The organism is Galactobacter valiniphilus (assembly GCF_003575975.1).
Lineage (GTDB): Bacteria > Actinomycetota > Actinomycetes > Actinomycetales > Micrococcaceae > Galactobacter > Galactobacter valiniphilus.
In genome coordinates this window covers 1-57265 of record NZ_QQXK01000024.1, presented here as the reverse complement: position 1 = coordinate 57265, position 57265 = coordinate 1, and the positions used below count along the sequence as shown (strand labels likewise).

Annotated in this window: 48 protein-coding genes and 2 pseudogenes (1 of these 50 cut by a window edge); 28 read left to right on the top strand and 22 right to left on the bottom strand. The window is 68.8% G+C overall.

Annotation, left to right across the window (positions count from 1 at the left end):
- The 5 genes from DWB68_RS11835 to DWB68_RS11815 all read left to right on the top strand — a co-directional run.
- On the top strand, positions 1-1010 hold the 3' portion of the coding sequence (locus DWB68_RS11835) for an ABC transporter substrate-binding protein (RefSeq protein WP_119425334.1). It extends 520 nt beyond the left edge of the window; the window shows 1010 of its 1530 coding nt (coding positions 521-1530); its start codon lies beyond the left edge, outside the window; the stop codon is at positions 1008-1010.
- A 32-nt stretch (positions 1011-1042) separates the two neighbouring features.
- Positions 1043-1996, top strand: a complete 954-nt coding sequence (locus DWB68_RS11830) for an ABC transporter permease (RefSeq protein ID WP_119425333.1) — start codon at positions 1043-1045, stop codon at positions 1994-1996.
- Positions 1997-2005: 9 nt separating this feature from the next.
- Positions 2006-2905, top strand: a complete 900-nt coding sequence (locus tag DWB68_RS11825; RefSeq protein ID WP_119425332.1) for an ABC transporter permease — start codon at positions 2006-2008, stop codon at positions 2903-2905.
- A complete protein-coding gene (locus tag DWB68_RS11820) occupies positions 2902-4689 on the top strand; it encodes an ABC transporter ATP-binding protein (RefSeq protein WP_119425331.1) in 1788 nt (595 codons plus the stop codon). Before DWB68_RS11825 ends, DWB68_RS11820 begins: the two co-directional genes overlap by 4 nt.
- 80 nt (positions 4690-4769) lie before the next feature.
- Positions 4770-6164: an amidase gene (locus DWB68_RS11815; RefSeq protein WP_119425330.1), complete on the top strand. Its 1395-nt coding sequence runs from the start codon at positions 4770-4772 to the stop codon at positions 6162-6164.
- A 139-nt stretch (positions 6165-6303) separates the two neighbouring features.
- Here DWB68_RS11815 and DWB68_RS11810 read toward each other — a convergent pair whose 3' ends face one another.
- A complete protein-coding gene (locus tag DWB68_RS11810) occupies positions 6304-7092 on the bottom strand; it encodes an SDR family NAD(P)-dependent oxidoreductase (RefSeq protein WP_119425329.1) in 789 nt (262 codons plus the stop codon).
- 61 nt (positions 7093-7153) lie between these two features.
- Positions 7154-8647, bottom strand: a complete 1494-nt coding sequence (locus DWB68_RS11805) for an aldehyde dehydrogenase family protein (RefSeq protein WP_119425328.1) — start codon at positions 8645-8647, stop codon at positions 7154-7156.
- A 116-nt stretch (positions 8648-8763) separates the two neighbouring features.
- Between DWB68_RS11805 and DWB68_RS11800 the strand changes: the two genes are divergently transcribed.
- Both DWB68_RS11800 and DWB68_RS11795 read left to right on the top strand, forming a co-directional pair.
- Positions 8764-9924 (top strand): 3-isopropylmalate dehydrogenase, encoded by a 1161-nt coding sequence (locus DWB68_RS11800; RefSeq protein WP_119425327.1) that lies wholly within the window; start codon positions 8764-8766, stop codon positions 9922-9924.
- A 151-nt stretch (positions 9925-10075) separates the two neighbouring features.
- Entirely contained in the window at positions 10076-11491 is a 1416-nt protein-coding gene (locus DWB68_RS11795; protein WP_119425326.1) for a flavin monoamine oxidase family protein, read from the top strand.
- A 66-nt stretch (positions 11492-11557) separates the two neighbouring features.
- On the opposite strand, the gene DWB68_RS11790 is transcribed toward DWB68_RS11795, so the two are convergent.
- The 3 genes from DWB68_RS11790 to aceA all read right to left on the bottom strand — a co-directional run bounded on the left by DWB68_RS11790 (position 11558) and on the right by aceA (position 15842).
- Positions 11558-12163 (bottom strand): DUF937 domain-containing protein, encoded by a 606-nt coding sequence (locus tag DWB68_RS11790; RefSeq protein WP_119425325.1) that lies wholly within the window; start codon positions 12161-12163, stop codon positions 11558-11560.
- Positions 12164-12658: 495 nt separating this feature from the next.
- Complete coding sequence (gene aceB, locus DWB68_RS11785; protein ID WP_119425324.1) at positions 12659-14296, bottom strand: malate synthase A; 1638 nt, start codon at positions 14294-14296, stop codon at positions 12659-12661.
- A 238-nt stretch (positions 14297-14534) separates the two neighbouring features.
- A complete protein-coding gene (gene aceA, locus DWB68_RS11780; RefSeq protein ID WP_119425323.1) occupies positions 14535-15842 on the bottom strand; it encodes an isocitrate lyase in 1308 nt (435 codons plus the stop codon).
- Between the two features lie 192 nt (positions 15843-16034).
- On the opposite strand from aceA, the gene DWB68_RS11775 reads away from it, so the two are divergent.
- A complete protein-coding gene (locus tag DWB68_RS11775; RefSeq protein ID WP_119425322.1) occupies positions 16035-17519 on the top strand; it encodes a helix-turn-helix domain-containing protein in 1485 nt (494 codons plus the stop codon).
- A 336-nt stretch (positions 17520-17855) separates the two neighbouring features.
- Here DWB68_RS11775 and DWB68_RS11770 read toward each other — a convergent pair whose 3' ends face one another.
- From DWB68_RS11770 to DWB68_RS16280, 3 genes and pseudogenes are all read right to left on the bottom strand, one after another.
- Positions 17856-18422, bottom strand: coding sequence for a VOC family protein (locus tag DWB68_RS11770; RefSeq protein WP_233548780.1), 567 nt, complete (start codon positions 18420-18422; stop codon positions 17856-17858).
- Positions 18341-18592, bottom strand: a pseudogene (locus DWB68_RS17175) (VOC family protein); the annotation flags it as partial. The pseudogene DWB68_RS17175 and the gene DWB68_RS11770, both read right to left, overlap by 82 nt.
- A gap of 157 nt (positions 18593-18749) precedes the next feature.
- Positions 18750-18908 carry a hypothetical protein gene (locus DWB68_RS16280; RefSeq protein WP_158588302.1) on the bottom strand — a complete coding sequence of 53 codons (159 nt, stop codon included), beginning with the start codon at positions 18906-18908 and terminating at the stop codon, positions 18750-18752.
- A gap of 186 nt (positions 18909-19094) precedes the next feature.
- Here DWB68_RS16280 and DWB68_RS11765 point away from each other — a divergent pair, with 186 nt between their 5' ends.
- Positions 19095-20051, top strand: a complete 957-nt coding sequence (locus tag DWB68_RS11765) for a DUF4352 domain-containing protein (RefSeq protein ID WP_119425321.1) — start codon at positions 19095-19097, stop codon at positions 20049-20051.
- A 243-nt stretch (positions 20052-20294) separates the two neighbouring features.
- Complete coding sequence (locus tag DWB68_RS11760) at positions 20295-21650, top strand: MFS transporter (RefSeq protein WP_119425320.1); 1356 nt, start codon at positions 20295-20297, stop codon at positions 21648-21650.
- Between the two features lie 274 nt (positions 21651-21924).
- On the opposite strand, the gene DWB68_RS11755 is transcribed toward DWB68_RS11760, so the two are convergent.
- The 5 genes from DWB68_RS11755 to DWB68_RS11735 form a co-directional block, all read right to left on the bottom strand.
- Positions 21925-22443: a DUF3253 domain-containing protein gene (locus DWB68_RS11755; RefSeq protein ID WP_119425319.1), complete on the bottom strand. Its 519-nt coding sequence runs from the start codon at positions 22441-22443 to the stop codon at positions 21925-21927.
- A complete protein-coding gene (locus tag DWB68_RS11750) occupies positions 22440-23936 on the bottom strand; it encodes a type III PLP-dependent enzyme domain-containing protein (RefSeq protein WP_119425318.1) in 1497 nt (498 codons plus the stop codon). The genes DWB68_RS11755 and DWB68_RS11750 overlap by 4 nt, the downstream gene beginning before the upstream one ends.
- Positions 23933-25492, bottom strand: a complete 1560-nt coding sequence (locus tag DWB68_RS11745) for an FAD/NAD(P)-binding protein (RefSeq protein WP_119425317.1) — start codon at positions 25490-25492, stop codon at positions 23933-23935. The genes DWB68_RS11750 and DWB68_RS11745 overlap by 4 nt, the downstream gene beginning before the upstream one ends.
- Positions 25489-26490 (bottom strand): pyridoxal-phosphate dependent enzyme, encoded by a 1002-nt coding sequence (locus DWB68_RS11740; RefSeq protein ID WP_119425316.1) that lies wholly within the window; start codon positions 26488-26490, stop codon positions 25489-25491. Before DWB68_RS11740 ends, DWB68_RS11745 begins: the two co-directional genes overlap by 4 nt.
- Before the next feature lie 375 nt (positions 26491-26865).
- Positions 26866-27357, bottom strand: coding sequence for an Hsp20/alpha crystallin family protein (locus tag DWB68_RS11735; RefSeq protein WP_119425315.1), 492 nt, complete (start codon positions 27355-27357; stop codon positions 26866-26868).
- Positions 27358-27583: 226 nt separating this feature from the next.
- Between DWB68_RS11735 and DWB68_RS11730 the strand changes: the two genes are divergently transcribed.
- Positions 27584-28993 (top strand): amino acid permease, encoded by a 1410-nt coding sequence (locus DWB68_RS11730; RefSeq protein WP_119425314.1) that lies wholly within the window; start codon positions 27584-27586, stop codon positions 28991-28993.
- A 200-nt stretch (positions 28994-29193) separates the two neighbouring features.
- Here DWB68_RS11730 and DWB68_RS11725 read toward each other — a convergent pair whose 3' ends face one another.
- Positions 29194-30768, bottom strand: coding sequence for a PucR family transcriptional regulator (locus DWB68_RS11725; RefSeq protein WP_147391668.1), 1575 nt, complete (start codon positions 30766-30768; stop codon positions 29194-29196).
- A 92-nt stretch (positions 30769-30860) separates the two neighbouring features.
- Between DWB68_RS11725 and gabT the strand changes: the two genes are divergently transcribed.
- The 5 genes from gabT to DWB68_RS11700 all read left to right on the top strand — a co-directional run bounded on the left by gabT (position 30861) and on the right by DWB68_RS11700 (position 38243).
- Entirely contained in the window at positions 30861-32204 is a 1344-nt protein-coding gene (gene gabT / locus DWB68_RS11720) for a 4-aminobutyrate--2-oxoglutarate transaminase (protein WP_119425312.1), read from the top strand.
- A gap of 184 nt (positions 32205-32388) precedes the next feature.
- On the top strand, positions 32389-33759 hold the full coding sequence (locus tag DWB68_RS11715) for a flavin monoamine oxidase family protein (protein ID WP_119425311.1): 1371 nt from the start codon (positions 32389-32391) through the stop codon (positions 33757-33759).
- The gene (locus DWB68_RS11710) at positions 33756-35129 is read left to right on the top strand and encodes an NAD-dependent succinate-semialdehyde dehydrogenase (protein WP_119425310.1); all 1374 of its coding nucleotides are present in this window, start codon (positions 33756-33758) and stop codon (positions 35127-35129) included. Before DWB68_RS11715 ends, DWB68_RS11710 begins: the two co-directional genes overlap by 4 nt.
- Before the next feature lie 450 nt (positions 35130-35579).
- On the top strand, positions 35580-36236 hold the full coding sequence (locus DWB68_RS11705; protein ID WP_147391667.1) for a hypothetical protein: 657 nt from the start codon (positions 35580-35582) through the stop codon (positions 36234-36236).
- Between the two features lie 252 nt (positions 36237-36488).
- The gene (locus DWB68_RS11700) at positions 36489-38243 is read left to right on the top strand and encodes a PepSY-associated TM helix domain-containing protein (RefSeq protein WP_147391666.1); all 1755 of its coding nucleotides are present in this window, start codon (positions 36489-36491) and stop codon (positions 38241-38243) included.
- On the opposite strand, the gene DWB68_RS11695 is transcribed toward DWB68_RS11700, so the two are convergent.
- Positions 38138-38806 (bottom strand): HAD-IA family hydrolase, encoded by a 669-nt coding sequence (locus DWB68_RS11695; RefSeq protein WP_119425307.1) that lies wholly within the window; start codon positions 38804-38806, stop codon positions 38138-38140. The genes DWB68_RS11700 and DWB68_RS11695 overlap by 106 nt on opposite strands.
- A 170-nt stretch (positions 38807-38976) precedes the next feature.
- Here DWB68_RS11695 and DWB68_RS11690 point away from each other — a divergent pair, with 170 nt between their 5' ends.
- The 5 genes from DWB68_RS11690 (at position 38977) to DWB68_RS11670 (ending at position 43373) form a co-directional block, all read left to right on the top strand.
- Positions 38977-40248 carry a CAP domain-containing protein gene (locus tag DWB68_RS11690; protein WP_147391665.1) on the top strand — a complete coding sequence of 424 codons (1272 nt, stop codon included), beginning with the start codon at positions 38977-38979 and terminating at the stop codon, positions 40246-40248.
- A gap of 381 nt (positions 40249-40629) precedes the next feature.
- Positions 40630-41862, top strand: coding sequence for a hypothetical protein (locus DWB68_RS11685; protein ID WP_119425305.1), 1233 nt, complete (start codon positions 40630-40632; stop codon positions 41860-41862).
- A gap of 270 nt (positions 41863-42132) precedes the next feature.
- The gene (locus DWB68_RS11680; protein ID WP_119425304.1) at positions 42133-42855 is read left to right on the top strand and encodes a hypothetical protein; all 723 of its coding nucleotides are present in this window, start codon (positions 42133-42135) and stop codon (positions 42853-42855) included.
- 18 nt (positions 42856-42873) lie between these two features.
- Positions 42874-43083, top strand: coding sequence for a hypothetical protein (locus DWB68_RS11675; protein WP_119425303.1), 210 nt, complete (start codon positions 42874-42876; stop codon positions 43081-43083).
- 2 nt (positions 43084-43085) lie between these two features.
- The gene (locus DWB68_RS11670; protein WP_119425302.1) at positions 43086-43373 is read left to right on the top strand and encodes a hypothetical protein; all 288 of its coding nucleotides are present in this window, start codon (positions 43086-43088) and stop codon (positions 43371-43373) included.
- Between the two features lie 66 nt (positions 43374-43439).
- Here DWB68_RS11670 and DWB68_RS11665 read toward each other — a convergent pair whose 3' ends face one another.
- Both DWB68_RS11665 and DWB68_RS11660 read right to left on the bottom strand, forming a co-directional pair.
- Positions 43440-44312 (bottom strand): hypothetical protein, encoded by an 873-nt coding sequence (locus tag DWB68_RS11665; protein WP_119425301.1) that lies wholly within the window; start codon positions 44310-44312, stop codon positions 43440-43442.
- A gap of 201 nt (positions 44313-44513) precedes the next feature.
- Positions 44514-44903, bottom strand: a complete 390-nt coding sequence (locus tag DWB68_RS11660) for a protein NO VEIN domain-containing protein (RefSeq protein ID WP_119425300.1) — start codon at positions 44901-44903, stop codon at positions 44514-44516.
- Positions 44904-45026: 123 nt separating this feature from the next.
- Between DWB68_RS11660 and DWB68_RS16805 the strand changes: the two are divergent.
- Together DWB68_RS16805 and DWB68_RS11645 are read left to right on the top strand one after the other, a co-directional pair.
- Positions 45027-45689, top strand: a pseudogene (locus DWB68_RS16805) (DUF6308 family protein).
- On the top strand, positions 45686-47341 hold the full coding sequence (locus DWB68_RS11645) for a nuclease-related domain-containing DEAD/DEAH box helicase (protein ID WP_119425297.1): 1656 nt from the start codon (positions 45686-45688) through the stop codon (positions 47339-47341). The pseudogene DWB68_RS16805 and the gene DWB68_RS11645 overlap by 4 nt, the downstream one beginning before the upstream one ends.
- A 125-nt stretch (positions 47342-47466) precedes the next feature.
- Here the strand turns inward: DWB68_RS11645 and DWB68_RS11640 are convergent, their stop codons facing one another.
- The 3 genes from DWB68_RS11640 to DWB68_RS11630 all read right to left on the bottom strand — a co-directional run bounded on the left by DWB68_RS11640 (position 47467) and on the right by DWB68_RS11630 (position 49386).
- Positions 47467-48054, bottom strand: a complete 588-nt coding sequence (locus tag DWB68_RS11640; RefSeq protein WP_119425296.1) for a PIN domain-containing protein — start codon at positions 48052-48054, stop codon at positions 47467-47469.
- A 5-nt stretch (positions 48055-48059) separates the two neighbouring features.
- Positions 48060-48557, bottom strand: a complete 498-nt coding sequence (locus tag DWB68_RS11635; RefSeq protein ID WP_119425337.1) for a helix-turn-helix domain-containing protein — start codon at positions 48555-48557, stop codon at positions 48060-48062.
- Positions 48558-48783: 226 nt separating this feature from the next.
- Positions 48784-49386 carry a DUF4352 domain-containing protein gene (locus tag DWB68_RS11630; protein ID WP_147391663.1) on the bottom strand — a complete coding sequence of 201 codons (603 nt, stop codon included), beginning with the start codon at positions 49384-49386 and terminating at the stop codon, positions 48784-48786.
- 804 nt (positions 49387-50190) lie between these two features.
- Between DWB68_RS11630 and DWB68_RS11625 the strand changes: the two genes are divergently transcribed.
- From DWB68_RS11625 to DWB68_RS11605, 5 genes are all read left to right on the top strand, one after another.
- On the top strand, positions 50191-50631 hold the full coding sequence (locus tag DWB68_RS11625; RefSeq protein WP_147391662.1) for a hypothetical protein: 441 nt from the start codon (positions 50191-50193) through the stop codon (positions 50629-50631).
- Between the two features lie 142 nt (positions 50632-50773).
- Positions 50774-51868 (top strand): DUF3320 domain-containing protein, encoded by a 1095-nt coding sequence (locus DWB68_RS11620; protein ID WP_119425293.1) that lies wholly within the window; start codon positions 50774-50776, stop codon positions 51866-51868.
- A 778-nt stretch (positions 51869-52646) separates the two neighbouring features.
- Positions 52647-53075, top strand: a complete 429-nt coding sequence (locus tag DWB68_RS11615; RefSeq protein ID WP_119425292.1) for a hypothetical protein — start codon at positions 52647-52649, stop codon at positions 53073-53075.
- 41 nt (positions 53076-53116) lie between these two features.
- Positions 53117-53524, top strand: a complete 408-nt coding sequence (locus DWB68_RS11610; RefSeq protein ID WP_119425291.1) for a (deoxy)nucleoside triphosphate pyrophosphohydrolase — start codon at positions 53117-53119, stop codon at positions 53522-53524.
- On the top strand, positions 53514-56483 hold the full coding sequence (locus DWB68_RS11605; RefSeq protein ID WP_119425290.1) for a DUF3427 domain-containing protein: 2970 nt from the start codon (positions 53514-53516) through the stop codon (positions 56481-56483). Before DWB68_RS11610 ends, DWB68_RS11605 begins: the two co-directional genes overlap by 11 nt.
- Positions 56484-56536: 53 nt before the next feature.
- On the opposite strand, the gene DWB68_RS11600 is transcribed toward DWB68_RS11605, so the two are convergent.
- Together DWB68_RS11600 and DWB68_RS11595 are read right to left on the bottom strand one after the other, a co-directional pair.
- Positions 56537-56857: a hypothetical protein gene (locus DWB68_RS11600; RefSeq protein ID WP_119425289.1), complete on the bottom strand. Its 321-nt coding sequence runs from the start codon at positions 56855-56857 to the stop codon at positions 56537-56539.
- 84 nt (positions 56858-56941) lie between these two features.
- On the bottom strand, positions 56942-57265 hold a 324-nt coding region (locus DWB68_RS11595), incomplete at its 5' end, for a transposase (RefSeq protein ID WP_147391661.1).

The following is a 57265-nucleotide window of genomic DNA, read 5'->3' as shown; positions in this document are numbered from 1 at the left end:
TGACCACCCTCGTTGGCGCCATGTTCGATGAGTCTGGCGTGAGCGACCTGGCCAACCAGCCCGTGGGCACCGGCCCCTACGCGCTGGGCGAGTGGAAGCGCGGAGAGGCCATCACGCTCAAGGCCCGCGAGGACTACTGGGGCACCAAGCCCGGCATCCCCACGGTGAACCTGCGATACTTCGCCGACGCCGTCGCGACCACCAACGCTCTCAAGTCCGGCGACGTCGACCTGGTGTACAACATGCAGGCCCCCGAGCTGCTCAGCGGCTTCGAGGGTGACAGCAAGTACCAGGTGCTCAAGGGCACCTCCAACGGCGAGATCATCCTGTCGATGAACAACAAGAAGGCGCCGTTTAACGACGTCCGTGTGCGTCAGGCCGTCATGTACGCCGTGGACCGCCAGGCTGTTATGGATACCGCATGGGCCGGCCTCGGAACCCAAGTGGGTGGCCCCGTGCCGACCACCGACCCGTACTACGAGGACCTCAACAGCGTGTACCCCCACGATGTGGACAAGGCCAAGTCCCTTCTGAAGGAGGCAGGGGCGGAGAACCTCTCGATCACCTTCAGCGTGCCGACGCGCCCGTATGCCCAGGCCGTCTCCGAGATCGTGGTCTCTCAGCTCAAGGAAGTCGGGATTAACGCCAAGATCGAGTCCGCAGAATTCCCGGCCGTCTGGCTCGACAAGGTCTTCACGAAGCACGAATACCAGATGTCCGTGGTGCTCGCCGTAGAGTCTCGCGACGTCCTGACCATGTTCAACAACCCCGACTACTACATCGGCTACGACAACTCGAAGATCAAGGCAGACGCCGCGGCCGCTGACCAGGCGGACGAGGCTGGCTACGTGCAGGGCATGAAGAAGGTGGTGCGCCAGATCGTGGACGACGCGGCCGCTGACACGCTCTTTATCTTCCCCAACGTGGTGGTCGGCAAGGCCGGCCTGGCCGGTGTTCCTGCGAACTCGGTCACCGAGGCGCTGAGCCTCTCCGGCATCGCCTGGAAGTGATCAACCCTTCGCATCACTGAGGAAAGGCCCGCATGCTGATACGCACCTTCGTCAACCTCGCCCGCTTCGTTGTCTCCTTTGTTGTGGCCTCGGTGTTGGTGTTTATCGTCATGCGGGCCGTCCCCGGCGACCCGGCGCAGATCGCCGCGGGCGAGAACGCCACCCCCGAGCTCGTGGAGCAGATGCGCCGGGAGTTCGGGACCGATCGGCCGCTGATCGTGCAGTACTGGGACTGGTTCTCCGGGCTCGTGACGGGCAACTTTGGCACCTCGTACGTCACGCGCACCGAACTCACCGGACAGATCGTGGACCGCGTTCAGGTGTCGCTGATCCTCGTGGCGCTGGCCATCATCGTGGCTCTGATCGTCGCCATCCCTGCCGGGACGTTCGCCGCGGTGAGGCACCGGGACGCCTCCGGCGCCGTCGTGAGCGCCCTGAGTCAGCTGGGCATCGCCATCCCTGGCTTCCTGCTTGGCGTCCTGCTCGTGGCCGTGTTCTCGCTGAGGCTGGGGTGGTTCCCCTCCAACGGTTGGGTGCCGCCCGCCGAGGGGGTGGGGGCGTTCCTCTCCAGGGTCACGCTTCCCGTCATGGCGCTGGCCGGCGTGCAGGCGGCGATCCTCACGCGCTACGTCCGTTCCGCGGTGCTCGAGGTCATGGGCGAGGACTACCTGCGCACGGCCAGGGCCAAGGGCCTCTCACCGCTGCAGGCGCTGCTCAAGCACGGTCTGCGCAACGCGGCTATCCCCGTCATCACGGTGACGAGCGTCCAGCTCGCGGCCCTCATCATCGGTGCCGTGGTGATCGAGCGCGTGTTTGTCATCCCGGGACTCGGCTCGTTCCTCCTGGACTCGGTGGGTAACCGCGACATGATCGCCGTGCAATCGGTGGTCATGGTGTTGGTGGGCATCACCTTGCTCATCAACCTCCTCGTCGATGTCCTCTACACCGTGCTGGATCCCCGGATCCGCCAGCGCACGAACGCTTAGGAGCCCGGCATGAGCACCACATCACAGCAAGCGGCCACAGAGGGGCGTCCGGCCACCGGAGGTTCCACAAGCACCCGTCGCCCGCGCCGTCGCCGCGGCACCCTCAACCTGCGCATCGGCGCGAGCCTTGTGGCGGTCGTCGTGCTTGCCGCACTGCTCTCCTACGTGTGGACTCCCTTCGACCCGACGCAGGCGATGCCCTCCGACCGGCTGCAGGCACCCAACGCCACGCATTGGTTCGGCACGGACAAGTACGGTCGCGACACCTTCTCCGCCGTGCTCCAAGGAGCACGGATCACCCTGCTCGTGGGCGTCGTTGCCGTGGGCATCGCCCTCCTGGTGGGCACGCCGCTTGGCATCTGGGCCGGCATGCGCCGCGGGGCCGCGGAGGAAGTCACGATGCGCTTCGCGGACATCCTCCTGGCCTTCCCGGCGCTGCTCATGGCCATCATGTTTGCCGCCTCTTTCGGCGCCTCCACCGTGACCGCCATGGTCGCGATCGGCCTCGGGTCCGTGCCCGGATTCGCTCGCGTGGCCCGCTCAGGCACCCTGCAGGTCATGAGCACGGAGTACGTGCAGGCCGCGCGGGCCTCGAGCCAGCCCGCCTTGCGCATGGCCCGCAGGCACGTCCTGCCCAACATTGCGGGCATGGTGGTGGTGCAGTGCTCGGTGACCTTTGCCCTTGCGGTGTTGGCCGAGGCCGCGCTGTCCTTCCTGGGGCTCGGCACGCCCCCGCCCACCCCGTCGTGGGGACGCATGCTGCAGGAATCGCAGCAGTTCCTGGACAGCATGCCTGCGCTCGCGATCTTCCCCGGCGTGGCCATCGCCGTGGCCGTGCTCGGCTTCAACCTGCTGGGTGACGGCCTGCGAGACCGCTTCGATCCGAAGATGACTGGAGGAAAGTCATGAGCTCCGCTCACGATGACCGTGCGGCAGCCGCCCCTTCCCTGCTCAGCGTCCGTTCGCTTGGTGTGGGGCTGGGGGAGGTGGAGCTCGTGCGTGGGGTGAGCTTCGAGATGGCCAAGGGCGAGCGGATCGGCCTCATCGGTGAGTCCGGCTCCGGCAAGTCGGTGACGTCGTTGGCGCTCATGGGCCTGCTCCCCGATGGCCTGCGGGCCTCCGGCGAGGTGCGCCTGAACGGTTTTGGGCACAACATCGTCGATGCCCCGGACCGGGCCGTGCGGGGGCTGCGCGGAGACCGCGTCTCCATGGTCTTCCAGGAGCCGCTCACCGCGCTGAACCCGCTCATGCGGGTGGGCGCGCAAGTGGCCGAGGTGATCAGGATTCACGGCAAGGCGGCCGGCCGGGCGCAGGCCGCGCAGAAGGCCGTGCAGATGCTTGACGCCGTCAAACTCCCCGACCCGGCGGAGGCGGCCAAGGCCTACCCGCATCAGCTCTCCGGCGGTCAGCGCCAGCGCGTCATGCTGGCCATGGCGTTGGCCAACAATCCCGAGTTGCTCATCTGTGACGAGCCCACGACGGCGTTGGACGTGACGGTCCAGCGGCAGGTGCTTGACCTCGTGGGCGAGTCCGTCAAGGAGCGCGGCACGGGCCTGCTCTTCATCACCCACGACTTGGCCGTGGTGGCGAATACGTGTGAGCGCGTCATGGTCATGCACCAGGGTCTGGTGGTGGAGTCCGGCACCACGGAAGAGGTCTTCACTCGGCCCACACATGCCTACACGCGGGCGCTCTTGGCCGCGAGCGACCTCGAGGCGACCGACGAGAACGGACGGCTCTTCACGGTGGTGTCCGCCCGGGATTACACGCCTCCCGCCTCGGATGAGGAGCACGCCAAGGCACAGATGGTGCGGCTCGCCGAGCGCTCCGCTGATCGCTTGGCCCTAGAGGAAACGGAGTCGCTGGCCGCCGCCCACGAGGAGCAGGTCATCGAGGTCAAGGAGCTGCGCCGCACATACACGCGCGGTCGCACGAGCCTGTTCTCCCTGCCGGGCACGGTGGACGCGCTCAAGGGCATCAGCTTCTCGGTGGCACCCGGGGAGCGTCTGGGCATCGTGGGCGAATCGGGTTCCGGCAAGACCACCTTGCTGCGCATCCTCGCTGGCCTGGACCGCCCGAGCTCCGGCTCCGTGACGGTTGCCGGCAACCAGGTCGCCGGGGCCAGGGAGTCGGAACTGCGTGAGCTGCGTCAGCAATTGCAGATCGTGTTCCAAGACCCCATGGGCTCGCTGGACCCGCGCATGCGCGTGCTGGACATCATCACGGAGCCGCTCCTGGTTCCCGGCCAGGCGCTCAACGCGGCGCAGCGCAGGGGCCTGGCGGAGAAGATGGTGGAGGCGGTCGGCCTGCCCGTGTCGGCGCTCGAGCGGTTCCCTCATCAGTTCTCCGGCGGCCAGCGTCAGCGCATCTCGATCGCCCGCGCGCTCATTTGCCGTCCCCAGGTCTTGGTGGCGGATGAGCCGGTATCCGCGCTCGACGTTTCGGTCCGGGCGCAGGTGCTGAACCTGCTGGCGGACCTCGTGGATGACTACGCGCTGACGCTGGTGTTCGTGTCCCATGACCTCGCGGTGGTGCGACACCTGTGCGATCGCGTCATCGTGATGCACGCCGGCTCCATCGTTGAAGAGGGGCCCACGGAGCAGATCTACACGGCGCCCCAGCATCCCTACACGCAGCAGCTCGTGGCGAGCTCCATGAACTTGCGCGAAGAGATTCTGGCCCGGCACGCGTGAGCGCGGCCAGGCAAGCCCGCCGCGCGTGAACCGCACCCACCACTGACCTTCCCCTCACTCCCCTCACGAGAGGACCACCCGTGCTGACGACTTCCCTCGCATCGCGCACCTCCGCCGAACTGTCCCAGGCCTATGCGGAGGGGCTTGACCCCCGCGAGGTGGCGGAGGCGGTCATCGAAAGGGTGCAAGAGCGCGAGCCGGTTCTGAACGCTCTGTACCTCTTCGACCCGGAGCAGGTGCGGGCGGACGCGGCTGCCTCGGCCCGGCGCTGGGCCGCCGGCGCGCCGCTGAGCCGGTGGGACGGCGTTCCGGCCACGGTCAAGGAGAACGTGTGGCGCAAGGGCCGCCCGGCACCCTCCGGGACGGCCCTTCCGGAGCCGCCGCTGGCCCCCTCGAACGCGCCGATCGTGGACCGACTCGAAGAGGCCGGGGTGGTCATCGTGGGCTCCACGACCATGCCGGATTGGGGCATGCTCTCCTCCGGCGTCTCCTCGCTGCATGGCATTTCCCGCAATGCGTGGGATCCCACCCTGACGACGGGCGGGTCATCGGCCGGGGCCGGCGCCGCCGCGGCCGCCGGCTACGGCCCCTGGCACGTGGGGACGGACATCGGCGGTTCCATCCGCTTACCCGGTAGCTGGGCGGGGCTCGCGACGCTCAAGCCGAGCGATGGACTTGTCCCGTTGCACGCCCCGTACAAGGGGCGCGTGGCCGGTCCCATGGCCCGCTCCGTGGCGGAGCTGCAGGCCATGATGAGCGTGATCGCGACGCCGGACCCGCGCGACTACCTCTCCCGCGCTTACAGCCCCATGAACTGGGCGGCCAGACTGGCCGAACCCTCGCACCTGCGCGTGGCGGTCCAGCGTGAGGCCGGCTCGGGTGCGCCCGTGGAACCGGACGTCGCCGCGGCCTTTGAACGCGCCGTCGGGCTCTTTGCCGGCGCTGGCGCCCGGCTCGAGGAGGTCGCGCCGTTCATGCCCGCGGAGGCCTTGGCCGGCCTGGACGGTTTCTGGCGCACGCGTTCCTGGAACGATCTGCAGGCGCTGCCGCCGGAGCAGCAGGAGCTGGTCCTGCCGTACATCGCCCGGTGGGCGAGGGGCGGTGCCCAGTACGACGGCGCGGCGACGATCCGTAACTTTGACCGGCAGGCGCAGATCGCCCAGGTGACGCGCGCAGCCACCGACGGCTTCGACCTCGTGCTCTCGCCTGTGGCGCCCATGGCGGCATTCCCCGCCGAGCGCCCCATGCCCATCGACGATCCCGATCAGCCGATGGCCCACATCTCCTTCACCCTGCCCTACAACATGTCGGGCCAGCCCGCCGCCACCGTCAACTGCGGTTTCACCGCTGACGGCCGGACCATCGGGCTCCAGATCGCCGGACCGATCGGTGCAGACGACGCGGTGTTGGCCGCCGCCGCCTGGTTCGAATCGGTGCGGGAGCAAGCGACGCCGGATTGGTCGCTCGTGCCCTGAGTTGGGGCGTCCCGTCCGCCCCAACCACGGGTGAGACGGGGCCTCACACAGGCGGTGCCGCGCTGGGAAGGGAAGATCCCTTTCCCAGCGCGGCACCGGTGCGCGCCCGCGGCGCGCTGAGCCGAGCGCCGCCCGGTCCTCAGGCCGGCGGGGTGTAGCGGCCGTCGATGGCGGTCCATCCGCCGTCGATCATGAGGGTGGAGCCCGTCACGAAGCTCGCTGCCCGCGAGGCGAGGTACACCACGCCCCCCGCGAGCTCCTCTGGCCGGGACCAGCGGCCAAGAGCTGACTTCTGCGCGTAGGCGCCGTACCACTCCGGATTGGCCTTGATCTGCGCCGTGAGGGGCGTCTCCACCACGCCGGGGGCGATCGCGTTGACGCGGACGCCCTGCGGGCCAAACTCCGCTGCCGCCGTCTTGATGAGCTGCACCAGGCCGGCCTTGCTGGCCGCGTAGACGCCCTGGCCCGGCTCCACGACCTGCGCGCGGATGGAGGCGAAGCCGATGATGGAGCCGCCGCCGTTGGCCGCCATGACCGGGGCAAACGTCTGGATGAGCAGGAACGAGGAGCGCAGGTTGAGGTTCACGACGCGGTCGAACTCGTCGAGGGAATAGTCGGCGATGCGCTTGCGCACATTGGTCGCGGCCGTGAACACGAGCACGGCGAGGTCGGGGTAGGCCGCGGCGGCCGCTGCGACGTCGTCCTGGTTGGTGACGTCCAGGCGCAGCGACGTGGCCTCGGCACCCGTGGCCCGGACGTCGGCGGCGGTCTGCTCCGCCGTGGCTGCGTCCCGGTCGGCGCACACGAGCGCGGCGCCGTGGGCGGCAAGCGCCAGCGCAGACTCGCGGCCGATGCCGGAGCCGGCGCCGATCACCATGGCTCGCTGGCCCTGCAGGCCAAAGAGGTGCGAGTAGTCGATGGAGGTCATTGTTCTCCTCAAGAAGGGGTGGTGCCGGCGGGCCGGGCGTGGAGGGAGCGGTGAAGGCCGGTCAGGCCGGGCGGATCATGGCCATGCGAGTCACGGTGAATTCCTCCATGGCCCAGCGCGGGCCCTCGCGGCCAATCCCGGAGTCCTTGACGCCGCCGTAGGGCATGACGTCGGAGCGGAAACCGGGGATCTCGTTGACCACCACGCCGCCGACCGCCAGCCGGTCGATCGCTGCAAACGCGTTGCTCAGCGAGGCGGTGTAGACGGAGGCCTGGAGGCCGTAGCGGGAGTCGTTGACGAGGTCGATGGCTTCGTCCATGGTCTCCACCGTGTCGAGGCAGACCACGGGGCCGAAGATTTCCTCGGCCCACAGGAGGGAGGAATGCTCGACGCCGGTGAGGACGGTGGGTGCCACGAGGCCCGTTTCCGCGTGGCTGGCGGCCCGGCCGCCGGCCAGGACGGTGGCGCCGGCCTCGGCCGCGGCGTCGATCCAGGAGAGGATGCGTTCGGCCGAGCGGGCGTTGATGACGGGTGCCACGCGCGTGGCCTCGTCGCGAGGGTCGCCCACGATCACCTCGGGCAGGCGCTCCAGCAGTGCTTCGGTGAATCGCTGCGCGATGGGGCGGGCCAGGACCACGCGCTGCACTGAAATGCAGGCCTGGCCGTTGGCGTAGAAGCCGCCGCGAAGGACGGCGTCCACGGCGGCGTCCACGTCGCCGTCCTCGGCGACGATGAGCCCGGTGGCCGAGCCGAGCTCCAGCACGGTCTTGCGCGGGGCGGCGTTGCGGGAGATGACGTGGCCCACGGCCGCCGAACCCGTGAAGGAGATGACCTGCACACGCTCGTCGGCCACGAGTGCCTCGCCAACCTCGGTTGCCCCCGAGACCAACTGGGCGGCGGAGCGCGGGACCCCGTGCTCGGCCAGCACGTCGCGGATGATGCTGACCATCCAGGCCGTTGTCAGCACGGTGTCCGGCGAGGGCTTCAGCATGATGGGGCAGCCGGCGGCCAGTGCCGGGGCGATCTTGTGCGTGGCCAGCAGGAGCGGGTAGTTGAAACCGGCGATGCCGAGGATCAGCCCGGCCGGCTTGCGCGTGAAGTAGCCGAGCATGCCGGTGCCGAGGGGTTGCAGGTCCAAGGGGACGGTCTCGCCCGTGAGGCGGGTGATCTCGTCTCCCGCGGCCTGCCACGTGGTCAGCGTGCGCGCCGTCTCGACGCGGCAGTCCACGAGCGGCTTGCCCGTTTCGAGGACCAGTAGGCGCTGGAGCTGACCTTCATGTGCCGCGAGGCGCTCGCGGATGGTGTCCACGATGGAGCGGCGCTGAGCGGAGGAGAGCGCTGCCATGGGGCGTTGTGCCGCGGCGCCTGCGGCCACAGCCGCCTTGGCCTCGTCGACGGAGGCGGCGGGGGCCTGGGCAAAGACCTCGCCCGTGAAGGGGAAGCGCGCGGGCGTCCAGGCGCCGGCCGGCCGGTCGGCGTCGCCAATCAGGAGGTGAGTGAGCACTGCGGAGGGCAACTGCACTCCGGGGTCGATGGGCAGCGCGGGCTGGGTCATGCGTCCTCCGAGGGATCAGTAGACCGGTTGCACGGTCCCCGGGCGAACCGCCACGGGAGTGGTCTTACCAGTTATATTGGTTATAGTAACGCGCATCACAAATCGGAGGCAATCTCATGTCGAGTAACACCCCCCAGCAGCCCTCGTCCTACTCGCTCGCCGTGGTGCCGGGCGACGGGATCGGCCCCGAGGTCACCTCGGCCGCGCTCGCGGTGCTGGATGCCGCCGAGGCGGCATTTGGCTTCACCACCACGCGCGAGGTCTTCAGTGCCGGCGCCCATCACTATGTGGCCACCGGGGAGCTCTTTGCGGAGATCGAGGAGCGCCTGCGGGGGCATGACGCCATCCTGTTTGGATCGATGGGGGATCCCTCGGTGCAGCCAGGCATCCTCGAACGCGGCTTCATTCTTCAGATGCGCCAGCGCTTTGCGCAGGCGGCCAATGTGCGCCCCGTGCGCCTCTATCCGGGCGTGCGCACACCCATCGCGGACCTCACGCCTGAACGCTGCGACCTCGTCATCGTCCGGGAGAACACCGAGGGTGCCTATGTGGGCCGCGGCTCCACCGTGCACGAGGGCACGCCCCACGCCGTCGCCGTTCAAGAGTCGATCAACACCAAGGCCGGAGTGGCGCGCGTGGTGGAGTACGCGTTCCGCCTGGCCGCCGCCCGGCGTCGCAAGCTCACGCTGTGCCACAAGACCAACATCCTCGTGGAGGCCGGCAAGCTCTGGGCCGGGACCGTAGCGGAGATTGGCGAGCGCTACCCGGAGGTGGAGGTGGACTACGTGCACGTGGACGCCATGTGCTTCCATCTGCCCACCGCGCCGGAGCGCTTCGACGTGGTCGTGACCGACAACCTCTTTGGCGACATCATCACCGATCTGGGGGCCACCGTTCAGGGCGGCATGGGCGTGGCCGCTAGCGCCAACCTCAACCTCGATGGCAGCGCCCCGAGCATGTTCGAGGCCATCCACGGCTCGGCCCCGGACATCGCCGGCACGGGCGCCGCCAACCCGGCCGGCGCCGTGCTGTCACTCTCCCTCCTGCTGGGCCATCTGGGCGAGGCGGAGGCCGCGGCGGCCGTCGAGGCGGCGGCTGTCCACGTGATCGGAGGGATGCAGTCGCTCACGGGCCCGGGCATGGGCGGCACCACCGACGAGGTAGGGCAGGCCATGGCCCAGGCGGTGACGGCCTTGGCCGAAGGGCACCTGTCATCCCCCCTCCGCGATTCGCTCACCGGCGCCATGGCTGCGGTAAGGGGCGGGGCCCAGCGCTGATCTAGCCCCGGAGGCCACCCCTCGCCACCTCCTCGCGCAGGGGTAGCTTCGGGGCAGCTCCGGGGAGCGTTGCGTCCGGCTAAGGTGGAGTGATGTGCGTCACGCGCGCGGCCCGCCTTGTCGGCCGTCCCGTCCAGCCCCCAGGAGCCCCGTGGAAACCGCCGATGTCCTTGTGATCGGAGCCGGCGTCTCCGGCCTCACCGCAGCCCGCCTGCTAACCGCAGCCGGGAAGCGCGTGGTGGTGCTCGAGGCCCGCGAACGGATCGGCGGCCGCGTCTGGACCGACCGCTCCTCGGGCCACGCGGTGGACCTCGGTGCCTCCTGGATCCACGGCATCAACGACTCGCCGGTTTTCGAAGCGTGTGATGCGTTTGGCATGTCGATGGCCGAGTTCACCGTGGGCGGATATCAGCCGGCCGGACGGCCGATGGTCCACTTCGCTCCCGACGGGCGGCGGCTGAGCGCGGCGGAGGCCGCCGCGTACGTGGCCGACATTCACGCCGTGGACGCGGCCCTGGCCAGCGTGGTGGAGGCCTCGGCCTCGGGGGAGTCCTACCGGGACGTCACCGAGCGCGCCCTCCTGGCCGTGCTGGGTCCGGACGCAGGAGAGCGCGCCCAGCGCGTGCGCGAGTACCTGGAGCACCGTAGCGAGGAGCAGTACGGCGCCTGGATCGAGGAGCTCGCGGCGCACGGCCTGGACGACGACGCAGTGGACGGCGACGAGGTCGTCTTCCCCGAGGGCTACGACGCCCTGCCGCGCGGCCTAGCCGCCGGGGTGGCTGGCGCGCCCGCGCTGGACGTCCGGTTGTCCACGCGGGTCACGGCCATGCGCCGGGATGCCTCCGGCGTCCGCGTCGAGGTGCAAGGGCCCGACGGCGCCCAGCTCGCCTTCGCCGCGCCGGTCGCCGTGCTCACGGTGCCCGTGGGCGTGCTCGCCTCCGGCGAGCTGGTGCTCGAGCCGCCGCTGCCGCCGGCCCACGCCGCGGCGCTGGCCGGCTTCACCATGAACGCCTTCGAGAAGATCTTCCTGACGTTCCCCGAGGCCTTCTGGGATGAGGGTGTCTACGGGCTGCGGCAGCAGGGGCCTGAGGGGGCCTGGTGGCACTCCTGGTACGACGTCACGCGCGTGCACGGCGAGCCGTGTCTGCTGACCTTCGCGGCGGGGCCAGCGGCCCGGGCCATCCGCGGCTGGGACGAGGCCGCCGTGGTGGGCTCCGTCATGGCGCAGCTGCGCCGCCTCTACGGCGAGGGGATCCCGGCACCCGTGCGCGCCGACATCACGCACTGGCAGGACGACCCGTTCTCCCGCGGCTCCTACGCCTTCATGGCGCTCGGATCCGCGCCGGAGGACCACGACGCCCTCGCCGAGCCGATCGACGGGGTACTCCACCTGGCTGGCGAGGCGACCTGGACGGAGGACCCGGCGACGGTCACCGCCGCGTTGCTCTCGGGGCACCGCGCCGCCCAGAACGTGCTGGGCCGCCCGATCCCCGTCGAGGCCGCCTGGAGTTGGGGGCCCGGCACCGGTCGCCAGCCGCCGGCTGGCTTCGGCCTCGCGCCGGGGTAGGAACAACAACGGCGGGCCGCCCCCGTCAGAGGCCGGCCCGCCGTCGCGCGCGTTTACGGTGCGGGGTCAGCGGCGCCCGCCGCCGAGCAGCCCGCCGAGGGCGTCCATAATGCCGCCGCCGGCGCCGCCGGACTGGCCCTGCGAGCCGCTGCCGAAGAGGCCGCCGATCGCGTCCATGATGCCGCCGCCACCGGAGCCGGAGCCGCCGCCCAGCAGGCCGCCGAGCATGTCGGAGATGCCGCCGCCCTGGCTGGAGTCCTGCGCCTGCGCCTGGGCGCCGCCGCCGAACTTGGAGGCGAGGAAGGACATGACCACCGGTGCCAGCATCGGCAGGAGCTTGCCGATGAGGCCCGCGCCACCGCCGAGGCCGCCGAGCTGATTGACCACGGCCTCCTGGTTGGAGCCGAAGATGTGTGAGGTGATGCGCTCGCCGTCGGCCACGTCCACCTGGTTCAGGTCGACGCCGCCGTCGATGAGGCCGCTCGCGTGCTGCGAGAGCGCCTCGGTGATGGACGCGGCACCCGCCGGGTCCGCGGCGTTGGCCTGGAGGCCGCCGATGAGCGCCGGAACGGCCGCCTCGGCCGCCTGCTTCGCCTCCTCGGGCGAGGTGCCCAGCTGCTCGGCGAGCTGATCGAGATTCAACGCGGACAGAATGTCCTGGACTGCCGTCATAGGGGGTTCCTTCCATCGGGTCCTGCCAGCGGGCCCGCGCGTAGCGCACGCAGGAGTGATACCTCGCCAGCCTAGCCCGGAGGCACCCGCCTGACACCGCGCCGTCGTGCATGAATTTTCATGGCTCGATGCCGCCGCGCCCCGCCCGGAGAAAAGCCCCCGGGCATGCGAACGGCGCGACCCCGCGGCCCCGTCCCCTCCTCGTGGGTGAGGAGGGTGATCGGGTGCTCCGCCGCGCGGGTCGCGCCGAACGTTTCTCCCCCGGATCTCCGACCCGCCACACGCATCACGGGCAGGTCGGGGAGGATCCGGGGAGGTCTTTTCGAGGAAGGGGGAACCGAGACAAGCTGAGAACCGGAACGGTTCCCCCTTCGTCGAGTGTTTCCCCGGGTGGGCCCGCCTCCCGCCGTCCCCGTGGGTGGTGCTGGGGCTCCATCCCAGCGCCGCCCATGGGGCCAAGCGGTCGAATCAGGCGGACCACACCCGGGTGGTCTCTCAGGCCGGCGTGAGGGTCTTCGCCTCGGTGTCGGTCAGGTAGCGGTCGTAGGCCGGCAGTGTGATGAACGTCGGGAAGTCGTCGCGCAGGGCTGAGGCCTCGAAGATCTCTCGGGCGTCCAGGTAGCGGTCGCCGTCGAAGCGGGCCAGCTTCTCGAACTCGTCCTCCACGAGGCGCTCCACCCAATCCAGGGTGATGAGCTCGCCCTCGTCGGTGATGGCCTTGTGGTGCAGCCACTGCCAGATCTGCGAGCGGGAGATCTCGGCGGTCGCGGCGTCCTCCATGAGGTTGTGGATCGCCACGGCGCCGTTGCCGCGCAGCCAGGACTCCAGGTAGCGGATGGCCACCTCGATGTTCAGGCGCAGGCCCTGCTCGGTGATCTTGCCGTCCATCGCGGAGACCGCCAGGAGGGCCGCATCGTCGGGACGCACGTCCTCGCGGGAGCGGTCCTTCTGGTGCGGGCGCTCGCCGAGCGTCTCGTCGTACACGCCCTGCGCCACCGACACGAGGTCGGGGTGCGCCACCCACGAGCCGTCGAAGCCGTCCGCGGCCTCGCGGGCCTTGTCCTGCTGCACCGCGGCCAGCGCACGGGCGTTGACCTCGGCGTCTCGGCGGTTCGGGATGAAGGCGCTCATGCCGCCGATCGCGTGGGCGCCGCGGCGGTGGCAGGCCCGCACGAGCTGCTCGGTGTACGCCCGCATGAAGGGGGCGGTCATGGTCACCTGGCTGCGGTCCGGGAAGACGAAGCGGGCGCCGCGCGAACGGAAGTTCTTGATGATGGAGAAGATGTAGTCCCAGCGGCCGGCGTTCAGGCCGGCGGCGTGGTCGCGCAGCTCGTAGAGGATCTCCTCCATCTCGAACGCAGCGGTGATGGTCTCGATGAGCACCGTGGCGCGGATGGTGCCGTGCTCCAGACCGATGTACTCCTCGGCGCGGGTGAAAATGTCGTCCCAGAGGCGGGCCTCGAGGTGGCTCTCCAGCTTCGGCAGGTAGAAGTACGGGCCGCGGCCCTGGGCGATCAGGGTGCGGGCGTTGTGGAAGAAGTGCAGGCCGAAGTCCACGAACGCGCCGGCCAGCGGGTCGTTGCCGGAGAGCAGGTGCTTCTCCGTCAGGTGCAGGCCGCGGGGGCGCACCACGATGGTCGGCAGGTCGGTCAGCTTCTCGCCGGAGAGCTTGTACTCGCGGCCCTCGGGGGTCGTGAAGTCGATGCTGCGGTTCAGGATGTCGCGCAGGTTCAGCTGCCCATTGATGACGTTGGCCCAGGACGGCGTGTGCGCGTCCTCCATGTCGGCCAGCCACACCTTGGCGCCGGAGTTCAGCGCGTTGATGGCCATCTTCTTCTCCACCGGGCCGGTGATCTCCACGCGGCGGTCCTCGAGGCCGGGGGCCACGGGGGCCACGGTCCAGGAGTCGTCCTCGCGGATGTGGCGGGTGTCCTCGCGGAACGTCGGGTCCTGGCCGTTGGCGATCTTGGCGCGGCTGCGGTGCCGGCGCTGCATGAGCTCGCGGCGTCGCGGCTCAAACTCCTGGTGCAGGGTGCGCAGGAAGTCGATGGCCTCCGGGGTCAGGATCTCTTCCTGGCGGCGGATGCGGGGAGGGGTGATGGTGATGCCGTTGAGGGTCATGGGCGTGAACATGGTGTTCTCCTGATGCGTTTTAAGGTGCCCGACGCCGGGTGGTCCGGTTTCGAGACCGGCCTGAGCTGGGAGGGCTGTCGGGGCTTGATGCGGGAAGTGTGTGACCGGCCCGGTGGGGCCGGGAGGGGCCGGGGCCCCACCCGGTGAGGGTTGGGGCCGCCGGCGCCGTTCCCGCGAGGCTGCTGGGGCTACCGGCGGGAGCCGGCGGGCCGCAGCGGGCGGGAACGCCTCGTCAGGCTCAGTGGAACTGGCCTTCCTCGGTGGAACCCACGAGGGCAAGGGTGGAACCCTCGGGGTTGAGCGTCGTGGAGACGCGGTCGAAGTAGCCGGTGCCGACCTCGCGCTGGTGCTTGGTGGCGGTGTAGCCGTTGACCTCGTCGCCGAACTCGCGCTCCTGCAGCTGGACGTAGGCGCTCATGCCGTCGGTCGCGTAGCCGCGGGCCAGGTCGAACATCGAGTGGTTCAGGGCGTGGAAGCCGGCCAGGGTGATGAACTGGAAGGAGTAACCCATGGCGCCGAGCTCGCGCTGGAACTTGGCGATGGTCTCGTCGTCCAGGTGCTTCTTCCAGTTGAAGGAAGGCGAGCAGTTGTAGGCGAGCATCTGATCCGGGAACTCGGACTTGACGGCCTCGGCGAACTCGCGGGCCAGGGCGAGGTCCGGGGTGCCGGTCTCCATCCAGATGAGGTCCGCGTAGGGGGCGTAGGCCTTGGCGCGGGCGATGGACGGGGCCAAGCCGTTCTGGACCTTGTAGAAGCCCTCGGCCGTGCGCTCGCCGGTGATGAACGGCTTGTCGCGATCATCCACATCGGAGGTGATGAGGGTGGCGGCCTCGGCGTCCGTGCGGGCCACGATGAGGCTCGGGACGTTCTCGACGTCGGCCGCGAGGCGGGCGGCGTTGAGGGTGCGGACGTGCTGCTGGGTGGGGATCAGCACCTTGCCGCCGAGGTGGCCGCACTTCTTCTCCGAGGCCAGCTGGTCCTCCCAGTGCACGCCGGCCGCGCCGGCGTCGATCATGGACTTCATGAGCTCGTAGGCGTTGAGCGGGCCGCCGAAGCCGGCCTCGGCGTCGGCCACGATCGGGGCGAACCAGTTCTCCACCGACTTGGTGCCCTCGGCGACCTCGATCTGGTCGGCGCGCTTGAGGGCGTTGTTGATGCGGCGGACGACCTGCGGGACCGAGTTGGCCGGGTACAGGGACTGGTCCGGGTAGGTCTGGCCGGAGAGGTTTGCGTCGCCGGCGACCTGCCAGCCGGAGAGGTACACGGCGCGGAGGCCGGCCTTGACCTGCTGCACGGCCTGGTTGCCGGTGAGGGCGCCGAGGGCGTTGGTGTAGCCGCCGGTGGGGGCCTCCTCGGTGAGCTGCTTCCAGAGGCGCTCGGAGCCGAGGCGGGCGAAGGTGTGCTCCTCGATGACGGAACCCTGCAGGGCGACGACGTCCTCTGCCGTGTAGTCACGCTCGACGTTCTCCCAGCGGGGGTTGGCCTCCCACTCCAGGCGGAGGGCCTCGGCGCGCTGCTCGGGGGTCTGGTTCTGCTGGGTGCTCATCGTTGATGCTCCTCGTGAATGCTGTGCTTGGCTTCCCCGCCGGACGAACCGGGCCGGAAGTTCTGCGGGTGAGACCATCTTTGGGGGCTGGCAACGGGTTTGAACCGGTGAATTTCAGGAAAGATTTGCAGTTCTTCGCACATCCGAAAGATTTCTCGGTTTCGGTGACTCAGCTCACTTAGAGTGGGAGGCATGAACGCCCGCGCCGTGCTCGCCGCCCAGGCCGCCGCCTCCGCCGACATCGAGGATTCGCTCGACACCGTGGCGGTCGGCCGGCGCATCCGCGAGCTGCGCAAGGCCAAGGGCATGACGCTCGACGCGCTCGGCGAGGCCGTCGGCACGGTGCCCAGCCAGCTCTCGCTCCTGGAGAACGGCAAGCGCGAACCCAAGATCACGCAGCTCATGCGCATCGCCGGCGCGCTCGGGACGAGTCTCGACGACCTCCTCGCGGCCCAGCCCGTGGACCGCCGCGCGGCCCTGGAGCTGCAGCTGGAGCGCGCCCAGCGCGGCCCGCTCTACCAAAGCCTCAACCTGCCCCGCGTGAAGGTGGGCCCGCGCCTGCCCACCGAGGTCATCGAGTCGCTGCTCGGTCTGCAGGGCGAGCTGGAGCGCCGGCTCAACGAGTCCCTCGCGACGCCTGAGGAGGCGCGCCGCGCCAACACGGAACTGCGCGAGGAGATGCGCGAGTGCGGCAACTACTACCCCGACCTCGAGGCCGGTGCGCAGGAGCTGCTGGACGCCGTGGGCCACAGCGCCGGCCCGCTCCCGCACCACATGGCCGCGGACCTCGCTGAGCACCTGGGCTTCTCCATCCGCTTCGTCTCCGACCTGCCGCACTCCACGCGCTCGGTCACGGACGAGAAGAACAAGATCATCTACCTGGAGCGCTCCAGCCGGGCCGACCACGACCCGCGTTCCGTGCTGCTCCAGGCCCTGGCCCGGCATCAGCTCGGCTACGGCGAGCCCGCCGACTACGCCGATTTCCTGCGCCAGCGCGTCAACACCAACTACTTTGCCGGCGCCCTGCTCATGCCGGAGAAGGCCGCGGTGGCGTTCCTCGGCGAGGCAAAGAAGCGCCGCGAGCTCGCGATCGAGGACCTGCGCGACGCCTTCGCCGTCTCCTACGAGTCGGCCGCGCACCGCTTCACGAACCTGGCCACGAGCCACCTCGACATCACGTGCCACTTCCAGAAGGTCCACGAGTCCGGCATCCTGCACAAGGGCTACGAGAACGACGGCGTGACCTTCCCGTCCGATCACACGGGCGCCATCGAGGGCCAGACCGTGTGCAGGCACTGGACCAGCCGCGAGGTTTTCGACGTCCCGGACAAGTTCCGCGCCTTCGAGCAGTTCACCGACACGGTCTCCGGGACCTTCTGGTGCACGGCCATCACGGAGCGCCACTCCTCGGGCGAGTACTCGCTCTCCATCGGCGTGCCCTTCGACCACGTGCGCTGGTTCCGCGGCCGCGACACGAAGCACCGTTCCGCCTCCTCCTGCCCGGACCCGGCCTGCTGCCGCACGCCCCCGGCCCCGCTCGAGGCGGCGTGGGGCGGCGCCGCCTTCCCCGCCGCCCGCGCCAACACGCACCTGCTCGCTGCCATGCCGCAGGGCGCGTTCCCCGGCGTGGACCCCACCGAGGTGTACTCCTTCCTCGAGCGCCACGCCGGCGCCTGAGGCGCGCCAAGCGCTCGAGGCGCCCACGCGCCGTCGTGCCCTTCCGGACCTCCCGTGAGCTCACGGCGTGAGGAAAAGTGCCCGACGTCGGGCGGCCGCCTGGGTGCCTGACTCGCGTTAGGTGGGACTTGGCTGGGAGTCGCCGCGGGCCTCTTGGCGGGGCCGGGGGAGCGGTGGCAGTGTCGCGTTCACGGCGGTTCGGTCATGGGATCGCCGCCCGGCCGATCGTGTAGGGATGGGCCGGACACGTTGCAGTACCTAACCCTTTCCAGGTGCGAGGGGCCCCCGCCGACACGTCGGTGGGGGCCCCTTGTGCGTCCGGCGCGGCCGGCGGGATCAGCGCCCGGCGGGGTACCCGGAGGCGAGCAACAGCTGCGCGCCGAAGGGATCCTGGATCGTCACGATGGTGCCGTACGGGGTGTCCTCGGGGCCCGAGAGCACGGTGCCGCCCAGCTGGGCCACGACCTCGGCCGCGGCGCGCGCGTCCTCCACACCGAAGTAGACGCGCCAGTGCGCGGGCACGCCCTCGGGCAGGAAGCTGGAGGCGTCCATGACGCCGGCGCGGGCCGCGGCATCGGCGCCGAGCGTGGCGTAGCGGAACTCGTCGCTATCGGAAACGACCGAGACGTCCCAGCCGAAGGCGGCGGAGTAGAAGTCCAGGCTCGCGCCGAAGTCGCGCGTGAAGAGCTCGTGCCAATACGGGGCGCCCGGTCGTAGACGAGGCCGTAGCCGCGCATGCCGGCGGGCTGCCAGGTGCCGACGGCCGCGCCGGTCGGGTCCTGCACCATGCCCATGTGGCCCTGACCCGGCACCTCCATGGGGCCGAAGAGGACGTTGCCGCCGGCCTCTGTGACGGCCCTCATGGTGGCCTCGGCGTCGTCCGTGCCGAGGTAGGTGCTCCACAGATCGGGGAAGTCCGCCTGCTCCGGCTGCTTCTGCATGATCCCGGCCACGGGCTGGCCGTTCAGCAGGGCCATGACGTAGCCGCCGTAGAGCGCCTCGTCGCCGGTCTGGAAGTCCCACCCGAGCAAGGGACCGTAGAAGGCTTTGGCGCCCTCGGTGTTGCTCGTCATGAGATCGAGCCAGCACGGTGCGCCCGCCTGGAAGCTCGCTTCAGCCATGGTGTTCCCGCTCGTTCTGGCCGCTCGGCGGCCGTGGTGGGCGCCCAGTGCGGCGCCGCGAGACCCAAAGTAGGGCCCGTGGGCGGCGGCCCACAAGGGTGGGGGGTGCCTAGCGGCGGCGCTTGCGGGCGATGCGCCGGCCGATCCCGAAGAGCAGCACGCCGATCATGAGGACGCCCACGGCCATCGCGACGGGGCCGAGCGCGTCGAGCGGCGTCATGGCGCCGAGGGAGAGCGAGGCGAAGGCGGCAACGGGCTGCTGGAACATGGCACTCCTGAGACGACGGCAGGGACGTGGATCCCAGGCTAGGGCGCGGCCGCGTCCACGGGAAGGGGGCGTTTCCGGGGCGCCTTCGCCGGTGCGGACAGGCGGTCCACAGTCGCCCGGGCTACCGTGGTCCCCTGCGCGCCCGAGCCCGGGCGCCGCGCCGCCGAGAGACCCAGGAGCCCCGCCGTGCGCCGTTCACCGCGCGAACTCGACCCCAACGCACAGCCCCAGGACGGCGGCGGCGTGGGCCAGTGGGGCTTCGCCGACCGGGCCGACGACGCGGCGGAGGCCCGAGGCGGGCGCGGAACGGGCCGCGGCCCCCGCGCGGATCGGGCCGAGCGCGCGCCGAAGGAACCCACGCCGCTCGTCGTGTGGATCCTGGCCGGCCTCGGCGCCGTCGCGGCGGTGGTCTCGATCGTCGCGGCGCTGCGGCCCGAGACCGCCCTGAACTGGGTCTGGTCGGCGGGCATCGGCCTCCTCCTGGGCGGAGGCGCCTGGGTCATTGCCGCCCTGCGCGGCGCGCGCAAGTGGCCCGGCATTGTCGCGGCGGCGCTGTGCGTCGTGGGCATCGCCGCCCCCGTGATCACCGCCAATGTGCAGCGCGCAGAGCTGGAGAAGCAGGCGCAAACGCTGGTCCAGGACGAGGACGACGAGGCGGCCGGGGACGACTTCAACGAATCCGCGGTGGCCTCGGACCTGCCAGGCCTCGTCGCCGGCGCGCTGCCCGTCGGCACAGGCGCGGACGTGGGCCAACTGCGCGTCGTGGTGCAGAAGGTTGACCTGCAGGCCACCGCCGCGGTGGCCCAAGCTGACCCGCAGGCGCCGGCCCCCGAGGGGCGCTACGTGACGGCGACCGTGGAGGTCGGCAACCGCTCCGACGCGGCAATCTCGCCCGGGACCGACCTGACCTACGAGCTCATCGCCGGCGACGGCACGCGGGTGGACGCTCTGACCTGCGGGGCCCAGCTCCAGGACAGCCCGGTGCTAGCCGCCGATCTGCCGGCCGGGCAGACCGGCACCTACAACGTGTGCTTTGACGTCCCGGCCGAGATGAACGACGACGCCGTACTGGAGAGTTCGGCGGTCCGCGTCGCCGACGCGCTCGCGAGCGATCGCTCCGCCGGCTTCTGGAGCGCCGGCTAACGCCAGCTGCCTCGGGCAGTCTCCACCGGTCGCCCGCCCGGCCACCCGCCCACCGACGCGCGGCCCCTCCAAGGGGGCCGCGCGTCGTCGTGCATGGGTCGATTTCATATCACCAAAGGTCTATGGGAGTAGACCAAAAGGTCACACCTCTGATGGACAGGCGTGGTCAGACCGTATACGATCTGTCCCCGTGGCGCCCATCACGTCACGAAACTCACATCCGTTCGAGACGGGGGTAACACGATGACGTCTACCGCCACCACCCACACGGCCAACCGGCGCCGCGTCGCCGCAGCCACGATTATCGGTACCACCGTCGAGTGGTACGACTTCTTCATCTACGCGAATGCCGTTGCTCTGGTGTTCAACAAGCAATTCTTCGACCCGGCCGGCGGTTCCGTCGGCCAGCTCGTGGCCTTCGCGTCCATCGGCCTGTCCTTCCTCTTCCGCCCGCTCGGCGCCTTCCTGGCCGGGCACTACGGCGACAAGATCGGCCGCCGCGCCATGCTGGTCATCACGCTGCTCCTGATGGGTGCCGCCACGGCGCTCATCGGCCTGCTGCCCACGTATGCCCAGATCGGCATCGCCGCGCCGATCCTGCTCCTGTTGCTGCGCGTCCTGCAGGGCATCTCCGCCGGCGGCGAGTGGGGCGGCGCCGTGCTCATGGCCGTTGAGCACGCCGACCCGAAGAAGCGCGGCCTGGCCGGCTCCTTCCCGCAGCTGGGTGTGCCGCTGGGCATGCTCCTGGCCTCGGGCGTCATGGCGCTCATGACGGGCGTCATCTCGCCCGGTGCCGCGTTTGCCGAGTGGGGCTGGCGCGTGCCGTTCCTGCTCTCGATCGTGCTGATCCTCGTGGGCTACTGGGTCCGCCGCTCCGTCGACGAGTCCCCGGTGTTCCAGGAGATCGCCGAGACCAAGTCGCAGACCAAGGCTCCCATCGTGGTGCTGCTGAAGAAGTACTGGTACCTCGTGCTGCTCGGCGCCCTCGTGTTCGCCGGCAACAACGCCCCGGGCTACATGACCACGGGCGGCTTCATCACGAAGTACACGACCAAGGACCTGCACATGGATCAGACCCAGGTGCTCGTCGCCGTGGCCGTCGGCTCCGCGTTCTGGTTCATCACCACCCTGGTGGGCGGCATCCTCTCCGACAAGATCGGTCGCGTGCGCACCTACCAGATCGGCTTCGTGTGCTCCGCGATCGCCGTGTTCCTGATCTTCCCGATCATGAACACGGGCTCCATCGGGATGCTCTACCTGGCCCTCGCGCTGTTCTCGGTGGGCCTCGGCTTCACCTACGGCCCGCAGGCCGCGCTGTACTCGGAGATGTTCCCGGCCTCGGTGCGCTTCTCCGGCGTCTCCATCTCCTACGCCCTGGGCGCGATCCTCGGCGGCGCGTTTGCCCCGCTGATCGCCCAGGCCATCCTGGACGCCACGCACAACACCTTCGGCATCTCGGTGTACCTGTGCATCGTGGTGGTCCTCGGCTTCGTCGCCGTCTCCCTCATCCGCGATCGTCAGGGCATCGACCTCTCGATCCGCAACGAGGAGGAGCAGGCCAGCGGGGCCACCGTGTTTGAGAAGGTCGAGTCGAAGTAACCCTTCGCCCCGCCGCCTTCCGCTTCAGCGCCGCCCGTCGATCCGTCCCCCGGATCGGCGGGCGGCGCTGTTGAGGTTGAGGGGTCGTTGCCTGCCCACGGGGCGGGCGCGGCGGCGCTCCACAAGCCTCCTCAAGGAGGCAACGTCGATACGAGATTCCTTCCGCGCAGACCTACGCCGGCCGCGCTTGGAACGGGGCGCCAGATTCCACGGTCGCCTCTCGAGGCAGCGGTCCCGCGCAGGGGGGCGCCGACTCAACACCGGCGGGGCATGGTCATCCGTTCCTCTTCGGTTCAGGAGCGTGTTCGAAACGCTGTCCCGCGACGATGCGCACGGGGCCTTTGGCTGCCACGAGATCGACGGTCTCATTCTTCTGCGTCACGCGGAGGCGTCCCGCACTTGCCTCCTCGGCGACAGCAGCTCGAACGGCGTCCATCCTGCTCCTCCAGGAAACCCCTCCGATGGAACGCGCCACGTCGCTGGGGCAGATGCTCTTCCCTTCACGGTGGCGCAGGAGAGCATTGGCAGTTGCTATGGCTCGGCGTGCGAATTCCGTGTCGGTGGGCTCATCCCACCACGGCGCCCCTCGTTCACCCAGAGCAACTTTTGCGTCTGAGACGCGTTCGCGCGCACCTGGCTCTCCTGCTTTCACGGCGCGCCTGGCGTTCATGAGCTCATTGACGAGCTCTTGGCGGAACGCCTCGGGGATGGACGGGTCGGTGGCGCGCCAGCGGCGCGAGTTGACTACAATGTAGCGGCCATCCTCCGTCCGGGGCGGGGCATCTTCGCTCATCGGACCGCCCTCGACGCCGCGGCCTGACCCGCATCCTCGGGCCGCGCGGCGTCCATCGCATCGGGGTGGAAGGTGTCACCGCACCGGACGACGTTGCGCGCGAGCGGGAGCTGGTGCGAAGCGCTCTCGACGATATGCATGAGGTATCCGGCGGTGTTGATGAACGCGGCGATATCCTGCCGGTCCACGCCGGTGGGGAACGTGAGTCGACGGCGGAGGATGGCCTCGTCCTCTACACAGTACGCACCCACCAGGAAGGCGGTCTGCGGCTCTCCGACCGGAGTGCCGGAACGTCGCACCCAGCGCGGATCCAGGAGCACATCCGCTGAGGTGGAGCGCAACTGTGTGCGGTTCATGTGGAGACCCACCAAACCGTTTCCGTCGCGATCGTGTTTGCGGAACGCTACGGCTGCCAGCGTGAGGCCGCAACCATCGAGGACGGCGCGCCCAGGCTCACACCGGAGCTCAAGACCGCGATCGATCAGCATCTGGGCGACGGAGGTGCTCCTGTTGCCGCTGCTTTCCGGAACCTCCGCGCGCAGGATGGACGACAACCACGGGCCGCGCGAGAGCGGCTGCCAGAAAGGGTAGAGCGATTCGGACGGGCGATCGAGATGGGGATCGCGCAGCCCGAGACGGTCGCCTTTCCACGTCATGGCCCGTTCGGTGTCTGCATCGAGGGCACGCCAGAAGGCACGCCAAGGTTCTTCGTCGTCGAGGTAGGAGATGGGGACACCACCGCCCATGTCGATGAAGGCCACGGGGTGGCCGATTGCACGCAGAGCATCAGCGGCCTTGCATGCGTGCACCAGCATTCGGACCCGTTCGGGGGCCGAGTAGCCGTTGAGGTGGAAGTGGAGACCCGAAACGAGGACCTCCGACCCGCCCCTGGCGTTCGCCCGCTGCGTGGCAGCACTCATGAGGCCGAGCCACTGCTCGGCGGGCAGCCCGAAACGCGAGGTGGGCAGGTCCGGGTCGGTGGGGGAGAGGCGCAGAGCGATCTCTACCGGGTTTGCCCCCGGCTCACTGCCGGACGCCACCTGCAGGAGGTCCTCGAGCTCGTCCTGATTGTCGACGCTGACCGCAACACCGGCCGAGACGGCCAGGGTGAGCAGGGCCAGAGATTTGACGGCGGCGGTGACGATGAGGTTCTGGGGAGAGACGCCCCGCTCGAGGCATTGGCGCAGTTCATGGTAGGAAGCGACGTCGATGCCGTGGCCCGCCGAGGTGGCGGCATCGACCAAGCCCAGCGTCTTGTTCGCCTTGCGCGCCACGAAGACGCGCAACGGCACGCCGCACTCCGCCGCGGCCTCGACGAGCTCGCGGCAATGGCGCGCGAGCGGAGCGAAGTCATGCACGTTGACCGGCGAGCCGTATTCATCGATGAGCGCGCGACAGGCCTCCGGGTCCGCGAGCAGATCCTCCATCCAGGGCTCGGTGCGCGCGGTGAGCGGCGGTTGACCGTGGCACAGGGCGGGTGGGCGTCGGGTCATGTGACGGCTCCTTGGTGAATGTCGTGGGTCGAGCGGAGGCGTTGCGACCAACCGGTGGCCCAGTTCTTGAACTCTGGCCTGAACGCCCGGTGCAGCGAGTCGTGGCCAAGCGTCGGGTCTTCTGTCGGGCGGCCGAGCGCGCAGAGCACGGGGGTCATGCCGCCGTTCTCCGGCACGCAACGGCCGTCCGGCCTGGTCAGGACGCCTCGCTCTCCCGGACGGACCATCACCTGGCCGGTCCCCAGGAGTTGAGACCACAGCTCTTGCTGCGCGGAAGCGACGGCCGGCGGCGACGCCGGCGCCCACGCGCGCGGTTCTCGCAGGACCCCCGGTCTGGGTGTGACTGCGTCGATCGTGAGAGCGGAGGGGTTCGGCTGCGATGGTGACCGGTGGCAGGTGAGCAGGCCCGCCCGTCTCAGGGCGAGCAGACGCTCGATGGTGTCGGCCGGCGGGCCGAAGGCCCAGCGTTCAAGCAAGGCGGCCCGCTGCCCGAAACGTTCCCATGTCTCGCGCGAGCGGGGTTGTCGATCCAGCCCGGCCACGATGTCCTGGTATCCGCAGGCCCAGGCCCTCCCCCACCACCATCGCGCGTCTGCGTCCACTCGCCCCTCGGCGCGGTTGAGGTCGTGGGTCCAGCGGTCGGCCGTCTCGACGCCGACATCGCCCGGTGGGGAGGGCGAGGCGTCCCAGACGCGATCGAGGGTGTCGGCGTCAATGGAGATGCTGTGGCTAGCAGCCGCCGCCTGAGCTGCACGTCGCAAGGCGGCCCACCATGCGAGGTCGGGGGTGGGTAGCGACCGCAGGGCGGCGGACTCCCCGCGCACGGCAGCGGCCTCGTGGGTCGTCGAGTACCGGGGCTTGGGCAGCATGGTCTGCCCCGACCGGCTCCAGAGCGTGATGAGGCGCGGCTCGCTGCCGCCGGGGACGTACGCGAGGCACCCATCCTTCGCTCTCAGGAAGCTCCCGCCCCTTCCCTGGGTCAGGTCTGCGACGACGTCGAAGGCGGTGAGCGAGGCGCCCTTGACGACGACGGGGTCTGTGAGCCGCCGCGAGGAGACGGAGCTCAGGGCCACGTGGTCCGGTTGGGTATGTGGAGCATGACCCGTTGCCAGGAGGACTTCCCGGCCCTTGACGGACACGGACGAGTCGAGGCGCACGTCGAACGCGTCCTCGCAAGGTATGACGGCGCTGGCCCGATGGGGGAGATGCACCAGTTCCCAATGGGCCGAGGTGCGCAGACGCTCAAAGCACCACGCCAAGTAGGACCCCACGCTCGCTCGTGGGGGGAAGCTGCGCGTGTCATCCGCGAAATCGCGATAGTTCAGGGGGATGCTCGGGCAACGCAGATCGACGATGCCCGCGTCAGCGTTCAGGATGAGGTGTTCCGGTTGCGTAGGGTCCCACACGGCACCGGCTCCGGGAACCGCGGGTTCGAGGAGGACGATGCGTGGGCGGCGCCGGGGCACCGGGGTACTGGAGGCGGCTAGTACCTCCTCCAGTTCCGCCAACGCGCGCAAGGCGGTGGGGCCGCCGCCGATGATGACGAGATCGTTCACGCAACCGCCCGCTCGAAGGGGTTCGGTTCCTCGAGGGTGGAGCGATCAAGCCGTGCTTCGGGGAAGGAAGTCTCGACCCACGCGTCGTTGTAGACCGTGGGTAGGTAGGGCGTGCCTCCGTCGTGCATCAACAGCGCCACGCGCTCGCGCGCGCCGTACCTGGGCAGGTGTCGGCCGACGGCGGCAACGATAGCTCCCGTGGAGGCGCCGGCCAGGAGCCCCTCGCGGCGGGCCAGGATCCGGCATCCCAGGACCATATCCGCCTCGCTCACGCGGACGACCTCGTCCGGCCGGGCGTGTGCCGACAGCTCGGTGATGACTCCGGCGCCCAGACCGGGCAGGCGGCGCTCGCCGGGGCGGCCGCCGAAAAGGACCGAGCCCTCGGCATCGACACCGATGAGTTTTGTGTCCCAGCCGTGTTCGGTGATCGCCTGCTGGCAACCCAGCAAGGTACCCGTGGTGCTGACGGCCACGTAGAGGTGCGACGGCGGGCGGCCCAAGGCCGCGACCAGCTCCGGCAACGTTCCCTCCCGGTGCGCTCGGGGGTTGTCGGGATTTGCGTACTGGGAGGTGGTCACCGCCCCCGGCAAGGTGGAGAGAAGGTGGGCGACGCGCTCCCGACGTGCCCGGAGCCGGTTGCCGTCCGGTGGGGTGGAGACAAGATCCACGGTGGCTCCGAAGGCCGTCATGGTTGCGCAGGCGGCGAGGTTGGCTCGATCGTCCACGACGGCCACGAAGCGCAAGCCAAGAAGGGCACACTGCCTGGCAAGGGCGATGCCCAGGTTGCCAGAGGTCGATTCCACGACGTGCCCGCCGGGCGCAAGTTCGCCTCGACTCAGCATCCCGGTCAGCAGCGAATGGGCGGTGCGTTCTTTGGTGCTCCCGGCCAGCTGGAGCGAGTCAAGCTTCATGAAGAGCTCGGTCGAGGCGTGGGGGAAAAGCCGGGTCAGTTGCGTCGTGGGCGTCGGAAACGGGGTCGTGTGGTCGGACAGCGTCATGGGGTGCTCACCGGACTCTCATCACTCTCATTGTGAAACCCTGCCCCGAGTCTGCCGTGCAAGGGCAGGTCTCAGGCAGCTGCCGCGAGCGCGGCGACACGAGCGCGTTCCGTGCGCGGTGGCACCGACACGAACAAGTGGTGCTCGCCACACTAGCCGCTTGGTCTGGACCGAGGCTCCGCTGAAGTTCGGAGGCGTCCGTCGCTCCGCCTGGTAGAGGCCGAGCGACGGACGCCGTGCAGTCCTTCAGACACACGCTCTCACGTTCCAGATGCGCTCGCGCGGGGCCGGCTGTGGCGCCTGCGGGGCATCGCACGCGACAGGGCGTCCCATGGCGCCCGTCCTGGTCAGCGCGGGGGCGGCGTCGTCGACGGCTCAGGAGGCCAGGGATGCGTCCTGGGTGGCGGCAACGCGAGCAGAACGCGTCGGCTCTGTCTCGGAAGCGGCCTCGAGATCGAGTGCGGCGAGGCGCGCGGCCACATCGGGTTCGTCGGCGTTGATGGGTACTCGGCGCTTGACGGCGTTGGCGGCCAGCGGGAGCTGGATCGTGAGCACTCCGGCCTTGAGTGCTGCTCTCACGGCGGCGGGGTCGATATCTTCGGAGAAGCTGAGCTCGCGCTCGAGCACGGTGGCCTTGGTGCGCTCCTTGGCGGACCACACCGCGTCTTCGTCGCTGCTGACGCTCCGTTCGGCTCGAATCGTGAGGCTGCGGGCATTCACATCGATCGTGAGATCCTCGTCGCGGACGCCCGGAACGTCCGCCTCGACGCGGTAGCCGTGCTGGTTCCATGCCAGATCAACGGGGAGCTGCGCGTGAGCGGTGTCGCGGCTGGCGAGTCCAGTTTCGAGTAGGTCGAGAACGTTCATCAATGACTCCTATTCTGATCAAGAATGTTCTTCTCTTGCTCACAAGTAGAGGCAAGCCTCGGCGCATATATAGATAATGTGGCCGGTCGCCCGTGTCAAGTGAGGCACGTCATCTCACCAAGGGCGTGCGCGCACGCGAAGACCAAGGTGCTATCTTTCGTGTCTGTTGGATCACGTCGCTCCCAACTGGTCAGCGACGGCAAGGCACCATCAGAGGACCCCCCGAATGCAACGTCCGCTCGAAACCGGACCGGCGAAAAAGCTGCGCTCGCGCCACGTCACGATGATCACGCTCGGTGGCATCATCGGCGCCAGCCTGTTTGTCGGCTCGGGCAACGTCATCCGATCCGTTGGCCCCGCGGCCGTCATCTCCTACCTCATCGGCGGCCTGCTGGTGTTCCTGGCGATGCGCATGCTGGGCGAAATGGCGGCCCAGCGCCCGGCCATCGGCTCGTTCATGGAGTACGCCCGCGTGGGCCTGGGCGACTGGGCCGCGTACCTGGTCGGCTGGCTGTACTGGTACTTCTGGGTGGGCGTGCTCGCCTACGAGGCGGTGCTCGGCGGCGAGACCCTCGGCGTCTGGCTGCCGTTCCTGCCCTCGTGGGCCTGGACTATGGTGCTGATCCTCATCTTCATCTGCGTCAACGCCATCTCGGTGCGCAGCTTCGGCGAGGTCGAGTTCTGGCTCGCGAGCATCAAGGTCATCGCCATTGTGGTGTTCCTCGGCGGCGGACTGCTCTTCGCGCTCGGCTGGTGGCCCAACGCCTCGTTCTCCGTGGACAACCTCTGGTCCCACGGCGGCTTCGCCCCCAACGGCCTCGGCGTGGCCCTGACCGGCGTAGCGCTCGTGATCTTCTCCTACTTCGGCACGGAGATCGCCGTCATGGCGGCCGCCGAGTCCGAGGACCCGGCCAAGGGCATCCGCCAGGCCTCCAGCACCATCATCTGGCGCATCCTGCTCTTCTTCGTGGGCGCCGTCCTCGTCATCACGGCAGTCATCCCGTGGGACGAGCTGCCCGAGCCCGTCAATGTGGCCATGGCCCCGTTCACCCGCGTGTTCGCGCTGATGGGCCTGCCCGGCGCCGACGTCGTGATGCAGCTGGTCATCTTCACCGCCGTCATCTCGGTGCTGAACTCCGGCCTGTATTCGGCTTCCCGTATGTTCGCGGCCCTGGCCGATGAGGGCTTCGCCCCCAAGATCATGACCAAGCGCAACGGCCACGGCGTGCCGATCTGGGCCCTCGTGGCCTCCTCGTCCGGCGCGATCGTCGCCGCGATCGTGAACTTCCTGGCCCCGGATTCCGGCATCTTCGAGTTCATCATGAACTCCGCCGGCCTCGTGGCGCTGTTCGTCTACGCGTTCATCTCGGTGACGCAGATGCGCCTGCGCATGAAGATGACGCCGGAGGAGGTCGCCGGACTCAAGATCAAGATGTGGCTGCACCCGTGGCTGAACATCCTGCTGCTCGTCGCCATCGTGGCGATCCTCGGCGTCATGCTGACCTCGGACTCCGGCCGCGAGCAGGTGTTCACGAGCCTCATCGCGACCGTGGCCCTCGTGATCGCGTGGCCCTTCGTGAAGCGCTCCCGCGCCAAGCGCAAGCTGGTCGCCGCCGCGGAGCCCGCCGCGCTGTAGCGCTGGTCGGCGCAGATCATGAAAACGACGGGAGATCGTCGCAAAGACGATCTCCCGTCGTTTTCATGATCTCAGACGCCAGGTTCGCTGCCCGACGGCGCGTGGCCGGGTGGGCGCGCTGGGTCGGCGGGTGCAGGGGGAGTGCCCGACGGGGCCGGGCCGGGTAGGCGAGTCGGGTGGGCCTCCGTGCGGGGCTTGGCTCAGGCACCAGCGGCAGGAGCCGCGGCGTCCGGCACGGCCGTATCCAGGCCCGCGAGCCGCAACGCCGCCCAGAGCTCGGCGCGCACCGGGAACGTCTCGAGGGCGTAGCCGCCCACGTGCTCGGCGGTCTTGAGCCTGGCGCGGATGGTGTGCCGGTGCACGCCGAGTTCGCGCGCCGTGTCCTCGTTGCGCCCGTCGTGGCGCAGCCAGCACGCCAGCGTGGGCAGTAGCTCGGTGCCGTGGCGCTCGTCGTGTGCCAGCAGCGGCCGCAGGACGGCGCGGGCGGCGGTGCGCGCGTGATCGTCGGCCACGGAGTCAATCAGATCGAGCTTCACCACATCGGAGAAGCGCGTGAGCTCGCCGGCGCCGCGCTCGAGCGCGGCCAGCGCCTGCGCCGCGATCTCCGGCAGGTCCGCGTAGTCGCCCGCTGAGGAAACCCCCCAGCTGCCGCCAAAGCGCCGGCGCAGTTCCTCGAGCCCCTCCTCCACCGCTTCGCGCTGCGCCACGAGCACCACGTCCTCGCCGTCTCGCGCCAGGAAGAGCGAGCGGGAGGTGCGCTCGGGGAGCGAGGAGATCCACGCGGCCACTGCCTCGGCGCCCGTGGCGAGCGCGCGCCCGCGCGCCACCACCACGGGTTCGCGCGGCAACCCATCCAGCTCGCCCGCCACGGCCTGCGCCAGCTCCGCCTCGCCCGCCAGCAAGAGCCGCAGGAGCCCCGAGCGCAGGGAGAGGCGGGACGAAACCAGCGCGGCGTCCTGCTCCGACGCCAGGCCCACCATGGCGACCACGGAGTTCATGACGCCCTGCGCCTCGTGATCCAGGCCCTCCACGGCCACGGCCAGGACGCCGCGCAGGGCGTTGCCGCGGCCCACGGTCTGCAGCGTGTACGCCTGCCCGTCCAGGTGGATCACGGACGCCGCGCGGGACTGGCGCGCCAGGAGTGCGCGCGCCCGCGCCTCGAGCGCCTCCAGGTCGGTGGGTCGCGTGCCGCGCGGCAGGGACTCGTGCGCCAGGGAGCCGGCCACGTCGAACAAGCCAACCCAGGCCTGCATCTGGCGGGAGAGCTCCTGCACCGTGGGGGAGAGGCCGCCGGTCTGCAGCGCGGCGGCGGCGATGGCCCGCTGCGCCCCGAGCGCCCAGGAGCGTCGGGCGAAGGCCAGAGCCGTGACGGCCTCGGCGTTCGCGCGCGCCACCGCGATGAACGGCGTCTGGAACGGCACCTCGAACAGGGGAAGCCCGCACGCGGAACAGGCCGAAACCAGCGCCTCGGGGATGCCCTCGCGGATCACCTCGGTGCCGAAGCCCAGGGCCGCCACCCCGGCGGCCACGAGCCGGGCTGCGTAACCCAGCCACGCGTCGTCGGGCGCGTGTTCAAACTGCGTTCCCGTGGTCAGCAGCACCACGCCGTCCACGAGGAAGGGCGTGGGATCCGGGAGGTCGGAGCTGTGCACCCAGGGCGCCGTTCGCTCCAGCGCGCCAACCGGCAACGCAGCGTCCGGCACCCACCGCAAACCGAGCCCCGGCTGGGCCAACAACGCGCTGACGGACGGGAGCGCTACGGGAGAATCCACCACGAGACCACTGTACGTAACGTATAAAGCTTCACCCAAAATTCGCCAGAACGGCCAGTAGGCGAGTGGTGCCCCCCCACCCTAGGCTGTGAGCCATGACCTCCCTTGACGCCGCGATCGGCGGCCCCTCCCTCCCCCAGAAGCGCGAGCTCAAGACGGCGCTCCCGGGCCCGAAGTCCAAGGAGATCCTTGACCGCAAGGCCAAGGCCGTCGCCGCGGGCGTCACCTACTCCGTGCCCGTCGCGGCCGTCGCCGCCGGTGGAGGCGTCGTCGTCGACGCCGACGGCAACTCCCTCATCGACCTGGGCTCCGGCATCGCCGTGACCACGGTCGGCAACGCCAACCCGCGCGTCGCCGCCGCCGTGGCCGCGCAGGCCGCGTCCTTCACGCACACCTGCTTCATGGTCTCCCCCTACGAGGGCTACGTTGAGGTCGCCGAGAAGCTGAACCAGCTGACCCCGGGCGACTTCGAGAAGCGCACCGCCCTCTTCAACTCCGGCGCCGAGGCCGTGGAGAACGCGATCAAGATCGCCCGCATCCACACCAAGCGCACCGCCGTCGTCGCGTTCGACCACGCCTACCACGGCCGCACCAACCTGACCATGGCCCTCACGGCCAAGGCCGCGCCGTACAAGACCGGCTTCGGTCCCTTCGCCTCCGACATCTACCGCGTGGCCGGCTCGTACCCGTACCGCGACGGCCTGTCCGGCGCCGAGGCCGCCAAGCGCGCCATCTCCCAGATGGACAAGCAGATCGGCGCCGACCAGATCGCCGCGATCATCATCGAGCCCATCCAGGGCGAGGGCGGCTTCATCGTCCCGGCCGAGGGCTTCCTCGAGACCGTCGTGGCCTGGGCCCGCGAGAACGGCATCGTCTTCATCGCCGACGAGGTCCAGACCGGCTTCGCCCGCACCGGCACGATGTTCGCCTCCGAGCAGCTGGGCATCGAGCCCGACCTGATCACCACGGCCAAGGGCATCGCCGGCGGCATGCCGCTGTCGGCCGTCACGGGCCGCGCCGACATCATGGACGCCTCCCACGGCGGCGGCCTGGGCGGCACCTACGGCGGCAACCCCGTGGCCTGCGCCGCGGCGCTCGCCACGATCGCCGAGTACGAGGAGAACAACCTCGCCCGCCGCGCCCAGGAGATCGGCGAGATCATCTCGCAGAAGTTCTCCGCCCTGGCCGAGACCGACAACCGCATTGGCGAGATCCGTGGCCTGGGTGCCATGGCCGCCGTCGAGTTCGTCGATGCCGACGGCGAGCCGAACGCCGCCCTCGCCAAGGCCGCCGCCGGCCAGGCCGTCGCCGAGGGTGTCATCACCCTCACCTGCGGCACCTACGGCAACGTCATCCGCTTCCTCCCGCCGCTGTCCATCTCGGACGAGCTGCTGATCGAGGGCGTGGACGTCGTCATCGAGGCCGTCAAGGCCAACTGAATCCGTCCGGGCGGCGCCCTCCCCCAGTAGGTCGGGGGAGGGTAGCGCCCGACGGCGTGGGGCGGGCTTCCGGCCCCACCCTTCAGCCTTTGTGGGTTCGCCTGAGGGCGAACCCGCCACCCCGCTACCCCGCCTCACGGCTGGCCCGGGGCGGCAAGCTCCCCCACGAGTCACCGAGGACGTTATGCCCACCCTGACCCGCGACGCGGTCGTGATCGGCGCCGGATTCTCCGGCCTGGTCGCGGCGCGTGACCTCGAACGGCACGGTTTTTCCGTGGCCGTGCTCGAGGCGCGCCAGCGCGTGGGCGGCCGCGTGGGCCTGACCGAGATCGGGGGAGTTCCCGTGGAGACGGGACCAGCGTGGCTCGCCGCTGATCACTCCGCGACGCTGGACCTGGCCGCCGAACTCAACGTTCCGGTGTTCACCCCCGCGGGGGAGGGCGAGGACGTCTACCTCGGTGCCGGCGGCGCCCGGCTGCGCTACGCCGGCGAGTTGCTCCCGGTGCCCCAGGCCTCCGAGGCAGCCATGGTCTCCGCGATCGCCTCGCTCGAGGCGCTGACCGGCGCGGCACCCTCCGAACTTCCGGGCACGCTCGGGGACTGGCTCGACGTCAACGTCGCCGACGAGCCGGCCCGGGCCGCCCTGGTGCTCTTGCTGGCCGGATCCCACGCCGGCGGCGCCGGCCGCGAGCTGCCGCTCGCGGACGCGCTGCGCCTGGCCGCCGGAGCCGGCAGCGTCTCAAATGTGGTGGACCGCGGCTTCCGCGCGGCCCATCGCGTGGTGGGCGGGTTGTTCCGCCTGGCCACCGCGCTCGAAGCCGAGTTGCCCGACGACGTATGGCTGGGGCGGGAGGCGAGCGTCGTGCGGGTCGCCGCCTCCGGCGTCGAGGCCATCTCCGGGGACCTCACCGTCAAGGCGAAGACCGCGGTGCTGGCGGTGCCGGCACCCACGGCCAAGGCCTTGCTCGGTGGGCACCCAGGCGAGCCGGGGGCGTGCGGTGCCCAGGGCGCCGTCGGGCACTCCCTTGATTGGTTCACGGCGCACGCCGTGTTCCCCTCCCCGTTCTGGCGCGAGCGCGGCCTCTCCGGCCGCGGCTTCGGCCCGGGCGCTGCCGTGCAGGAGCTACAGGACGAGAGTTGGGACGTGGCCGGAATCGGCGCGCCGACCGGCCCCGGTGTCCTCACCGCGCACGCCTCGGGCGAGGCCGCAGCGGAGCTCTTTGCCCTCCCCGAAGCCGAGCGCAGGGAGGCCGTGCTGGCCTCGGTGCAGGCCTACGTCGGGGCGTTCCCGGCACAGGAACTGGGCTATGTGGAGACGCGGCGCGAGCACGGGTACGGTGTGAGCAGTGTCATGATCGAGGGTCCGCTCGCCGTGGCGGGTGACCATCTCGAAGGCACGGGCCACCTCCATGTGGAGGGGGCGGTGCGCTCGGGTCACCGGGCGGCACACAAGGTGTCCGCGCTGCTGCGCGGAGAGCAGGACCCCGTCAGCATGCAGAGTTCAGCCAGCGGGGTGACCGGGTCTCCGGTCCCCGCCCACGAAAGGGAATCATGAGCGATTACGCCGTCGTTAACCCGGCCACCGGTGAGACCGGGGCCAGCTACCCCATCTTCACGGCCGAGCAGGTCGAGAACGCCGTTGCCGCCGCGAAGGCCGCGCACGACGGCTGGTCGCGCAGCTCCACGGTCGCCGAGCGCGCCGCGCTGGTGCGCCGCGTCGCCGAGCTGCACCGCGAGCGCCGCGAGGAGCTCGCCGATCTGATCGTGCGCGAGATGGGCAAGCCGCTCGAGCAGGCCCTGGGCGAGGTCGACTTCTCCGCCGACATCTACGAGTTCTACGCCGACAACGCCGAGGCCATCACGGCCGACCGTCCGGTCGCCGGCCTGCTGGGCGAGGGCACCGCGGTCATGCGCCCGTCCTCCCTGGGTGTGCTGCTGGGCATCATGCCCTGGAACTTCCCCTACTACCAGGTGGCCCGTTTTGCCGGCCCGAACCTGGTCAACGGCAACACCATCCTGCTCAAGCACGCCCCGCAGTGCCCCGAGTCGGCCGCCGCGATCCACCAGATCCACCTGGACGCCGGCTTCCCCGAGGGTGCCTACCAGGACGTGCGCTTCACCAACGAGCAGTCCGCCGAGGTCATCGCCGATCCGCGCGTCGCCGGCGTCTCCGTGACCGGCTCCGAGCGCGCCGGTGCCGCCGTCGCCGAGGTGGCCGGCCGCAACCTGAAGAAGGTTGTCCTGGAGCTGGGCGGTTCGGATCCGTTCTACCTCTTCTCCACGAACGACATGGACGCCGTGGTCGAGGCCGCCGTCTCCGCTCGCCTGGGCAACAACGGCCAGGCCTGCAACGCCGCCAAGCGCTTCATTGTGCAGGAGGACCTCTACGAGGAGTTCCTGGACAAACTGACCGAGGCCTTCGCCGGCATCAAGGCCTCCGACCCGGCCCTGGGCGACACCTTCCTCGGCCCGCTCTCCTCCACGGCCGCCACCGAGCGCCTGGCCGAGCAGGTCTCCCGCGCCGTGGCGCAGGGCGCCAAGGTTGCCATCGGCGGTGGCCACGAGGGCAACTTCTTCGAGGCGACGATCCTCACGGACATCGACTCCGAGAACGACGCCTACCGCGAGGAGCTCTTCGGCCCCGTGGCGTCCGTGTACAAGGTGGCCTCCGAAGAGGAGGCGCTCAAGGTCGGCAACGATTCGCCGTTCGGCCTGGGCTCCTACCTCTGGACCACCGATCAGGAGCAGGCCGCCCGCGTGGCCGACAAGATCGAGGCCGGCATGGTCTACGTCAACCTGGTCGACGCCGATTCGCCGGAGCTGCCCTTCGGCGGCATCAAGCGCTCCGGCACCGGCCGCGAGCTGGGCCTGATCGGCGCCAACGAGTTCGTCAACCAGAAGCTCATCCGCTCCGACAAGTGGTGAGCCTCCCGGACCGTCGCTGACCCGCTGGTCGCCACGGTCCGGCCGGTGCGGCCCCCGCCGCCAGCTCTGCTTGAGCGGCGGGGGAGCGCACCCCCAACATCCAGCGGAGCCTTTCGTGCGAGGTCATGGACGCACGAAGGGCTCCGCTCTTCTTCCGGGGTTTTCAGCCCCGGGCACAGGCCAACGGGGCCCCTCGCGCGAGGTCATGGACGCACGAGGGGCCCCGTTGCACGTTCGGGGCGAACACTCGCCCCGCTCTGCCCTCGACCTGCCCCGCCCCGCTCCTCCTTTCTTGTCCGCGTACTGACCAGTAGGTCCGCCCGCGGGGCCTCCGGCGACACACAATCGGACCACGACGGGGGAGGGAACACGGCGCACCGGCGCCGCCGCCGCTGTGGAAGGATGGACGGCGTCGCCGAGGCTCGCAAGGAGGTAGATCCGGTGCAAGGCATGGCCGTTCTCGCCCGCGCGTGGCTCGCGTCGGCGATCGCCGTGCTATGCGCCCTCGCTGGCCACCTGCTGGCCGGCGGCAGCGTCACCTCTTGGCTCGGCCCGCTCCTGGCCGTGGCCCTCGGCGCCGTGGCGGCGCTCCCGGTGATCCGCCGCGCGCCGTCCCTGCCGCGCTCGCTCGCGATCTTTGTCCCGGCCCAGCTGGCCTACCACCTGCTGTTCTCCGCCGTGCCCGCCGCGCAGCCCGCGGCCGTTCCGCTCGGCGGTGAGCACGCCGGGCACGACATGGCTTCCATGGGCCACCTGCCCGACGGCGCCGCGACCCACGCCTCAGCTCACGCGGGCGGGGCCCTCGCCTCCGCGGCGACGGCGGCCTCCGCCGCCACCGCGGCGGGCGCGCACGACGGTGCGTGGATGTTTAGCCTGCACCTCGCCGCGGCGCTGCTCACGGCCGCGGTGGCCCGCTGGGGCGAGGTCTGCGTGGCCCGCCTCGGGGAGGCGCTGGCGCTCGCGTGGGGCTCCGCCTTGCGCGTGCTTCGCTTCGCCCACCGGACCGCGCCGCACGTGTGGGCCAGGCGCGAGGCGGTCCTCGCCGCCCCTCTGAGCCTGCGGCTCGTGGGGAGCCTGCGCTTCCGCGGGCCTCCCTCCTTGGTGTGATCCCGGCCCCGCCGTGCGCGGGGCCCGCGCGCCGCTAGCGTGCGCCCGGGGGATCCCTCGCGCCCCGGACCACGTCCCGGCGCGCGGGTCCGCCGGCGCCGCGGCGCGCTCCCACCCATTCATTGCCGGAGGCCGGCGGCTCAGCGCCGCGGGCCGCGACGGTGTGCGCCCCTGCCACGTAGCCGGGGCGCCCTTCGCGGCCCCCAGCGCCGTGCGCCACCCTGCCCCGGCACGGATCCCCAAGGACCGACCATGCATAGCCCCCAGGCGCACGAGCGCGCCTCCCTGCCCCCGTCCACCCTCGAGACAGCGCCCGAGACACCGTCCGGGACAACGCCCGAGCCTTCGCCTGAAGGCCGACCTGCGGCCTCCGGCCAGCCCACTTCCCGCGGCACCGGAACCTCCGGAGCCACCGGCACCTCCCGCACCCGCCGCCGCCCGTGGCTCAAGCCCTTCGTGATGCGCCTGCACTTCTACGCCGGCGTCTTCGTGGCGCCCTTCATCCTGCTCGCGGCGCTCACGGGCGCGGCGTACGCGGTCACCCCGCAGCTGGAGAAGATCGTCTACGCCCAGGAACTCACGAGCGCGGGCCGGGCCGGAGACGAGCAGCGGTCCCTCTCCGAGCAGATCGCCGCTGCCCAGGCCTACACGGGCGGCGGCGTCATCCAGGCCGTGCGCCCGGCCCCGGACGCCGGCCAGACCACGCGCGTGCTCTACCCCGAGCCGAGCGACGAGGACGGCGGCCTGCGCACCGTCTTCGTGGACCCCACCACGGCGCAGATCCGCGGCGAGTTCACGAGCTACACGAGCCTGGGGCAGTCGCCGATGCGGCACTGGCTCGAGGGCTTCCACTCCTCGCTGTACCTCGGGCAGGCCGGGCAGAAGTACAGCGAACTGGCGGCGTCCTGGCTCGGCATCATCGCCGCGGCCGGGCTCTTCCTGTGGGCCTGGACGTGGCGCAAGACGCGCAAGAACAAGCGCGCGGAGCTGCTGAAGCCGGCGGTCCGCCGCGGCCCGCGCCGCCTGCACCTCTCCACGGGCATCTGGGCGCTGGCCGGCATGCTCTTCCTCTCCGCCACGGGCATCACGTGGTCGCAGTGGGCCGGCGCCAACGTCGGTGAACTGCGCGCGGCGTGGGGCTGGACCTCACCCAGGCTCGACTCGTCCCTCGGCGGCACCGCAACACACGAGGACGAACACGCGGCGCACCACGGCGCCGCGACTGCCACCGACGGAGGCAACCTCTGGAGCGACCCGGCGGCCTTTACACAGGTGCTCTCGTTCGCCCGGATGAACGGCATCGGCTCCGCGCAGGTGGAGGTCGTGCCGCCGAGCAGCCCCGAGAAGGCGTGGGTCGTTAGGGAGACGCGGGCGCAGTTCCCCACGGCCGCCAACCAGGTGGCGATCGACCGCGCCAACGGCACGGCCACGGACCGCGTCGACTTCGCCGCCCAGCCCCTCGCCGCGCAGCTGACCACGTGGGGGATCGCGCTGCACATGGGCGACCTCTTCGGGGTCTGGAACCAGGCGGCGCTGCTGGTCTTGGCGCTGGCGATCACCGTGGTGATCCTGGCGGGCTACCGGATGTGGTTCAGGCGCCGGCCGGCGGGTCTGCGCTCCGGCCTGGCGGCCCCGAGCTTCCGGCCGCGGGACGTGCCGTGGTGGGGCTGGGCCGCCTTCGGCGGCGCCGGCCTCGCGCTCGGCCTGTTCCTCCCGGCGCTCGGGCTGAGCCTGGCCGCGTTTGTGGTGCTCGACGCCGCTGTGCTGGCTTGGCGCGGTCGGCGCACCCGCTGGGGCGGCGGGGCGGACGGCGCCGCGAGCGAAGGAGACGGCCGAGGAACGGGCGGCGCGTCGGCCGGGCCGGGCGCGCCGGCGGAGACGGGCGCTGCCCAGACCGGCGCTCAGGAACGCACGAGCGTGATCGGCTCGCCGGCCGCGGTGGGTAGCGCGAGCACGCCGTCGAGCGAGTCCAGGACCACGTCGGCGTCGAGCTCGGCCGCCGAGTAGGTCCCGGTCAGCCCGAGGGTCCTCGCCCCGGCCGCCCGGCCGGCGGCGAGGCCCGCGGGCGCGTCCTCGACCACGAGCACGCGCGAGGGATCCACCCCGAGCCGCCGTGCCCCGAGCAGGTAGCCCTCGGGGGAGGGCTTGCCAACGGAGACCATGTCGGCCGTGACCATGAGCGGCGGGGCGCTCCAGCCCACGGCGCCGAGCCGGACCGCCGCGAGGGCGTTGGTGCAGCTCGTGACGATCGTGAAGCGCCCGGCGGGCAGCGAGGCGAGCAGCTCGGCGGCGCCGGGCAGCCGGATGACGCCCTCGGTGTCGTTCTCCTCGAGGAAGTTGATGCGCGCGAAGGCCTCGTCGTAGCGGGCCGGATCAAGGTCGCCGCTGTCGATGACGCCCTGGATGACCTGGCGGGCCGGCACGCCGTGGTCGTGGAAGTCGGTGCGGCCGATGCCCAGCTCCACACCCCAGCGGGCCCAGGCCTTGCTGGTCACCGCCGTGGAGTCGATGAGGGTGCCATCCAGGTCGAAGAGGATCGCGTCGAGGTCGCTGAAGAGCGTGCTGGCCATGCCCCCAGCCTAGCCTCGACGCCGACCGGGCCAGGCGAAATGAGAGCGCTCGTGTAGCCCCGACGAACACTGTAAGTCAAGGCAATTCAAACAATCAGACTCACGCAATCATTTGTAGGACGTTTAACCCCTTTTCACGTGAAACCCTGGCAAGATATGACAGCGTCAGCATGAGTCATCACTCCCAGGAGACCTCCGTGCGCCCTCGCCCTGCCGCCCCCTCTGCGCGCCGATGGGGCGCGCTCCTCACGGCCCTCGCGCTCAGCCTCGGCGTGGGCCTCGCAGGCCCCGGCCACGGGGTAGCCCAGGCAAGCCCCGCCCCGGCGAGCGGGGCACCCGCCGCACCGGCCGCCGTCGTGCAATCCTCGGTGCAGGCGGCCGCGGCCGCGCGCAAGCTGGACGCCGCGGTCTCGGGGCAGGGTGTTGCGGCGATCCAGCTCTTCGAAAAGCGGCTGAACGCGCTGCGCAAGAGCAAGGGCCTCAAGCCGCTGCGCTTCAATCTGTACGCCACGCAGGATGCCTACAACTGGGCCAAAAAGATGGCGGCCACGAACACCTTCCGCCACACCCAAAGCGCGGCCGAGCGCCCCAGCATGCAGCGCTTCACCGGCAGCTGGCAGGTGTGGGGCGAGAACATCGCCGCGCGCTCCACGGTGGACGTGAGCGGGATCTTTGATCAGTGGGTTGCCTCGCCCGCGCACCTCGCGAACATGCTGGCGAGCGACTACGACACCTACGGCGTCGGTTTCTACACCAAGCGCAGCGGCGACAAGGGCACGTGGGCCATGTATGCCACCACGGTGTTCTACAAGACGAAGGCGGGCAAGAGCCTCGTCGGCAGCTACAGCGGGGTGGACGCGTACGTCGCCGCCCAGCCGCTCGTGGTGAGTTCGTCGACCATGAAGAGCGTGGCGGGCGGCTCCGTGAGCATCGCCGGCACGGCCAAGGTCGGCGCCACGCTCAAGGCCTCGGTGAGGGCGTTCTCGACGCCGTCGGTGAAGCTCTCCTACCGCTGGTACCGCAGCGGCAAGGCGATCTCCGGCGCCACGCGCAGCAGCTACAAGCTCACCGCCGCGGACAAGGGGCGCGCCATCACCGTGAAGGTGACGGGTTCGCGCACCGGGTACGCGGCGCGGACCGTGACCTCGAAGGCGACGGCGGCCGTGAAGGCCGGGACGCTCGGCGCCAAGGCGGTCACGATCAGCGGGACGAGTCGCGTGGGTAAGACCCTCAGGGCGACCACCTCGAGCTGGTCGCCGGGCGGGGTGAAGGCCACCTACCGCTGGTATCGCAGTGGCCGCGCCGCCGCGGTGGGCTCGGGCAACGCGTACAAGCTGAAGGCCGCAGATCGCGGGAAGACGTTGCGCGTGAAGATCACTGGAAGCAAGGCCGGCTACGCGTCAAAGGCGGTGGCCTCGAAGGTCACGGCGCGCGTGCGCTGACCCTCCTTTTTCATTTCACGGCACGACGGCGTTCGGGCGGCTTGCGCCGCCCGGGCGCCGTTGTGCCGCGTCCGGGGAGCGGGATGTCGGTGTCGGATGCTGAGATGCGGCCTGTGTGGTCGATCACTGGTCGTTGACGCGTCAATAAACGTCCTACCTCCCGCTGACGGTGTGAGGTTCTTGCGGGTGCGCGGACGTCGTTTATTGCACATGACATCCAAAATGCCATTCCGTATATAGATTGTGCGTGGGGTCACATTGAATTTCTGGTGACGGGTCCGGATTCTCAGTAGGTATTACCCGTACTCAAGAGTCACTACTGAGTCAGTTCAGTGGATGTGTCAGTAGCGACTCGCACCCGACAGGATGTGCATTTCGTTGTTGACTCGACGCTGGCTTGGAGCCATCGCCGCCCTCGGCACTGCCCTCGCGCTGTCCATCGCCGGACTCGTTGGCGCCCAGAGCGCCCAGGCCGCCAGCCATACCATTCAGGCCACGTGGAAGTTCGTAGGCGAGTGTGTGGCCGGCAGTGCCGGCTCCATCGTTAACGTGACCCCGCGCGGCAACATCAGCGTCCAGGTGGTGCAGAAGGGTGGCAACAACGGCCACCTCATCTACACGTGGAGCGGCGAGCTGAACTACCTGGACATCATCCAGATCCAGTGGGTCGGCGATGCCCCCTCGCACAAGCCCGCCAAGGACTGCCGCCTCGTGCCGGCCCAGGGCTCGCTGCTCGTTGATGGTGAGCCGGTGCTCTACTTCAACAACGCCGTCTCCCCGGGTGGCGCGACGGGCGACATGTCCGGTCGCTTCGGTGGTGCCGTGGTGACGCCCACCCTCACGACGACGGCGCCGACGTCGACGGAGCCGACGGTGGATCCGACCACGGAGCCGACGGTTGACCCGACTTCGACGGAGCCGACGGTTGATCCGACCTCGACGGAGCCGACGGTTGATCCGACCTCGACGGAGCCGACGGTTGATCCGACCTCGACGGAGCCGTCCATGAAGGAGCCCACGGTGGAGCCGTCCACGACGGAGCCCACGGTGGAGCCGTCCACGACGGAGCCCACGGTGGACCCGACCACGACCGAGCCGACCGTTGATCCGACGTCGACTGAGCCGACGGTTGATCCGACGTCGACGGAGCCCACGGTCGATCCGACCTCAACTGAGCCGTCTACGACGGAGCTCACAGTCGCCCCGACCACCACGGCCCCCACCTCCACGGAGCCCACGGGCGTCGTCGACCCGACGAGCACCACGGCCCCGCCAGAGACTCCGGGCTCGAGTGCCCCGAGCTCCTCGGGCGAGGTCATTCCTCCGACCTCCACCACCGCGACCGGCGGCATCGTCGAGCCCACCCGCGAGACGACCCCGGGAGACAACATCGACGTGGGTGGCGTGTCCGTCAGCCGCGGCCCGAACGGCACGGTGGGCGTGGCCCTGCCGACGCGCGAGGTCGCCCCGGCGGACGTCGCCGAGGCCGCGCAGGGCGAGGGCCTGGCCAAGACGGGCGCGAGCTCCACGCTTGGTGTGATCGCCGCGACGGCCGCCGTGGCCGCCGGCGTGGGTGCCGTCCTGCTACTCATGGTGCGCCGCCGCCGCGCCTGAGCCTGATTGACCCACCGTCGTGACTGCGCGGTGACCTGGCAACCCCCTCGAAAGGGCCGGGATCCACTCTGGATCCCGGCCCTTCCCGCGCCCGCGCGACAGAAGACCAAAGGGCGAATGAAGACATCTTTTGTGACGACCGTGATTTTGTGCATCGTATGGATGGCAACCGCCCGGTACGGCATGTCTTACACCGTTTCGAATCCACACACTGTGTGAACTCCGCACGCCCACCCCCGGCGCCCACCCCCCGTTCCCACAGGAGCTGTCATGGATTCTTCACGCCTCAGCGTGCGCCGTCACGGCCCGCGCCCCGCGGTTCGCACCCTCAAGCTCGCCACGGCCGCCGCGCTCGGCCTGGGCCTGGCCGCGGGAGTCCTCGGGTCCTCCCTCCCGGCCCAAGCGCAAGGCGCGGCGCCCGCCCAGGCGGCACACGCCGTCGTGCACCGGGCGGCCGTCACGGCCGCCACCGAGGCCATGCCCTTCCGCTGGGACAAGGGCGCCCAGGTGAAGGCGACCGTCGTGACCGCGGCGCAGGCCAAGGTGCTCAAGGGCACCGCCCTTTCCGGGTATCAGGCCAGCGCCAGGGAGTGGGCATCGACGCAGCGGGTCCTGCCGGACGGTCGGGTCGTCGGGGTCACCGGCGGCACCGTGAAGGTGCAGGAGCGCGGCGGCTCGGTGCGCAACTACTACTCCGGCACGCTCAAGGGGGAAATCACGTACATCTCCGTGCAAGGGTCAACGTTCTTCGCCATCGGCATGGTGAAGGGCGGCGTCAACCTGTACGTGCTGAAGGGAACGGGGACCAAGCCCTCGGTGAAGACGTTCCTGCCCACCGAGAATCAGTGGGCCAACCCCGTGCTGGTCGGCGGCAAGGTCTACTACGACCGCTACCTCCTCAAGAATCACGCGGTGATCGGTGCCGAGGTGGTTTCCGTTCCGCTGTACGGCTCCAAGGCCACGGTGCTCGTGAAGAACGCGCGTGACGTGTAGCTGCTGAACGGCACGCTGGTGTATTCGGCGCTGCGGTCCGTCAAGGAGCACTGGTACGGCGGCGAGCTCACGGCGCTCAAGCGGCTCAGCGACGGCAAGGTGCTGCTGTCCTACACGCAGAAGACCTGGCCGTGGGCCAAGTGGATCGACGACACGGTCGCTTCGCTCAGCACGAGCCCCAACGCGTCGATCGCGATCGCTGACAACGTGGCGGCAACGGCCAGCTGATCATGGATCTGAAGAACCGCAAGGCGTGGCTCGTGCAGCCGCCCACGGGCACGTACGCCGCGGCGGGCATGGTCAGCGGGAGCCGCGTGACGTGGACGTGGAGCCGGCCCTTCAATCACGGCGACCCCGGCTACAAGGTGGTCCCGGTGTTCGACGCTGCGACCGGCAAGTACACGATCTACACGAGCAACAGCAGGGCCTGGCTCTCGGACATCAACGGCAAGGCGCTGTTCTACGAGACCATCACCACGGCGAACACCACGAGCTATGCCTCGGGGCTGATCCGGTAGTTCTGTGAGTCAATGCACCACGGCGGTGGGCCGGGGCGTGAGTCCCGGCCCACCTTCTTGTGGTGCTCACTTGCCGAAGTTTTCGGCGACGCGCTCGTCGAGGCTGCGGAAGTTCGTGTTGGCGTTCTCCACGGGGAAGCGCCAGCCGCCTATGCCCTCCTTGAAGGTGTGCTGCAGGATGCCGGAGGTGGACGGGACGTCGAAGACGAGGGTGCCGCTGGCGATCCAGCCGGGTTTGGCGGTGCCTCCCCAGGACTCGGACGTCTTCCCGGAGCAGCTCAGGGCCGCCCGCGTGACGAGGTTGCCCATCCACGGGGTGCCGTCCTCATCGAGGAACCTCCAGGTGTGGGCCGTGACGTCAAGGGTGGGGCCGGTCGCGCGATCGGCCTTGGAGTTGCCGAGGAAGTAGAAGACGCGCACAAAGTGGCCGTTTTCGGGTTCCGGGGCGTCGGTGCCCGGGCACTTGTAGTCGACGTCCATGCGCTCGAAGGCGTAGCTCGCGGAGATCGCCCTGGTCTCGCGCGTGACGACGCCGGCGATGAAGGGCACCTTGGAGTCGATGTACTTGTTCTTGTCGTCCGTGTAGAGCAGGCCGTAGGCACGGGACTTCTCGGTGCTCGTTGGGCTCGGGCTGGTTGCCGTGGTGCTTGGCGCTGGGGTGGTGGCCGGGGTGGTGGGTGCCGGCGTTGTTGTGGCGGCCGTGTCCGTTGGAGTCGCTGCGGTGGTCGGCGCCTGGCTGGTCTCCGGGGGAGGGGTGCAGTAGGCCTCGCCCGAGCCGCCGCACGGCTCGGGCCCGCGCTCGGTGAAGGTGACGGCGGGGCCGGGGGTCCTGCCCAGCCCGGGAACGCCGGGGATGCCCTCCTCGGCCGAACAGGCGGCCAGGGCGAGGGCGCAGGCGGCGGTGGCGACCGCGGCGGAGACCCGGAGCGTGCTCTTCATGCGTGTTCCCCCTGGACAGCGTGAATGCTGGTTCGCGGCCCCGGGGCGTCCCGGGACCGCGTGCCCACCATTTCACCAGGGATTGGGGCAAAGCGGTGAGTGTGCGTCTAACGGTGTTTGTGACGCGGCGTTCCTCGGCCTACTCCTAGGGGACGGCCAGCGTTGCGGGGCGTGGTGGCCGGAGCGCGGTAGTCACTTTCTTCAGGACGGATCGCGGCGGGTCACCGCGCCGTTCTCGTCCACCTCGAAGAAGGTCAGACCGAGCAGTGCTTGGACTCGGGCCGGGACGCGGTCGATCTTGGAACGGACGGCCGTGGGGTAACCGAGGGCAAACTCGTCGCTCGGATCCACCATGCGCTCCAGGATCTGACCGTAGAGCGTCTGCACGTCCAGGCCCGAGTTGGAGCCCGTGTTGCCCTTGACCTCGATCAGCAGGCGCCGCCCGTCGCGGTGCGCGAGGATGTCCACGCCCGTGGCCTTGGGGCGGTCCTCGACGGACCAGCCGTCCGCGGCAAGGTGCTCGCGGATGGCCGTCTCGATGGGCGCCTCGCTGCCCCTGCCGACAATGGTGAACTCGTTCTGTTCGGTCAAGTAGCCCCTTCAGTTGAGATGAATGGTGGCAGAGGGCTGCGACACTTAGCCAGCACTAGGCAATTCCCTTTTCTGCGGCCAGGATGGGCGTAACCCTGTCGAACGCCGCGGAAGCGAGACGCAATGCCTGTGAAGTTGCCTGACGAGTTTGAAGAATTCCTGCTGAACCTGGATACGGCGGAAGGGAAGGCTTGGCACCTCGGCAACTTGCGGACCTACATGGCTGGGGGTGGCTACACGGGTGCCGCCTTCCAAACTCTGACCATTGAGGGTAATGGGCCAGATCATGTGGATGTGAGCGACCTTGCCGCGCTGTGGACTCTGTCGGTGCCACTGGCATGGGAACAATCGAAGGCGCTTCTCGTCACTCACGCCACGGAGCTGTCTATGTTGCTGGCCAAGCTTCCTGACAGGCCATTGGCTTCCTTGTAGGAGGACGAGGTGGATGAACTGCACTCGAAGGATGCGCCAGCGATGCGCTTGTGGAAGCTCATCCACGGAGTGGACGGAATCGGTGTGGTGATGACGTCAAAGCTGATGGCGCGCAAGCGTCCGCAGCTCATTCCGATCTACGACTCGTTCGTGAAGTCGGTGTTGGGTCTCAAATCGGATGCCGCGCAGTGGCGCGAGTTTCACGAGGCGCTTTCACGGAATGAGCGAAAGGTTGAAAGAACACTCCTCGATCTCGGGCGCGAGGCCGGACACCCGGATCTGAGCGCCTTGCGCGTGTTCGACATTCTGGTGTGGATGGAGAAGCGAGTTGGCGAGGATTCGGGAAAGCAGTGACCGCCACCAGCATCCCCGAGGCCCCGGAATTCGCCACGCAGTCGGAGCGCACCGTCTGGGAAGCGCTCGTTGAGCAGCTCCCCGACGAGGCCACGGTGCTCGTGGGCCAGCGCATTACCGATCACGCCCGCGAAGTGGAGATCGACCTCCTCGTGTTCTGGCCGGAGGTTGGCGTGGTCGCGCTCGAGGTCAAGGGCGGCACCGTCTCGGTGCAGGACGGCGAGTGGTTCCAGTCCGACGGCTCGGGCCGCCGAGCCCTCGCAAAGTCGCCCATCGAGCAGGTCCGCCAGGCCAAGCACGAGCTCTCCGAGTTCCTGAAGTCGCGGGTGTCCTTTGGCCTGGGACGGATCACGCACGTCGTCGTGCTTCCCTATACCCAGGCGCCGCCCAAGTGGGCGGTGCCTGACGCGCCCCGGCACCTGGTGGCCTTCGCGCAGGATGTGGAGCACCTGGCCGGCTTCCTGGCCGAGGCCCTGCGCAAGCAGGGCGCGAGCGCGTCCGTGCTGACTGAGAAGCAGACGGCGGTGGTGCTGAAGACGCTGCGCGCCACGCACAAGGCCGTGGAGAACGCGCAGCTGCGTTCGCAGGAGATCACCGACGCGGGCAATCAGCTCACGCGCGAGCAGGAGAAGGTGCTCGCGCTGCTGCGCTTCCAGCACCGGGCGCAGCTGATTGGCGGGGCGGGCAGCGGCAAGACACACCTGGCGCTCATGAAGGCGCGCGATCAGGTGCGCGCCGGCAAGCGCGTGGCGCTCGTCTGCTATTCGCGCGGCCTGGCCCGGCACTTCGAGCTCACCGTGGCCGGGTGGCCGCCGGAGGAACGCCCGCAGTTCGTGGGGCTCTTCCACGATCTGCCCGTGCTGCTGGGAGCCGAGGCTGAGCCGGAAGGGACGCGCGAGGAGATCGCGCAGTACTACGACGAGGTGCTCCCGCGGCGCCTGGCCGAGCTGGCCGCCGAGCTGCCGGATGAGCACCGCTTCGAGGCGATCGTGGTGGACGAGGCGCAGGACTTCGCCGATTCGTGGTGGGAGGGCCTGACCCTCTGCCTGCTCGGCGGCGAGGACGGCGAGCTGTTCGTGTTCGCCGACGCGCATCAGAAGGTGTTCGACCGCGAGGGGTCCTCGCCCATCACGCTGAGCCCGTTCCCGCTGGATGACAATCTGCGCAACACGGCGACGATCGCGGAGTGCTTCGCGCCGCTCACGCCGGTGGAGCAGATCGCGCGCATGGACGCGGGCGTCCCGGTGCGCTTTGTGCCGGTGGCGGCGGGCGCCTCCGTGACGGAGGCGGCGGATGATCAGGTGGAGGCAATGCTCGACGCCGGGTGGTCACCTGGGGACGTCGCCCTCCTGACCACGGGGCGGCGCCACGGCGAGCAGATCGCGCAGGTGGACGCCGTGGGCCCGGCCGGGTACTGGGACGCGTTCTTTGCCGGCGACGAGGTGTTCTACGGGCACGTGCTGGGGTTCAAGGGCCTCGAGCGACCCGTGGTGGTGCTGGCGCTGAACGACGACCCGGACAACGCTCTGGCGACCCAGAAGTTGTACGTGGGGCTGTCGAGGGCGCGCAGCGAGCTGGTGGTCGTGGGGAACCCGCAGGACCTGCTGGAGATCGGCGGCGAGGACGTGTTCCGGAGGGTGACCGGCGCGTGAGACGAACGGGAATCCGCCGCGTGCACGAATGGGCGGCGGTCGATGCAGCTTCGAGGCTCGCAACGGTGAACAGGGGGCAGTCGCTCTCTGCCGCCGGGACCGGCCACCGTGGCGGCCATGCTTCGCTACGCTGATTGCGTGTCGGCGTCGTCTCCGGTGAGAGCGTCGACGGCTGCCGCGAACTTCGGTGCGCCGCTCCGCCTCAGGCGCGAGAGAAGCTCATCCAACTCGACCGGCGGGTGCCGCATGGCTTCTGCCTGCGCACGGACGACCGCTAGCGTGGATGCTTCGCTCAGCCCCAACTGGTTGAGGAGGAAGTCGTCCACGGTCACCGCCTCCAGTCCCAGCGGACCGAGCACCGTGGAGGGGAAGTCCTTCACGTTGGCTGTGACGATGGCGTCGGCTCTGCCAAGCAGTGCCGCAGCAACGACGTGACGATCATCCTGGTCGGGAAGCTCCAACGCGCCGACGAGGGGTTCCCAGCCTGAGACCAGCGCATCGTCGAAAGCGTGGTTCATCGAGTTGAAGCGGCTCTGGAAACGGCTCGGGTCGACTCCGGGGTGGATGCGCACGAGGGCCCGCATGGCCTCATCGAGGACACGCGCCGACCACAGCGGGCGGAACGCCCCGGCATCAGCCATCCGCAGCAACGTGTCACAGGGTGCCAAGGGCACGATGGTGCAGGCGTCCAAGAACGCCGCGTAGCGGGCCATCGCGTTCAGCCCTTGCGGGCGGCGCGCAGCGCGGATTGATAGTCCGCAGCATCTACGTCGTAGAGGCCGTCCTCGAAGGCCTGCCGGGTCATCTCGTTGAGCCGGCTACCGCGATCTTGTCTCTTTCGCTCTCGATAGGCGAGCACGTCGCTCAACCTGAGCCGGCGATGCCTGGACGCTCCGAGCCGCTCGAAGGCAAGCTCGTGTTCGTCAAGCAGCCTGATCAGGGTGTTTCGGCTGATGCCGAGGAGCTCGGCCGCCTGCTGGGTCGTGAGCTGCCGGTCGAGTGGTTGAACACTGACAGAAGAGCCCCGCTCCATGGCTGTGGCGACCTGCCTGAGCACCTCATAGACCGCCAAGGGCAGGGAAACCTGCTCGCCGTCGGGGCCGAGCAGGAGCGCGGGCGAGTCGTGGCTCTCAAGGAACTTTGAAAGGTTCAACAACTCTTTGAGGTCCTGGGGCGCGTCGATGACCTTCGGGGTGATGGTGTTCGTCGTGGCCATGAATCCATGATCGCCCAAAACGCCCAAAACGTCCATATCATCCAAGGGTCGGTCTCGTTGTCGAGCCAGCTACGGCCCCGGCGTCGAGCTCGTGATTCCTCGAGGCGGCCCCGCCGTAGGACGTGGCGGACCTCTGGCTTGACTGCCCGGTGTGTTGGCGGCGGTGAACTGAAGCAAGGGCGGGGCGGATCGACATGATCCGCCCCGCCCTTGGTGATTGGCACACTCAGAACGTGAACATCTGGGTGTCGTGATCGAAGTCCGGAGTGACGTCGACGGCCAGATCGTTGTAGTCCTCAACGGAGAACGCGATCTTCCACTTCACGCTCTTGCCCGCGCGAAGCTGGGTCTGGGGGTACTCGCCCACGCCGCTGGCGCTGTCAAAGATCTGGGACGCCTCGCCGTCGCCGGACTGTGCAGCCAAGTGGAACGAGGTGGGATCGAACTTCTCGGCGGTGCCGTTCGTCAGGGTGACGTCCAGGACCACGTGCTTCTTGCCTTCCACGCCAGCGGCGTATTCGTTCGGAGTGAACTTGCGCGGCTTGGAGAGCACAACGGAGATCCCGTCCTGCCATGACGCAGTCTGGCCGAAGACGACGTCCTCGCTCTGCGCCGGGGATGCGGTCTCAGAGCTGGGCTCTGCTACGGACGAGGAACTGGCCGGCGGCTCGGCTTCCAGGGACTGCTCGGTGGGGGTCGGGGACGACACCACGGCGGGCGGTGCGCTGGAGTCGGCGGGCTCGACGGTGCTGCACGCGGTCACCGTGAGCGCAAGCGCGGCAACCATGGCCGCAGGAATAAACTTGTTCATGGCAAGAAAGAATGCCATTAACTCTCCGAAACGAAAAGCGAACATCAGTTCGATGGATCCGCCGTGGGGTGACAAATGAGGTTCTCTTGCGCAGCGGAGACGGCAGAACGCGGGGTCATCCCCCGGAAAAATAAACTAAGAAAAACCGCCCAGGTGACCCGGCTGGACCAAAGTGTCAGACCCCTCCATGATGGTTGTCATCACCTGGCGGACAGCACCCGCCGGAGGCCATGTCCCCGAGGAAAGGAACGTCGATTCACCCCCAGCACCGCACCGCGGGCCGCTCGTTTGAGCCGGCCCGGCAGCTGAACCGAGCGGGCGCCACGCCGCGCTCGGTTGTTTTCCCGAAGGCGGCCCTGCGCGCCTTCGGTCGCAAAGCGATAGCCGCCTCGAACGAGGCATCGGTGCGAGTGATGGTTGAAACGACCGTCCTCCCTCCCGCCGCCCGTGCCGTGCACGGACCGGCGCCCCACCCCGCCAGCGGCGCACACGCCGCCAGAGCGGGCGACTTAGCCCAGATCGCCCTCCCGCGCACGGCCGCATAGCCGTCGCCCGGGAGAGTGCCCCTGGGCACCCAGCGCCGAACGCTGATGCCGGCGCGTCCCCACCCGGAATGACCCCGGGCGGCTCCGCCGTCCCTGCCTCACCGCCTCGCGCCCACGAAGGGCCGTAGCCGGTGCGCCGGGACGGCGGCACCTCACCTCACCCACGCCTCACCCGCGGCTTCAAACAGGAAGCCAAGCGGGCGACGTCGTGCACCCTCATGCGCCCCACTCGCACCGTGAAGCGGCGCTTGCTTCCCACGCTTTCCCAGGAGGATCCATGTCTTGCCCTGCCCACCACGTGCTGAAGTCCCAGCCCCTGGACGTCGAGTCGACGTCGCCCGCCGAGCTGCTCGCCGAGCTCATCCCGCTGCACGCTTCGGTTACGGGGGAGCTGGCCGCTCACCTGCGTCACGAGTTCGCCGTGGACGTGGCCGAGGAGATGCAGTGCCGCTACCTGATGCACGACGCCCACCCGGAGATCGCTTCGGCGATCCAGGCCCAGGCCGGCCGCACCCTGCTCGATGACGAGCTGCTGGCCCTCGCCGGCCCGCGTGACGACGTTCCGTGGGAGGGCCGCTGGGACTGGCCCACGCCGGTCGTGGTCGTGGGGCCGGCGGAGCATCTGTCCGGCAATCTGCACCGCATCGACCCGAGTACGCCGGAGTCGCTCGTGGCTTCGCTGCAGGCCGTTGGACTGCTCGCCTGCGACCGCGACTGACACCCACCTCGTCAGGCTGGGGCTCGCCCGGACCAAAAACACTGTTCTTGTAGACGAAGTATCGACATAAGCGTCGAGTCGCCCGTGGCTATCGGCAGCTTCGCGTTAGTTTCGATGCGTTATTGCTCGTGAAAGGGAAATCATGGAGTTGTCCACAAGGGAGTTGGCAGGGCGCGCTTTGACGTTGCTTGCCAGCCGGCTTGCCCCGATTCTGGACGTTCGGCTGGCACATGTACTGAACGGCCTGGCCTGGACGGAGCTGCTGTCCGAACTCGACCGGCTCAAGGGCAAAGTGCCGGGCCACTACAGCAGGGATGACCCGCACGCGCAGCTCAGGCTGCTGACCGAACGACTGGGACAGCTGGGCTACCCGCTAGATGACCGCAAACGCACCGTGTCGACGCTCGGCAGCGAGTTGCGCATCGTGCGTAATCACCTGGCCCACCCCGAAGACGAGATGGATCTCCTCGATGCCTGGCGTGCAGCCGACTTCGTGGTGCGTCTGCTTGACCACTTCGGAGACGCCGAAGGCGTCGCTGGTGCGACCGAACTGCGCGACAACATCCCGCGGCTCGGTGAGGCGCCCCCAGCGATCAGCGTGGATGTTGATCCAGTTGGGCAGAAAGCTGACGCTGCCGAGGAGACCAAGGCATACGCGCCGCCCGCTGACGAAGAGGTCCTCGAGAATCCGGACGGCGACCGTGCTGGCGTGCTCGGGCGGCACCGGGCAGGGTTCGAGCCGTGGCCGATGGCCCTGCTTGGTGATGTGTCGGTGTTGGACAATCTGAAAGTGCGGAAGCACTCGCAGAGTGTCAGGGCAGCGATCCAGGAAATCGTGGAATTCGAGGGTCCTGTGCTCAAGGATCGAGTCGCAATTCTCGTCTGCAACGCGTTCGGTCTCACACGCGTCGAGAAGAAGCGAAAGAACGCAGTCCTGCGTCAGGTCGAGAACATCGCGGTGCAGCCGGACAACCGTGGTTTCTTGTGGCCTGAGTCGATCGATCGCGCGACGTGGGCCGAATTTAGGCCGCACAGCGGAGGTAAGCCGAGGCCCTTCGCTGAAATCCCCGTCGAAGAACTCGCCAATGCGGCCCGTTTCCTGCGCTCGCGGTATCCGGGACTTGAGCGTGTTGAGCTCGAGTACAAGGTCTTGGGGACCTTTGGATTTCGGAATCGGACCGCCAATGTGAGGACTCGGTTGGCCGAGTGCTGGAAGCTGGTGGATTCTCGCGGCTGAGCGGCTGAGCGGCTGGGAGCGCAGCGAAGAGTGCGAACGTGGCCGCCGGCGGTGTCGGCCGAGGCAGCCGAGTAGGGAAGTAGCTGCGTCGATTGAAGGGAACGAATATGGAGTGTTCTGCGTGGAACTGAGTGACGTGATGTGGGTGGCGACCCTTCTGGTCGTGGTTGGCCTGGCCTTCAGCCTGGGATTCCTCGTGGGGAGCCAATGGGCGCGCCGGCGTCATGAGGGTGAGGAACCTGTCGCGACGCCGTTGATCGAACCAGTGGCCTGTGGAACGGCATGGGAGGACAACGTCGAGGCTCCGGGCCGTGGTGCGGCCGGTGAACCGTCGACGCGTCCGGCCCCGGCGGCGCCGAGTCTTCCGGTCCCGGAGGCGCCGGCGCCGGCGTCGACACCCCGTGAGCCGCCTCGCGACTCTTCTCCGAAGCCGACACCCCCGCGGGCTAAGAGGACCAGACCCGAACGCGGACCCGTCAGGATGAGTGACGACGGCCAGTACGTGTCGGGCCCCCGAGCGACGGAGCGCGTGGGCCTCACCGAGACTGTGCATCGTCCTGCCAAGGCGACTGAAACGTCCCCGGAACGGCCAGGTCACCCCTCGCCCCGTACGGAAACTCTGACGGCCGCTGCGCACCCGAAACCCACTCCTCGCCCCGCTCCGAAGCCGACGCGAAATGCCGAGACTCCAACTCAGGGTCGGTCCGAACCGGCGCCCGCGAGCAAGCCGCAAGCGGCGCGGCCTCAGCCAGAGCCGCAGGTTGCCAAGGCAACCAAGGTGACCCGCACGGCTCCGGATGCCACCATCGTGACGAGAACCGGCCCGAAGAGCGCAGGGGCCCCGCTCAAGGATCCGTACGCGGAAGCCGACCGTGAGTGGACCGCGGCTGAAGACGCCCGCGCTCGGGAACTGGCAGCGGACGGGTTCGAAGTGAAGGCGATCGCCGTTCGCATGAGGATCGACCAGAAGCAGGTGGTTCGCAGGCTTGCGAGGACGGTCTACGGCTACTCGGGAAGAGACATCCTGAAGCCGCTGGGCAACGGCAGCGGACACCGCAAGGGTTACGAGAAGGAAGAACTAGACCTGATGCGCAGCTTCATTGAGTCTGGGGTCGCAATCGAAGATGTGGCAGCGAGGCTCAACCGGTCGGTCGATGGTGTGGTGTGGAGGGCGCTCAACCATCGAATGCTGCCGCCTGGGATCTGACGCTGCCGAGCTCGAGGCCGGGACGCGGGAGAATGGCAAGCATGACCAAACGAATCAATGTTGTGGGCGCCGTGATCCTGGACCGCTCGAACGGCCACATCCTGTGCGCTCAGCGGGGCAAGGGCAGCCTGGCCGGGCTCTGGGAGTTCCCCGGCGGGAAGATCGAAGAAGGGGAATCGCCCCAGGCCGCTCTCGAGCGAGAAATAAATGAAGAATTACTGTGTTCAATTTCTGTCGGTGATTTTATTGTCACTACTGAACATGATTATGACTTTGGAATCGTCATCCTTACCACGTTCTTGTGCACTTTGGAAGAGGGGCAACCTCGCCTGACAGAGCACACGGAGGTGCGTTGGTTGCCCCCCGAGGACATGATGACTCTCGACTGGGCTCCCGCTGACATCCCGGCGGTGATGCTCCTGCAAGAAAGGCAGATGGGTGCCAGCTGACTACTTCGCCGCCGACGACCTCGAGGCTTCGATTCGCGTCGGATTCTTGGACAAGCAGGATTTCGGGCACCGGCATGCTCCAGGCATGCAGCCAAAATTGCTTGACAACAGTGCCGGGCGAGACATGCTCAGCGCGCTTAACCATGAACTGAAGCTGGCGGACCGGTTTGAAATGTCGGTTGCCTTCGTGACCCTGGGCGGACTTCAGCGGCTGCGGGCCGAGCTCACGCGGCTCGGCCGGACCGACGGCGTGCGGGGCACGATTGTCACCTCCGATTACCTTGGATTCAACGACCCAAAGGTGTTCACGGACCTGCTGAACCTACGTGAGTACGGCATCCACACCTACATCTACCGCGGCACGGGTTATCACCCGAAGGGCTATTTGTTCCACCGAGCAGCAGGAGTGACCGCCTTCCTGGGCAGCTCAAACCTGACCCAGAGTGCCTTGAACGGCAACGTTGAGTGGAACTTGCGAGTCTCCGCGCTTCCAGGAAGTGCGCTCGCACAAGAGCTCGAGGACGGCTTCGGCCGGCAACTAGAGCAGTCCGTGCCACTCACGGAAGAGTGGGTCGCCGGATACCGTGAATCGTGGAAGCCGCCTGTTCGAGGGCGCGAGGTCGAGGGCAGTCTTGATTTGGCAATGGATGCTGCGCTTGAGGACGTGCAGCAGTTCGGCTCGTCACCCGGGAATGATGATCCGTCCCGTTCGGTCATCGTCCCCAACACGATGCAGGCCGAGGCGTTGGAGGCCATCGCCAAGTCCCGAGAGAACGAGGCGCCGCGAGCACTGATCATTTCCGCTACCGGTACGGGCAAGACCTACCTGTCGGCGCTGGACGTACGCAATTTTGGTGCTCGACGACTGCTGTTTGTGGCGCACCGGGAGCAGATTCTGAAGAAGTCGATGGTGGCCTACCGCACGGTGTTGGGAGGGACAGCGGATGACTACGGTTTGGTGAGTGGCTCATCCAAGCAGGCCGATCGACGCTACGTCTTTGCTACGGCCCAGAGCTTGCGGCAGCTCACCGCAGCGGGCCTCCTTGCCCAGGACGCCTTTGACTACATCGTCATTGATGAGGCGCACCGCGCCGGAGCGCAATCCTTCAAGGAAATTCTGGACTACTTCAGTCCGCAATTTGTGCTGGGAATGACGGCGACGCCGGATCGCCTTGACGGCGAAGACATTTACGAGCTGTTCAACCGCGAGGTCCCGTACGAAATTCGCCTGGCAGACGCGCTGGAGGCGGAGCTGCTGGCGCCCTTCCATTACTATGGAGTGACTGACTATGTCACCGAGTCTGGCGAGACGGTGTGGGTGGATGCGCCGCTGGGGACGCTGGTGTCGGATGAGCGTGTCGACCACATTCTTCGCGAGGTCTCCAGACGAGTCTCGGCCGCGCTGCCCGTCCGGGGGCTCGTTTTCTGCAGCCGAAATGAAGAAGCTGCAGCAGTTGCCGACCAACTGAATTCTCGGGAGCTCTTCGGCCGCCCGCTTCGTGCGCGATCGTTGTCGGGTTCCGACTCGCAGGCAGTTCGTGAGGCCGCAGTCGAGGAGCTGGAAAACGGTGCGCTTGACTACTTGGTCACGGTGGATATCTTCAACGAAGGTGTCGACATCCCTACAGTGAACCAGGTGGTGATGTTGCGCCAAACGAAGTCGCCCATCGTCTTCCTGCAGCAGTTGGGCCGAGGCCTGCGAAAAGCCGAAGGCAAAGAATCCGTGGTCGTCATCGATTTCATCGGAAACTATTCCAATAACTTCATGATCCCGATCGCCCTGCTCGGGGATAAGTCGCTCAATAAGGACTCGATCCGTCGATCCTTGGCCACTGCGCTCGAGGATGGGGCGTTGCACAAGCTCTCGTCCGTGCACTTCGATGAGATCTCCCGTGCCCGGGTGCTGGACTCGCTGTCGAAGGTGAAACTCGACGGGTTTAGGAACCTCAAGGAACAGTACGAGATTCTGAAGCAGCGTCTCGAAGGGGCTCCGCGACTGATGGATTTTTGGGTAAGGGATGCGCCGGATCCAACCATCGTGGCGTCCGCGCTGGGAAGCTACGCGGCGTTCAAAGCCAAGGTCAACGGCACGACTCCCTTTACACCCCGGCAGTTGGAAGTGCTCGGCAACCTGACCGCCGAAGGTCTGCTTTCCAAGCGCCCCCACGAACTCAAGGTGTTGTGGGAGCTGATCGACGCTGAGGAGGACGTTAGCCGAGACGATCTCATGCGAGTTGTTGCTAGAGTTCGTGCCGATGGAGCCGAGGAATCACTGGAGAGCGTGGCAAGGGTCCTGGGCGGCGATTTCTCGACTCAGCAAGAGCGGACGAAGTACGGACAGCCGATTGTTCGTGTTCACCCGGACGGATCGATGACCCTGACGGAGGAGATTCTCGAATTCCTGGAAGAGGATGAGTTCAGGAACGAAGTCAGCGACATCGTCAGCACCGGCATGCAGGTCGTCGCCGATCGATACGACAGCTCAAGGACCTTCACCCCGGGCCGGCAATATTCCCGTAAGGACGCTGCGCGCCAGCTGAACTGGCCGACGAATCAGACGTCCACGATTTATGGGTACAAGGTGGACCGCGCGACAAACAGCTGTCCCATCTTCATCACGTATCACAAGAGCGACAGCGTCTCGGAGAGCACCGCCTACGGCGACCGCATCGAGGACGCGAAGCATCTGACGTGGTTCAGTCGTTCGAATCGAACGCTTGCAAGCGAAGAGGTGCAGGGGGTGCTCGACCCGTCGATCACCAAGCACATCTTCATCAAGAAGGACGATGCGGACGGATCAGACTTCTACTACGTCGGTACGGCTGAGGCTTCGAATCCCCGTGAACAGACGATGCCGTCGTCGGACGGACAGGGGCACCCCGTAGTGGTGATGGACTTCGAGTTGGAGGCTCCGATTCCTCGAGACGTCCTGACCCATTTCGAACCCGACATGGCGTAACAAGAGGAGTGGCGCGCTGCTGAAGCAGCGCGCCACTCCTCTTTGGTCAGGTCCTACGCGGTGGAGGAACCTCGGCGCAGTCGACCGTACAGATCCATCTCCTTCAGCAGGAATTCCAGGATCACCATGGGGTCCTGCTGCTGGATGAAGTCGGTGATCCGCTTTTCGGTTTCGTCGACCTGCCACTGGGCGTCTTCGATGGCTCGGATGACGCCGGGGGAGTGGACCAGGTCCTCCGCCGGGTTGTTGGCAGCCTGCTGTTGCAGGGCTGGGTCCTTGGAGACCGCTTCCAGGATGTGCTCGAAGCGTTCGGCGGCGTTGGCCACGTCGTCGGGGTCAAGGTCGCCGAAGTACTTGTTGACCTTCTCGATCACCTCGGCCTTGCCCTTGCGTTCGGCCTCGCGGATCTTGGCCAGGCCGGCTTCGGTTATGCGGCTCTTCGGACATCCGGTGGGGGGTCATGGGGTGAGTCCGCCGGCGGCGAGGAGCATGCGGAGCCGGTAGTTGTGCTGGTTGCGGAAGCCGCGGGCGAGGCGGCGGTGAAGCTCGATGATCCCGTTCACGGCCTCAGTTCCGCCGTTCGATGATCGTCCGGTCGTGAAGTAGGCCAGGAACGCAGCCCGGCAGCGGCGGAGGGTGCGGCCAAGGCGGGCGATCTCGGGGGTCGGGCAGGTGTGGAATGTGTCGACGACCTTCTCGGCGATTCGCCGCCCCTCGGCGAGGTCCTTCTGGTGGTAGGCGGAACGCAGTTGCTGGGCGCACTGCCACGCGACGAACACCTC

Excerpts from the sequence above, each read along its gene's own strand:
- DWB68_RS11830 (WP_119425333.1), top strand. The coding sequence starts at position 1,043 with ATGCTGATACGCACCTTCGTCAACCTCGCCCGCTTCGTTGTCTCCTTT.
- DWB68_RS11825 (WP_119425332.1), top strand. The coding sequence starts at position 2,006 with ATGAGCACCACATCACAGCAAGCGGCCACAGAGGGGCGTCCGGCCACC.
- DWB68_RS11820 (WP_119425331.1), top strand. The coding sequence starts at position 2,902 with ATGAGCTCCGCTCACGATGACCGTGCGGCAGCCGCCCCTTCCCTGCTC.
- DWB68_RS11810 (WP_119425329.1), bottom strand. The coding sequence starts at position 7,092 with ATGACCTCCATCGACTACTCGCACCTCTTTGGCCTGCAGGGCCAGCGA.
- DWB68_RS11805 (WP_119425328.1), bottom strand. The coding sequence starts at position 8,647 with ATGACCCAGCCCGCGCTGCCCATCGACCCCGGAGTGCAGTTGCCCTCC.
- DWB68_RS11800 (WP_119425327.1), top strand. The coding sequence starts at position 8,764 with ATGTCGAGTAACACCCCCCAGCAGCCCTCGTCCTACTCGCTCGCCGTG.
- DWB68_RS11790 (WP_119425325.1), bottom strand. The coding sequence starts at position 12,163 with ATGACGGCAGTCCAGGACATTCTGTCCGCGTTGAATCTCGATCAGCTC.
- aceB (WP_119425324.1), bottom strand. The coding sequence starts at position 14,296 with ATGTTCACGCCCATGACCCTCAACGGCATCACCATCACCCCTCCCCGC.
- aceA (WP_119425323.1), bottom strand. The coding sequence starts at position 15,842 with ATGAGCACCCAGCAGAACCAGACCCCCGAGCAGCGCGCCGAGGCCCTC.
- DWB68_RS11775 (WP_119425322.1), top strand. The coding sequence starts at position 16,035 with ATGAACGCCCGCGCCGTGCTCGCCGCCCAGGCCGCCGCCTCCGCCGAC.
- DWB68_RS16280 (WP_158588302.1), bottom strand. The coding sequence starts at position 18,908 with ATGTTCCAGCAGCCCGTTGCCGCCTTCGCCTCGCTCTCCCTCGGCGCC.
- DWB68_RS11760 (WP_119425320.1), top strand. The coding sequence starts at position 20,295 with ATGACGTCTACCGCCACCACCCACACGGCCAACCGGCGCCGCGTCGCC.
- DWB68_RS11755 (WP_119425319.1), bottom strand. The coding sequence starts at position 22,443 with ATGAGCGAAGATGCCCCGCCCCGGACGGAGGATGGCCGCTACATTGTA.
- DWB68_RS11750 (WP_119425318.1), bottom strand. The coding sequence starts at position 23,936 with ATGACCCGACGCCCACCCGCCCTGTGCCACGGTCAACCGCCGCTCACC.
- DWB68_RS11740 (WP_119425316.1), bottom strand. The coding sequence starts at position 26,490 with ATGACGCTGTCCGACCACACGACCCCGTTTCCGACGCCCACGACGCAA.
- DWB68_RS11735 (WP_119425315.1), bottom strand. The coding sequence starts at position 27,357 with ATGAACGTTCTCGACCTACTCGAAACTGGACTCGCCAGCCGCGACACC.
- DWB68_RS11730 (WP_119425314.1), top strand. The coding sequence starts at position 27,584 with ATGCAACGTCCGCTCGAAACCGGACCGGCGAAAAAGCTGCGCTCGCGC.
- gabT (WP_119425312.1), top strand. The coding sequence starts at position 30,861 with ATGACCTCCCTTGACGCCGCGATCGGCGGCCCCTCCCTCCCCCAGAAG.
- DWB68_RS11715 (WP_119425311.1), top strand. The coding sequence starts at position 32,389 with ATGCCCACCCTGACCCGCGACGCGGTCGTGATCGGCGCCGGATTCTCC.
- DWB68_RS11710 (WP_119425310.1), top strand. The coding sequence starts at position 33,756 with ATGAGCGATTACGCCGTCGTTAACCCGGCCACCGGTGAGACCGGGGCC.
- DWB68_RS11705 (WP_147391667.1), top strand. The coding sequence starts at position 35,580 with ATGGCCGTTCTCGCCCGCGCGTGGCTCGCGTCGGCGATCGCCGTGCTA.
- DWB68_RS11700 (WP_147391666.1), top strand. The coding sequence starts at position 36,489 with ATGCATAGCCCCCAGGCGCACGAGCGCGCCTCCCTGCCCCCGTCCACC.
- DWB68_RS11695 (WP_119425307.1), bottom strand. The coding sequence starts at position 38,806 with ATGGCCAGCACGCTCTTCAGCGACCTCGACGCGATCCTCTTCGACCTG.
- DWB68_RS11690 (WP_147391665.1), top strand. The coding sequence starts at position 38,977 with ATGAGTCATCACTCCCAGGAGACCTCCGTGCGCCCTCGCCCTGCCGCC.
- DWB68_RS11680 (WP_119425304.1), top strand. The coding sequence starts at position 42,133 with ATGGATTCTTCACGCCTCAGCGTGCGCCGTCACGGCCCGCGCCCCGCG.
- DWB68_RS11670 (WP_119425302.1), top strand. The coding sequence starts at position 43,086 with ATGGATCTGAAGAACCGCAAGGCGTGGCTCGTGCAGCCGCCCACGGGC.
- DWB68_RS11665 (WP_119425301.1), bottom strand. The coding sequence starts at position 44,312 with ATGAAGAGCACGCTCCGGGTCTCCGCCGCGGTCGCCACCGCCGCCTGC.
- DWB68_RS11640 (WP_119425296.1), bottom strand. The coding sequence starts at position 48,054 with ATGGCCCGCTACGCGGCGTTCTTGGACGCCTGCACCATCGTGCCCTTG.
- DWB68_RS11635 (WP_119425337.1), bottom strand. The coding sequence starts at position 48,557 with ATGGCCACGACGAACACCATCACCCCGAAGGTCATCGACGCGCCCCAG.
- DWB68_RS11630 (WP_147391663.1), bottom strand. The coding sequence starts at position 49,386 with ATGGCATTCTTTCTTGCCATGAACAAGTTTATTCCTGCGGCCATGGTT.
- DWB68_RS11625 (WP_147391662.1), top strand. The coding sequence starts at position 50,191 with ATGTCTTGCCCTGCCCACCACGTGCTGAAGTCCCAGCCCCTGGACGTC.
- DWB68_RS11620 (WP_119425293.1), top strand. The coding sequence starts at position 50,774 with ATGGAGTTGTCCACAAGGGAGTTGGCAGGGCGCGCTTTGACGTTGCTT.
- DWB68_RS11610 (WP_119425291.1), top strand. The coding sequence starts at position 53,117 with ATGACCAAACGAATCAATGTTGTGGGCGCCGTGATCCTGGACCGCTCG.